This is a genomic window from Serratia sp. NCCP-200 (genome assembly GCF_059697885.1).
Window position 1 is genome coordinate 737,816 of record NZ_BAAKUJ010000001.1, and the last position, 57,671, is coordinate 795,486.

The window sequence follows — 57,671 nt, forward strand, 5'->3', positions numbered from 1 at the left end:
CTCCAGTGAAATTACCGTCACCAATCTCGACGGTAGCGGTAAACCGGCTAACGGCCGCAGCCTGATGAAGGTTGTGGCGCTGGGAGTGAAAAAAGGTCATCACCTGCGCTTTACCGCCAGTGGTGACGATGCTGAAGCAGCGCTGAAAGCCATCGGCGAAGCCATCAGTGAAGGTCTTGGCGAGGGTGCAGCATGAGCAGAAGAGTAGCCACCATAACCCTGAATCCGGCTTACGATCTGGTGGGCTTTTGCCCGGAGATCGAACGGGGTGAGGTTAACCTGGTAAGAACCGCCGGTCTCCATGCGGCAGGTAAAGGGATCAACGTTGCCAAGGTACTGAAAGACTTGGGTATCGACGTCACCGTTGGCGGTTTCCTTGGTAAAGACAACCAGGATGGTTTCCAACTGCTGTTCAGCGATTTGGGGATTGCCAACCGTTTCCAGGTGGTCCCTGGGCGTACACGTATCAACGTTAAGCTGACGGAAAAAGACGGTGAAGTGACCGATTTCAACTTCTCCGGTTTTGAAGTGACGCCCCAGGATTGGGAACGCTTTGTGGTGGATTCCCTGAGCTGGCTAGGCCAGTTCGACATGGTAGCGGTCAGCGGTAGCTTGCCTGCCGGGGTTGCTCCGGAAGCCTTCACCGAGTGGATGACCCGCCTGCGTGCGCAGTGTCCGTGCATCATTTTTGACAGCAGCCGTGAAGCGCTGGTGGCTGGGCTGAAAGCCTCGCCGTGGTTGGTAAAACCTAACCGTCGTGAACTGGAAATCTGGGCAGGCAAACCCCTGCCGAAGTTGGAAGATGTGGTGGAAGCCGCTCACGCCCTGCGTGAACAGGGCATTGCCCACGTGGTGATCTCACTAGGTGCCGAAGGCGCACTGTGGGTTAACGCCTCCGGCGCCTGGATCGCCAAACCGCCAGCCTGTGAGGTGGTCAGCACCGTGGGAGCTGGTGATTCCATGGTCGGCGGCCTGATTTACGGCCTGCTGATGCGCGAATCCAGCGAGCATACCTTGCGCTTGGCCACTGCCGTGGCTGCCCTGGCAGTGAGCCAGAGCAACGTTGGCATCACCGATCGCCCGCAGTTGGCCGCGATGATGGCGCGCGTCGATCTGAAACCCTTTAATTAATCGCAGGAGTCAGAATGAAAACGCTGCTGATGATAGACAGTTCGCTCGGGCAGGCTCGTAGCCACCTGGCGAAACGCATGCTTGAGGCCGCTGCGGCCAAAACCGGCCTGACGCTGGTTAATACGGCCAACGAGGCTGAACTGGTGGTGGTAGCGGGTGTTGCTGCACCTGCTGATGCTGAGTTGAACGGCAAACAGGTTTATATCGGTGATGTGGAACACGCGGTGCGTGAACCAGAAGCCTTCCTGGCCACCGCACAGGCGCAAGCCAAACCGTATCAGGCTCCGGCCCAGGCGGTAGCACCGGCAAAATCCGCCGGTCCGAAACGCATTGTTGCCGTTACCGCTTGCCCGACCGGCGTTGCGCATACCTTTATGGCGGCCGAAGCCATCGAGAGCGAAGCCAAGAAACGTGGCTGGTGGGTGAAAGTGGAAACCCGTGGTTCCGTCGGAGCCGGGAATGCGATCACTCCAGAAGAAGTGGCGGCGGCCGATCTGGTGATTGTCGCGGCAGATATCGAAGTGGATCTGGACAAGTTTGCCGGCAAGCCGATGTACCGCACCTCGACCGGTTTGGCGTTGAAGAAAACCGCGCAGGAGCTGGATAAGGCACAGGTAGAAGCCGAGATTTTCCAACCGCAAAAAAGTGGCAGCACCGCGAGCTCAGGCAAGAAGAAAGAGAGCGCAGGGCCTTATCGCCACCTGCTGACCGGCGTGTCTTACATGCTGCCGATGGTGGTGGCGGGCGGTCTGTGTATTGCGCTGTCGTTCGTGTTTGGTATCAAGGCGTTTGAAGTCAAAGGGACGCTGGCTGCGGCGCTGATGCAGATCGGTGGTGGTTCGGCCTTTGCGCTGATGGTGCCGGTTCTGGCGGGCTACATCGCGTTCTCCATTGCTGATCGTCCTGGCCTGACGCCGGGCCTGATCGGCGGTATGTTGGCAGTTAGCACCGGTGCGGGTTTCCTTGGCGGTATCATTGCCGGTTTCCTGGCGGGTTACGTGGCCAAGGCCATCAGCGGTAAGTTGCGTTTGCCACCGAGTATGGAAGCGCTCAAGCCGATCCTGATTATTCCGCTGGTTGCCAGCCTGATCACCGGTTTGATCATGATTTACGTAGTGGGCACACCCGTTGCCAAAATCATGGTTGGCCTGACCAACTGGTTGCAATCGCTGGGCACCGCCAACGCGGTACTGCTGGGCGCAATCCTCGGTGCAATGATGTGTACCGATATGGGTGGTCCGGTTAACAAGGCGGCCTATGCCTTTGGTGTAGCGCTGTTGAGTTCTTCGGTCTACGCACCTATGGCAGCGATTATGGCGGCAGGTATGGTGCCACCGCTGGCGATGGGGCTGGCGACCATTCTGGCTCGTCGCAAGTTCGAGAAGTCCGAGCAGGAAGGGGGCAAGGCCGCGTTGGTGTTGGGCCTTTGCTTTATCACTGAAGGGGCAATTCCGTTTGCTGCCCGTGACCCAATGCGCGTTCTGCCGTGCTGTATCGCAGGTGGAGCCCTGACAGGTGCACTGTCGATGGCCTTCGGTGCAAAACTGATGGCGCCACACGGTGGTCTGTTCGTGCTGTTGATCCCTGGTGCTATCTCGCCGGTGCTGCTGTATCTGCTGGCGATTGTGGCGGGTACCCTGCTGGCGGGCGTGGCCTATGCGGTCCTTAAACGTTCTGAAGCGCCGGTAGCCACGGTGGCATAACGGCAACCACGCAATAAAAAGCCGGCATCTGAAAAATGCCGGCTTTTTTATGTCTGCAGAAAAATTACTGCTGCGCCTTCAGCCAGGCAATTTCCTCGGCCCAGATATCCGGGTTCACCGTCTCCAGGATCAGTGGGATGTTATCGAAGCGCTCGTCGCGCATGATATAGCTGAACACGGTCTTACCAATATTGCCTTCACCCAGGCTGTGGTGGCGGTCAACGCGGCTGCCAAACTCGCTCTTGGCATCGTTAAGATGCATACCGCGCAGGTAGTTAAAGCCCACCACGTTGCCCAGCTCTTTAAACGTCTTCTGGCAATCCTCTTCGGTACGCAGGTCGTAACCGGCGGCGAAGGCATGACAGGTATCAATACAGACACCGACGCGGCTCTTGTCTTCTACACCGTCGATGATCGCCGCCAGATGTTCAAATTTGAACCCCAGATTGCTGCCTTGCCCGGCGGTATTCTCAATCACGGCGGTGACGCCCTGGGTTTTATCCAGCACGATGTTGATCGACTCGGCGATCCTTGCCAGACATTTATCCTCATCAATCTGCATCAGGTGGCTGCCCGGGTGGAAGTTCAGCAGCGTCAGCCCCAGTTGCTCACAGCGTTGCATCTCATCAAGAAACGCCTCGCGGGACTTCTCCAGCGCCTCTGTTACCGGATGGCCAAGGTTAATTAGATAGCTGTCGTGCGGCAGGATTTGCCCTGGGCCGTAGCCGTACTGTGCGCAGGCACTTTTAAACTTGTCTATCACGTCGGCAGGCAGCGGGGCAGCCTTCCATTGACGCTGATTTTTAGTGAACAGGGCGAATGCGGTCGCCTCTAATTCGTGTGCGCGGATCACGGCCTGATCTACGCCGCCAGAAGCGCTGACGTGTGCACCGACAAACTTCATTCTCATTCTCCTGTGTTAACGCTGCCATTATGGCATTGATAAGCGAAGGATTGAATGGCGGGGATAAAACAAGCAGGCCCGAAAGCTCGGGCCTGCAGAGGGGGGATCACAACAGGTGCTGCACCAACAGGTTGATGGCACCGCCGCCGATAATCAGCCAGACAAACAGCAGCGTTGCCAGCAGAATGGGTTTCACACCCGCCTGACGTACCGCGCTAATGTGGGTGGTCAGCCCTAAAGCGGCCATTGCCATGGCCAGCATCCAGGTGTCGATGGTGATCAGATGCTGTACCAGCGTAGCCGGGATCAGGTTGAACGAGTTCAGCCCGGCAACGGCGATAAACAGCACAGCAAACCACGGAATGGTGATGGCCGATTTTTCACTCTTGCTGCCGTTACCGGCCCTGCGGCTGATATAGCCAGACAGTAACAGCAGGAACGGGGCTAACATCATGACGCGGATCATCTTGGAGATCACCGCCGCGTTTTCCGCATCCGGGCCGATGGCATGGCCAGCAGCAACCACCTGAGCCACTTCATGGATTGTCGAACCCGCGTAGATGCCGAAGGTTTCCTGCGTCAACGGCAGCCACTGGAAGTGCTCATTGAGTTGATACAGCCACGGATAGGCAAAGATCGCCAGCGTACCAAACACCACTACGGTAGAGACTGCGACGGCAACCTTACTGGAGTCTGCCTTCAGCACTGGCTCAGTGGCCATTACGGCTGCGGCTCCGCAGATGCTGCTACCGGCACCGATCAGCATGGTGGTTTGGCTGTCGAGGCCGAACACTTTTTTACCCAACCAGCAGGCCAGCAAGAAAGTGCTGCTCAGGGTCAGGGCATCGATAATGATCCCGCTGGCCCCCACGTCGGCAATTTGCTGGAAGGTCAAACGAAAGCCATAAAGAATGATCCCCAGGCGCAGCAGCCGCTGTTTGGCCAGCTGTACGCCGCTATGGCAGTTAGGCTGCAACCAGGGATAAAGAGTGTTGCCAACCAGGATGCCGCACAGGATCGCCAGCGTCAGGGCGCCTAATCCCAACCCGGCAACCCAGGGAACATCGCCCGCCCAGACCGAAAACGCGGTCAGCGCGCCGGTCAGCAGTAAGCCTGGTATCAACCGTGGTAGTCCAAACAGCGGAAAACGCTGTTCGGGATAGGTATGAGTGCTGTGACTCGCCATGATTATTCTGTCCTCTGCTAAATTCCTGAGTGCAATGATAAAAGCAGGTGACCTAAAAGAGAAATTGATTATATATTTATAACTTATCGGAATAAGTGGTTGATCGGCTGGACGGTCGGCTACTCCGCCAAGCCTAATCCTGTAAACGTGATAACCTTATAAGGCAGGGCAGTAAGCTTACCAATGCCTTGTAACTGATTTTTGGTGTTTTCATTTAAATGGTTTTGTCTGACCATTCTCTTTATGTCGAGGCTGTTATGCATATCACTTTGCGCCAACTGGAAGTTTTTACCGAGGTGCTGAAAAGCGGATCCACCACTCAGGCCTCAGTGGTATTGGCTTTATCACAATCGGCGGTCAGCGCGGCGCTGGCCGATCTGGAGGGGCAACTGAAGGTGTTGTTGTTCGATCGCGTGGGTAAACGCCTGGTGATCAACGAACATGGCCGCTTGCTATACCCCAAAGCGCTGGCTCTGTTGGAGCAGGCTGGGGAAATTGAACAGCTTTTCTTGCATGACAGCGGCGCGTTACGCATTGCCGCCAGCAGCACCATCGGCAACTATATGCTGCCAGAGATGATCGCCCACTATCGCAAAGATTTTCCTGCTACAGCGTTGGAACTGAACGTGGGCAATAGTCAGGAGGTGATTGTTGCGGTAGCCGATTTTCGTGTCGATTTGGGGTTGATTGAAGGGCCGTGCCACATGCCTGAGTTGGTCACCCAGCCGTGGCTTGAAGATGAACTTGTGGTGTTTGCCGCGCCGGATAACCCATTGCTACAGCAACCGGTGACCCTGGCAACGCTGGCTAGTGCCCCTTGGATCCTGCGGGAGCGGGGGTCTGGCACGCGGGAAGTACTGGATCATCTGCTGCTGGCGCACCTGCCAAACTTCCAACTGGTGATGGAGTTGGGCAACTCGGAAGCGATCAAGCACGCGGTGCGCCACGGTATCGGCATCAGTTGTCTGTCACGTCGCGTAGTGGAAGAACAGCTGGCTAGTGGTGTATTGGTGGAACTGAGCATCCCTCTACCGCCATTGATGCGCACGTTGTATCTGATCCATCATCGGCAAAAACACATTTCCAATGCGTTACAGCGTTTCTTGAGCTATTGCGTTGGGCAAAAACCGGACAAGATCGCATAAAGTCATCATTAGGGCCGCTGCTAATAATTGGCGGCGGATTATGAAGCTATCTTATATCAGGGCAATGTTACTAGTTCGCTGGCGGGTATTTGTTACAATCCGGCCCTCATTTTTGACGAGCAGATAGGGTAAGAATGGCTCAGCAGGATATAAAAACAGCGGGGCAGAAAGCACCCGGATTACGCCGCGAGCTGAAAGCGCGGCATTTAACCATGATTGCCATTGGCGGTTCCATCGGTACCGGCCTGTTTGTTGCCTCTGGCGCAACGGTTTCCCAGGCAGGCCCAGGCGGCGCGTTACTCTCCTATGCATTGATTGGTCTGATGGTGTATTTCCTGATGACCAGCCTAGGTGAACTGGCGGCGTTTATGCCGGTTTCAGGATCGTTTTCCACCTATGGTGCCAAGTATGTTGAAGAAGGCTTCGGCTTTGCGCTGGGCTGGAACTACTGGTACAACTGGGCGGTGACCATTGCGGTCGACCTGGTAGCGTCACAGTTGGTGATGAACTACTGGTTCCCAGACACGCCGGGCTGGATCTGGAGCGCCCTGTTCCTTGGCCTGATGTTCTTGCTTAACTACATCTCGGTCAAAGGCTTCGGTGAAGCGGAATACTGGTTCTCGCTGATCAAGGTGAGCACGGTAATTATCTTTATCGTCCTTGGCGTACTGATGATCTTCGGTATCTTGAAGGGCGGTGAAAATGCCGGTTGGCATAACTGGACGATCGGCGATGCACCGTTTGCCGGTGGCTTCTCGGCCATGATTGGCGTGGCGATGATCGTCGGCTTCTCGTTCCAGGGCACCGAGCTGATCGGTATTGCGGCGGGCGAGTCGGAAGATCCAGGCAAGAACATTCCACGCGCAGTGCGTCAGGTGTTCTGGCGTATTCTGCTGTTCTATATCTTCGCGATCCTGATCATCAGCCTGATCATTCCTTATACCGATCCAAGCCTGTTACGCAATGACGTGAAAGACATCAGCGTCAGCCCGTTCACGCTGGTATTCGAACATGCTGGCCTGCTCTCTGCGGCGGCGGTGATGAACGCGGTGATCCTGACGGCGGTACTCTCTGCGGGTAACTCCGGGATGTATGCCTCAACCCGTATGCTGTTCACGCTGGCTTCGGAAGGTAAGGCGCCACGCATTTTCGCCAAGCTGTCAAAAGGCGGTGTGCCGCGTAATGCGCTGTATGCCACCACCGTTGTAGCGGCGCTGTGCTTCCTTAGCTCAATGTTTGGTAATCAGTCCGTTTATCTGTGGCTGCTTAATACCTCGGGCATGACCGGCTTTATCGCCTGGTTGGGGATCGCCATCAGCCACTACCGTTTCCGCCGCGGCTATGTGATGCAAGGGAATAGCCTGAGCGATCTGCCGTATCAATCCGGTTTCTTCCCGTTGGGGCCAATGTTTGCCTTCGTGTTGTGCTTGATCATCACGCTGGGGCAGAACTATCAGGCCTTCCTGGCGGACCGTATCGACTGGTACGGCGTGACGGCAACCTACATCGGTATTCCACTGTTCCTGATTATCTGGTTCGGTTATAAGCTGACGCGCGGCACCAAAGTGGTGAAGTACAGCGAAATGGAATTCCCGAAGTGGAACCCTGATAAGTAAGCGATTAGTTCTAGACGCGGCGGGTTACCGCCGCGTTATCCTCTCTCCTTGAAATCCCCAGTTAAATTCCCAACCAAAATAATGCCTGCACACGATAGCAATCAATAATGATGATTGAGCATCTGGCTGCCCCTCACCCCAACCCTCTCCCGTAGGGAGAGGGAGCCGATCGGCGTTGTTATTAGATATGGGAGTACAGCTTTGGCACCTTACGTTGGGCAGGGAGTTGGTACGGAGTTGTGGTGAGGTACAGGGCTGATGTGGAGGATGTCATTGAGTTGTAGCACGGACAGTCCCCTCTCCCTGTGGGAGAGGGTTAGGGTGAGGGGGTCAGAATCAGAAGTTGTAAGTCATGCCCACGGTATAACGACGGCCATCCAGCGTGGTGTTGTAGTGCTCGTAATCCACGGTTTTATCCAGAATGTTGTAAACTCCGCCGCTAAGCTGCAGGTTTTTCAGCGCCTGGTAACTCACCCCGGCATCAACAAAGGTATAGGACGGCGTGCTGACCGCCATTGAGGTGCGGCTCAGGTATTCCGAGGTTTCGCTGCGGAAGTTAACGCGTGACCACAGGCCGAGATCCTCGGTGGCTTGCCAATCCAGCACGCCATTGATCATGTGCTTCGGCATCTGGTTCAGCGCCTTGCCCTGGAACTCACCGCTCTTTTGTTCAGACTCGGTAAAGGTGTAGTTGGTGCTCAGCTTCCAGTCTTCGGTGATCTGCCAACCGGTGGTCACTTCGATACCGCGCATATTGGCTTTATCCACGTTGACGCGGTCGCTGACGAAATCATAAGTGGTGTTACCGATGGTGCAGGCCGGATCCTCTGAACTGTTACAGCGGCGAACTTCGGTGATCTTGTCTTTGAAATCGGTGTTGTACAGGGTGATGCCAGCGTTCAGCCCCTGCTGGTTATCCCACAGGATACCGACCTCTTCACTGATGCTTTTCTCTGGCTTCAGATTCGGGTTACCCACGATGATGCCGTTGCTCACGCCACCGCCGGTGATCTGGCCCCAGTTGGCAGAGGACTGGCGCAGGTCTGGCGAGCGATAACCCGCAGAAACCCCGCCTTTCACGGTCCACATTTCTGTCAGGTGCCACACGCCATACATGCGCGGTGTCCAGTGGCTGCCGTAGTTCTGATCGCGATCCATACGGATCCCGGTGGTCAGGCTGAAATCGTTGGTCAGCGCCCATTCGTCTTCGGCGAACAGCGCCCAGCTCCAGCGGGTCAGTTGATCCAGACCGTCAGCCGCTTCCAACTGGTTGCCACCGTCACTCAGTTTCTCATAGCGGTATTGCCCGCCGAGGTTCAGCATGTGGGAACCAAGATCAAATTGGGTCTGGGTGTTGAAGATGGTGTTGTACATCTTCATGTTGCGTCCGGGGTTATTGGTCTCTTCCCGTTGAACGTAGCTGGTGCTGTTACCAAAGTCGTAATAGCCGTTATGGGTGATCGAGTAGTTATTACGGGTATACAGATTGTCGCTGGAGGAGTTCGGCTTACAGACGCCTTTGCGGCAGTTTTCTAATGCGACGGACTTACCCGGTGTGCTGTTGCGATCCTGCAGGGAACGGCCAATTTCGAAATCAAAATCGTTTTTCTCATCCGGCGTCAGGCTGAATACCGCCGTGCCGCTGCGCATACGCTGTTCGTTAAAGCCATTGGTAAAGTGGTCTTCCCCACGGTGGGAGAACAGACCGTTCACCCGCAGGCCAAGCAGCCCATCGATCAGCGGGCCAGAGGCGTAGGCGTTAGTCTGGTAGATATCACCGGAATCCCGGTCTTCTTGAATGGTGGCATCGCCTTGCAGGGAGCCAACCCAGTCTTTAGTGGTGGAGGTTTTGCGCGTGATGATGTTGATCACCCCACCCATGGCGTCGGAGCCATAGAGTGAAGACATTGGCCCGCGTACCACTTCAATGCGTTCAATAGCCTGCAATGGCGGCAGCCAACCTTGCTCGATACCGGCGTTATCGCTGTTAGGGCGGGTACCACGGGTATCGACGCGTTTACCGTCGATCAGGATCAGCGTGTATTTGGAGGACATACCACGAATGCTGATATCGCTGCTGCTGGCACCGCCGGTTACCACCACGCCCGGCACGTCTTTCAACGCATCGGTGACGTCGCGGTAGGCGCGGGTTTCCAACTGTTGGCGAGGGATCACCGATATGGTGGCCGGCGAGTCTTGAATTCTTTGCTGGAAACCGGAGGCGGTGACCACCATGGTATCTTCTGTTTGTGCCAGAGCGCTGCCGCTGGCGAGTGATGCGAGGATTAACGCGGTTAAAGTGTTATAGCTTGGCTTTTCCATTGGTTAAATATTCCAATCCCGAGGTCAACAGGTTTTCCTGTTAGTTGTTTGATTTAAAAGAATATGTTTTCACGCTGCCGCGATAATTTCCGTTGCGTGAGGAAAACGTCAGGCCATTGTAAGGAAATTGACAGAAATGTAAATGCAAATGATAACTCGTATCATTTGTATATTTGATCAGTAATGTATTGAAACCAGAGGAAAAGGAGGGGTATAGCCCGGCGCAGCGCAGTGGTGCGCCGGGTGGGTCAGCGTTTCTGGATGTAAGTGATCGCCAGTGCCAATGCCAGCACCAGCCCTTTAATGATATCCATGGCGTAGTAGGGCACGGAGAGCATCACCAGGCCGTTTTGCAATACGCCCAGGATAATCGCGCCAACAAGTGTACCCAGCGCATTAGGTTTGCCGGAGCCCGCCAGGGAGAAACCGATATAGGCCGCCGCTACCGCATCCATCAGGTAACCGCCTCCGGCGTTAACCTGTGAGGAACCGATACGTGACGCCAGCAAAATGCCGCCAAGGCCCGCCAGCAGGGAAGAAAGCACGTATGCGGTAACCCTGTAACGTACCGTGCGGATACCGGAAAGCCGGGCGGCCTCCGGGTTACCGCCGATGGCATACATCCGGCGGCCATGCTTGGTTAGCGACAGGAAAAGCTGCATGATCACCGTCACCGCCAGCATAATCAGCACGATCACCGGTACCTGGCCCAGCGAGGAAAACACCTCTGGGATCACGCCTTCGGCCATATCCCCGTTCGGCAGCACCATATTCTGGGTGATGGAGCCGCCGTAGCTGTAGGTCATGGCCACGCCCTGGATAACGAACAGGCTGGCGAGCGTGGCGAGCATATCGGGGATCTTTAGCACCACGATCAAAAAGGCATTGAACAGGCCGACCAGCGTACACAGCAGCAGCGTCAGCACGATGGCACCGGTAGTGCCGAAGCCGTACCAGGCAAACAACGAAATCACTAACGCATTAGCCAACGACGCCGTAGAACCGACGGAGAGATCGAAGCCGCCCACCGAGAGTGAGATCGACACGCCAATGGCAATCACCGTCACGATGGCGATCGAACGCAGAATGTTGATGATGTTGTTGGCTTCGAGGAAATTGTCGGAAGCCAGGCCAAACAGCGCGATCAAGGCGACAACGGTGAGCAACATCCCCCATTTATACAAAAAATCAAACAGCTGGTGGCGCCAGGGCAGAACGCTTTTCAGGGACAATGCTTTACTCACGCAGGAGTTCCTCCGGTGGAATACAGTAACAGGGTTTCTTCATCAATATCGGCGGCGTTGAGCTCCGCCACTACGCGGCCATCCCATAACACGCAGATGCGATCGCACAGGCCCACCAGCTCGGAAAACTCGCCGGAAGCATAGATAATGCCTTTGCCGTCACGAGCCAAACCGTCGATCAGCCGGAACAGATCCTGTTTGGCCTTGATATCTACGCCTTTGGTGGGTTCGTCAAAGATCAGCACCTCGGCATTGCCACGTAACCATTTGCCGATCGCAACTTTTTGCTGATTGCCGCCCGACAGGCGGGCCAGCTTTTGCTGTGGGCCGGAGGCCCGTACGCCAAGCCGCTGCATAATCTCTAAGGCCCAGCGCAGTTCCTGGCGGCGGCTGAACAGGCTCCAGCGCGAGAAGCTGTCATCGGCACTGACGCTCAGGTTCATCGGGACGGCTTCGTGGATAAAAATACCTTCCTTGCGGCGCTCTTCCGGCACCAGCGCCAGGCCTTGTTCTACCGAGAGGTGTGGTGAATGCGGTGCCCAGGGTTTGCCGTGCAGCTCTCCCCGCGTCAATTTACTGGGGGTTGCGCCGAATAACGCTTTGCAAAGCTCGGTCTTTCCTGCGCCCGCCAGCCCGGCAATGCCTAGGATCTCCCCTTGATGCAGGGTTAAAGAGACGTCACGCAATTTATTGCGATCGTGCAATCCCTCTACCCGCAGCAACGGGCGCGAGCCGTGTGGTGGGCGGGGGGCCGGGAAGATGTCGTCCAGCGAATGGCCCAGCATTTTTTCGACGATCTGTTCACCGCTCAGGTCCTGCATGCTGCTTTCACCGGCATGTCGACCGTCGCGCAGGACCGTCAAATGGTCGCAGACGGTTTTCAATTCGTGGATGCGGTGGGAAATAAACACGATGCCGATGCCTTCGGCGCGCAGGCGGCGCACGATGTGGAACAGGCGTTCGCTCTCATTGCTGTCCAGCGGAGCCGTCGGCTCATCAAGCACCAGAAAACGGCAGCGGTGGGATAGCGCCCGAGCCAGCAGCACCTGCTGTTTCTCCGCCAATGTACAGGCTCCGAGGCGTTGGCGTGGGTTGATATTCAGCCCAAGCTGCTGCAACAGCGCGGCGGCCTGGCGATGCAACTGCCGCCAGTTCAGCAGATGGCCCGGCTGATTGAGCCAGTCCAGCATGATGTTTTCCGCGACGGACAGCGTGGGGATCAGCGCCACATCCACCTCCTGCTGCACCACCTGGATCCCGTGCTGGCGGGCCTGCAGCGGCGAATGAATATCGACCTTTTGGCCGTCGATAAAAATTTCACCCTGGTAATGGTTATGCGCGCCGGAGAGAATGCCCATCAGCGTGGATTTGCCCGCGCCGTTGGCTCCCACCAGCGCATGGGTTGAACCGCCTTGCAGCGTAAAATCGACGTTTTGCAGAGCGTTGAACCCGGCAAAGGCGATGGAGATATTGCGCATCTCCAGGCGTGAAGCGGTATTGGTCGGCATAGTTTGGCTGAAGACGTTGCGCCCCTCGTGTTTCAAATCGCGGCGTGGTGGCGGCAACGTGAAATTCATTTGGATGTATAGACGGCTAAAGAAACTATTTTTTAACATGAATTGCCATTTTTGCAACATGCAAAATGGCATAACGTAGATAAAAAGCGGGATCAGAGCCCTAAGCGATCGCGCAGGGCATAGTAGGCGGCACCTAGGGCGGTAAATGGCACCTGTAAATGGCGGCCACCGAAGAACGGCAAATGGGGGAGTTGAGCGAATGCGTCAAAGCGTTCCGCGTCGCCGCGCAGCACTTCGGCAATCAGTTTGCCTGCCAGATGGGTCAAGGTCACGCCGTGGCCGCTGTCGCCTTGCAGGTAGTAAACGTTATTTTCCAGGCGGCCAAACTGTGGCATGCGCGACAGGGTCAGCAGGAAATTGCCGGTCCAGCGGTAATCGATGCGCACCTTCTTCAACTGCGGGAAGGTTTTGAGCATCAAGGGCCGGATCCTGGCTTCGATATCTGCTGGATCCTGTGCACCATAGACCACGCCACCGCCGTATAACAAACGGTTGTCTGCCGTCAGGCGAAAGTAATCCAGCAGATAGTTGCAGTCTTCAACGCAGTAATTATCGGGCAGCAGCGATAGAGCCATATCCGCAGATAAAGGCTCGGTGGCGATGATTTGCGAGCCGCAGGGCATACTCAGGCGGCCGAGGCGGGGTTCCAGCTTTTCCCCCAGATAGGCGTTGCCTGCCAGGATCACCAAGCTGGCGCTGACGGAGCCAAGAGCAGTGTGTAGTGTGGCGGGCTGACCATAATCGATATGGGTGACCGCCGATTGTTCAAACAGCCGCCCGCCGTGGCGGCGTACCGCTTCGGCTTCACCCAGCGCCAGATTTAACGGATGCAAATGGCCACCTTGGCGATCCAGCAGCCCGCCGACATAGCGTTCGCTAGCCACGGTACGGCGCATGGTTTCCCCGTCCAGCAGTTCCAGTTGCTGGTGGCCATAACGCTGCCAATGCGCCATTTTTTCCGTTAGCGCGTTAAATTGTTTGGTGGTTAAGGCGGCAGAAACCGCTCCGGGGCGATAGTCACAAGCGATGGCGTAGCGATCGATCCGCTGGCGAATGATCTCAGCACCTTCAAACATCATGCTGCCGAGCATTGCCGCGGTCTGCTGGCCGTAGCGAGCCTCGATCACATCGATATCGCGGCTGTAGGAGTTCACCACCTGCCCACCGTTGCGCCCACTGGCTCCCCAACCGATGCGGGCGGCTTCCAGCACTACCACGTCGTAACCGGCCTCGCTCAGATGCAGGGCGCTGGAGAGGCCGCTAAAACCGCCACCGACGATGCAGACATCGCAGCGGATAGCCTCGTTCAGCTGGGGATAAGGAGCGTGGGGGTTGGCGCTGGCGGCATAATAGCTGGCAACATGTTCCATCATCACTCCTCCGGCGGATCTTATCAGAAGGTGGTTGGGGTATGCGCGCTGACGATCTTGCAAACGCGCGTTGAGGTATTGCTGAAGCTGTGGGGCATGCCGGTGTTGATGGCATAGCTCTGGCCAGCGGTCAGCAGATAGGTTTGGCCATTGACCGTCAGCATGATCTCTCCTTCCAGCAGCGTGCCGATCTCTTCGCCCTGATGCTTGATCTTCTCGCCGGTGGTGGTGCCCGGTTGATAGGTCTCCAGCATCATGGCCAGGCTGCGGGTAGGGCTGCCGTTATGCACCAGCTTCATCGAAACGCCTTGGCTGCCGATCTCGATCAGATCGTCTGGCTCGATCACCACTTTGGGTTCATCTGGCCGTTCAGGTTCAGCAAAAAATTCAGACAGCGATAGCCCATAGACCTTCAGCAGTTTCTGTAACGTACTAATGGCAGGGCTGACTTTGTCCTGCTCAATGGTGCTGATGGCGCTGTGGGTTAATCCGGACAGTTCGGCGACCCTGCGCTGTGACAAACCCAAGTGCTGACGGATCTGCGACAGGCGCTTGCCTGGTGCCAAGCTGACTTCGCTCATAGCGGTAGTTCCTTCTGGTAGGAGCGACAGGTTGGGATCACACCCGGAGCCGGGTACCTGTCTGAGTGATATCGAAACCACATGATATCGGTAGTTGGGCGGCCGTTGTAAAATATATTGCCCATGTTTCCCCCTGGTCTGGCGGAAGAAATTCTGTACCAACAAAGCGCAAACAACGCCTTTTCGGTCAATATTTTATCAATTTAGCAGTCCCTGGCGAATAATCAAACGCCATTGTAACATTTGCAAACCATTTATGTTAAAGCTATGTTTCATATTATGGGTGTTATTTTGAGCGCCAGCCTGTGGCGCACTCTACAGAGAAATCAGACCATGTGTTAAGTCAATCGGCAAGCGGATGCGAAGGCATTCCCAAGAGCACAACGGCAGGTGATGTATGCAAACCAATAGCGCAGTAGTAGAAGATTTTGCACAGCATAATGAAGAAAGGCGAAGTAGCGCGTTCCAAAGTGAGGTTGCTCACTATTTGGAACGCCACCCTGCCACGCAGTATATCGATATCCTTCTCACCGATCTCAATGGTTCCTTCCGCGGTAAACGCATTCCCGTCTCCGGGCTGAAAAAAGTTGAAAAAGGCTGCTATTTCCCTGCCTCGGTGTTCGCTATGGACATTTTGGGCAACGTGGTGGAAGAGGCCGGGTTGGGGCAGGAACTGGGCGAGCCGGATCGGATCTGCATGCCCGTGCCCGGTACGCTGACGCCGTCGGCGGCGGATCCGCAACATATCGGTCAGGTGCTGCTGACCATGCTGGATGAAGATGGTACTCCCTTTGACGTTGAACCCCGCAATGTACTGAACCGAATATGGCAGGCGTTGCGCCAGCGCGGACTGTTCCCGGTGGTAGCGGTAGAGCTGGAGTTTTATCTCATCGATCGACAGCGAGACTCGGCCGGTTATCTGCAGCCGCCGTGTGCACCAGGCACCCAGGAGCGCAACGTACAGAGCCAGGTCTATTCGCTGGATAACCTCAACCATTTTGCTGGGGTGCTCAACGACATCGACACGCTGGCACAGATGCAAGGGCTACCGGCGGATGGTGCGGTGGCTGAAGCTTCCCCCGGCCAGTTCGAAGTAAACCTGAATCACACCGACAACGTGCTGCAAGCCTGCGATCATGCGCTGGCGCTGAAGCGGTTGGTGCGCCAGGTGGCCGAACATCACCATATGCATGCCACCTTTATGGCGAAACCTTATGAGGATTACGCGGGGAGTGGCATGCACGTCCATCTCAGCGTGGTAGACAGTGCGGGGAAAAACCTGTTTGCCGAAGCGGATGGCGAAGACTCGGCGCTGCTTAAGCGGACATTGGCCGGCATGATCTCCCTGATGCCCGCATCGATGGCGGTGTTGGCACCCAACGTGAATGCGTTCCGCCGTTTCCAGCCGGGGATGTATGTGCCGATCCAGGCGTCCTGGGGGCATAACAACCGTACCGTGGCGTTGCGTATTCCCTGTGGCGATGCGCAGAACCACCGCGTGGAGTACCGCGTTGCCGGTGCCGATGCCAACCCTTATCTGGTGGTGGCGACAATCCTGGCAGGGATGCTGTACGGGCTAGACACCGAATTACCGCTGCCTGAGCCGGTGACTGGCAACGGTTTGGAGCAGGAGGGGTTACCGTTCCCGATCCGCCAAAGCGATGCCCTGTACGAATTTGAGCATCAGCACGAACTGAAGCACTACCTCGGTGAACGCTTTTCACGGGTTTATCACGCCTGCAAAATGGGTGAACTGATGCAGTTTGAGAGATTGGTGACGGAAACCGAGATCGACTGGATGCTGAAAAATGCCTGATCTCAGGTACCCTGATGGCAATGAAGGGCCTTTTTCCTGATATTAAGCAAAAGAATTTGTATTAGAAGGTTTCAGGATCTTGTCTTTCTGTGATCTTATGGCAAAATACGCGAAATGCAGATAGCCGACGTTTTAACGCGTCGGTTATTTTTTTTTGCATTATGTTTTACCAACGTGTGTTTCATACATCAAGCGAGGCCGGACATCGAGCCGGATAGATAAATAGGTTCGTCGCGATCAACCAAAACTTTATGGTCGTGACTCATGAGGATAAGAAAGATGGGGCAATTTTTCACCTTGGCACCGGTGCCCGCCGGTTTCCGTTGCGGTCGCAGCGATTATGGAGCAACACAGGCTTTTGTGCCTAGTTATCCAGCTTCCCTCATCCCCCTTTTAGAATTTAGTCGCACGTTGCGAAGTTTCCCCGCAACCTTGAGTCTTGGCGTGTCTATTATCCGCAAGACTGAAGGTAAGGGGGGGCTACGCGATGTCCGATAACATCATCACCGCCGCACCAGCTGCCGGCCAACGCGCCCAACTGCGTAAAACACTGACTTTAGTCCCGGTCGTCATGATGGGTCTGGCCTATTTGCAGCCCATGACCATCTTTGACACCTTCGGCATCGTCTCCGGCCTGACCGACGGTCACGTCGCGACCGCGTACGCCTTTGCTCTGCTGGCGATCCTGTTTACCGCCCTGAGCTATGGCAAACTGGTGAAGAAATTCCCTTCCGCCGGTTCTGCCTATACCTATGCCCAGAAAGCCATCAGCCCGCACGTCGGCTTTATGGTGGGTTGGTCATCACTGCTGGACTACCTGTTCATGCCGATGATCAACATCCTGCTGGCAAAAATTTACCTGGAAGCCATTTTCCCAGGAGTGCCTTCGTGGATCTTCGTTGCGGCACTGGTTGCCTTGATGACGGCGTTCAACCTGCGTGGCATCAAGCTGGTAGCCAACCTGAACTCCATTATCGTGGTGGTACAGGTGGCAATCATGATCGTGTTCCTGGGCCTGGTGATTAACGGTATCTCTCACGGTGAGGGTGCCGGTACGCTGGTGAGCAGCCGTCCGTTCTGGTCTGACAACGCGCACGTGGTGCCGATGATCACCGGTGCGACCATTCTGTGCTTCTCGTTCCTCGGCTTTGACGGCATCAGCTCGTTATCCGAAGAAACCAAAGATGCAGAAAACGTGATCCCGAAAGCCATCTTCCTGACGGCCTTGATCGGCGGCGTGATCTTTATCGTGGTGTCGTACTTCGTGCAGTTGTACTTCCCGGATATCTCGCGCTTCAAAGATCCTGACGCATCACAGCCGGAAATCATGCTGTATGTGGCTGGCAAGTTCTTCCAGTCGGTGATCCTGGTGTTCTCGTGCGTAACCGTACTGGCTTCCGGTATGGCATCTCACGCGGGTGTTTCTCGTCTGATGTACGTCATGGGCCGTGATGGCGTATTCCCGGAGCGTTTCTTCGGTTATGTGCATCCAAAATGGCGTACTCCAGCGCTGAACGTGCTGCTGGTTGGTGCGATTGCGCTGTCTGCCGTTTCGTTCGATTTGGTCACGGCTACGGCACTGATCAACTTTGGTGCTCTGATCGCGTTCACCTTCGTTAACCTGTCGGTGATCTCGCAGTTCTACATTCGCGAGAAACGTAATCGTACGCTGAAAGACACCTTCAACTACCTGATCCTGCCGGTGTTGGGGGCGTTAACCGTCGGTGCATTGTGGGTCAACCTGGAAGTCAGCTCGATGACGCTGGGCCTGGTCTGGGCGGCGATTGGCCTGCTGTATCTGACGTTTGTCACCCGCAGCTTCAGCCTGCCGGTGCCACAAGCAAGCGAAGACGTGGCTTAATCATCTCGTCTGCCTCGCGATAGCAAAAAGGGTTCCACATGTTGGAACCCTTTTTATTTGCTTGAAGAAATGTAATGCCACTCAGTGAGAAGGTGTGTTGAGGTACTTGCGGCTCCCCTCACCCCAACCCTCTCCCACAGGGAGAGGGAGCTGGTATGGCGTTGTGGTCAGGTGCGGAAGTTAATCTGTAACCAGGTTGATGCAGAGGATGAGTGGCGCACCTCAGAATTGATCTGAAACGGGCTGATGTAGAGGACGAATACTGTAGTTAAGTACGTAGCACGTTCAGTCCCCTCTCCCTTTGGGAGAGGGAGCTGGTATGGCGTTGTGGTCAGGTGCGGAAGTTAATCTGTAACCAGGTTGATGCAGAGGATGAGTGGCGTACCTCAGAATTGATCTGAAACGGGCTGATGTAGAGGACGAATACTGTAGTTAAGTATGTAGCACGTTCAGTCCCCTCTCCCTTTGGGAGAGGGTTAGGGTGAGGGCTACCCCACCAACTGTTTACCATAGTCAAACAGCGCCTTCAGCAACGCCATCTTCTCTTTATCCCCTTCGTGCAGGTTGTACAGCGATTCCAGCTGCAAGATATAACTTTGCACCCGCTCGGCACTGAGCACCTCCTGGCGGTGCTGCAACCAACGGCGCTGCTCTGCGTCGTCCAGCGTATTGGGGTAGTTACGGGCACGGAAGCGGAACAGCAGCTCTTTCATCCGGCCATCGCTGAAGGTCAAATCCAGCGCGGGTAGATTCTGCGGTTTGGTTTGCTGAATGATCCTCATCGCCGCTTTGTCGGCATCGCTGAAGAAACCGTCGTACAGTTTGGCATCTACATCATCATTAGGGGTGAAAGGAGCGGCTTCGGCAAATATGGCTACCACTTTTTCACGGATCTCCGGGTGCTGGCGCAGCACCTTCAGATTCTCCAGACACGCCTGACGATCGATGCCTAGCCTGTCTGCATTTTCTGGCAGCAACGTCTTGGCCGGAGCCAGCACCGGGCATTTATTGATATGCACCAGCTTGATCGGCACCGGGGCCTGATCGGCTGCCAATTGATCGCGGCGGGTGTAGAGGCGTTCGCGCAGCTCATCGGCATTCAGCTCCAGCAGCGGGGTAATATCCCCTGCCAGATCGCACATAATCACCGCATTTTTATTGTCTGGGTGCCAGGCCAGTGGTGAAACCCAACTGGTGTTACCCCGTGCCGCGCCAAACATGCCGGAAACGTGCATTAATGGCGTCATTTCCGCGACGTCGATCAGCGCATTGAGCTTGTGTTTGTTTCGGTGCTGCAACAGGTAGTCAAATAACCTTGGCTGCGCCTGTTTGACCAGCTTGGCCATGGCAATGGTGGCATGGACATCGGACATTGCATCGTGAGCGTGCTCGTGTTCAACGCCGTTGGCACGCGTCAGATGTTCCAGACGGAAGCTGGGGAAGCCATCTTCATTTTCTGGCCAGATGATGCCTTCCGGGCGTAGGGCGTAGCAGGCACGCATCACGTCTAGCAGATCCCAGCGCGAATTGCCGTTTTGCCAGCTATAGGCGTAAGGGTCGTAGAAGCTGCGGTAAAAGATGTTGCGGCTGACTTCATCGTCAAAGCGGATATTGTTGTAACCCAGAATACAGGTGCCAGGGACGCTGAACGCTTCATGAATACGGCGGGCAAACTCGGCCTCGTTAACGCCTTTTGCCAGCGCCAACTGAGGCGTGATGCCGGTGATCATCACCGCCTCGGGGTCGGGCAGGTAGTCATCGGCTGGCGCACAGTAAAACACCTGCGGTTCTTCGATAATGTTGAAATCCATATCGGTACGCACTCCGGCAAACTGCGCCGGGCGGTCCATTGACGGGCTTTTGCCGAAGGTTTCGTAGTCGTGGATGTAGAATGTGGCCGGTGCCTTGCTGCTCAAAGTCGCATCTCTTGTTGGCGTAGGGAATAGCCCTATTGTAACGGCGCGATCACCGATGCCAAGTATTGGTTAATGCTTAACGTTAAATTGAGTGGTGCTGCGCAGTGCGATAGAAGTTCAGCCGTTGCTGAAAGTAGCCGCGTAGATGTGTGGGGACGTGCGTTTCGGCGCTTTCCCACTCGGCGGCGCAGCCGTAGCGTTCGCTATAAATAACTCTTAGTGCCAGCAAATCGGTTTGGATCTTTTCACGTTCTTGCTGGGGTAGGCCATCCAGTGGTCGTGGCATGTCTTTCTCCCTATTCGATAGCGCATAATATGAGGCTAAAGAGAATTTGTCGCTACCTCATTCTGGGCAGAACCTTCACAGCGCCTGTGCCAGAGTGGGATGGTGCTTTACTGGCTTGATGCTCATCGCTTGTTCTTGCTGGCCATGATCGTGCTGATGATCCAGAGATTTTGCATAGGTATACAGACCGCTAATCAGAGCCAGCCAGAATAGCGTGCAAACGGTTAATACAGTCAGCCAGACCTTTTGGTTGTAGCTCATGATAGCTCCTAAAAAGTGCATGGGATTAATCTCGTTAATTAAATCAGAGACAACATAAATGTTAATTAAACAAACGGAATAAAAGATGCGCTGAGCTGTTACTAATTGCCTGTGAGTGTTTCAGGATATTCATTAAGGCAATATTAGTGGAAGTCGTTACGTAATCAGTTAATTTCTATTTACTTCTGGTTTATAAATATAGGCATACACTCCACTTCATTCAATGCAAATGTAGGTGTGTAAGATGAAAACGTTACTGTTGACTGGGGCGACTGGCTTTCTTGGTGGTGCGGTGCTTGAAAAGTTACTGACAGAAAATCAAAAGGTTAACTATCTATTATTAGTGCGTGCGGAAACCGAAGAACAGGGCTTAAACCGTATTTTCACTAATATGGAAAAGTTCAATATAGATAAAAACATTCTGAGTAAGCTGACGGTAAAGAATATTTTACTGGGTGACTTAAGCGAGCCTGAATATTTTTTGTCTGACGCCCGTATTAACAAGGTAACTCATGTTGTTAACTGTGCCGCGGTGGCGTCATTTGGTAATAACCCACTTATTTGGAAGGTTAACGTTGAAGGCACGCTGGCATTTGCGCAGCGAATGGCTCAGGTGGTTGGATTAAAACGTTTTCTGCATGTGGGCACGGCAATGTCTTGCGCACCTCAGGTGGGTTCGTTGGTGGCAGAAAGCGCCGAGTTTGAAGAAACTGCCGAACACTTGGTGGAATATACCCGCTCCAAATCGACCATCGAGCAACTGATGCGGCAAACCTGCCCGCAACTGCCGCTGGTGATCGCCCGGCCCTCGATCGTGGTGGGGCATACGCAGTTGGGTTGCAAACCCTCCAGCAGTATTTTCTGGGTGTTCAGTATGGCGTTGATGCTGCGTAAGTTTATGTGTTCGCTGCAAGATAGTATTGATGTGATCCCGGTGGACTATTGCGCCGATGCGTTAGTGATGCTGCTCAACCGAGATAGCTTGGATAACGATGTTTACCATATCTCAGCGGGGGAGGAGAGCAGCGTCAGTTTTGCGGATATCGATTATGCCATCGCCGCCGCACTAGAGGAGCCACCGGTGGGCGATCGCTATGCGCAGGTCAGCTACGAAGCCCTGCTGCAAATGCGCAAACAGTTGAAGGATATCTTCGGGCCGTGCAATGAGCGCCTGATGTTGAAAGCGATGCGCCTGTACGGCTCCTTTGCGATGCTGAACGTGCGCTTTAGCAACGAAAAAATCCTCAAGTTAGGCATGCCTAAGCCGCCACGCTTTACCGATTATATTGGCCGCTGCGTGCAATCAACCCGCGGGTTGTCGATACCGCAGCAAATGGCGGTTGATTTTAAATAGCGGCTGGGGGGGCGTGACGCAGGGGCGCCGCATGCTGCGCCCGCTTTCAGGATCTTACCAGGAGGAGGATGACCAGAATACCCGGCCCAGCACCACCAGTTGCTCTTTGCGCTGTGGATAGCTGAGCCGTTCATCCTGGTACTCTTCCCGATTCAAAGAGCGAATGACCACGCCACCGTCGGGCTGCTCAATCAGGATCTTGACCCGTAACAGATTGCCGTGGCGGATCGCATAGGTTTTCCCTTCGCGGATGCGGGTATCGACGGTATTGATACCCACCACATCGCCATCCTGCAATCGGGGTTCCATGCTGGAACCTGAGATGCGGATAATGCGTGCCGCGTTCACCGGCACCCCCATCTTGTGCAGATAGTAGCGGCGGAAGATCAGCGAGAACTCTTCGCTATCGACAATTTCGTAGCAGCCGTCACCGGCGGAGAAATCGATATCCAGCAATGGGATCTCCACAAACTCTTCCTTGTCCTGCTCGGTATCTTCCCATACCACGGGTTTGAGCCGTGCCGGTTGGAAATCCGATTCGGCCGCCACGTTGGCAAACGGCTGTTCCAGCGCCTTCTCATGGAATACATCGAACCAGCCTTTGGGCAAGCCGAGTTTGGCCTCAATGCGTCTGGCGAGGTTGTCGCCCAGGTTGCGGGAGGATTTTTCACCGGTGATCTGGCTCAGCGTTGGCGCAGAAGATCCCACCAGGATGGCAAACTCATTCTGGTTGGTGCCTTGCCGGGCGAAACGTGCCATCAGATCGCGCAGGTTGTTGCGCCTGATTTCTTTGGTTTCCATGCGCCGATGGTCTCACTCTTTAGCAAAAAGGTAAATCCTTTGCCGCTAAAATCTTTAGCGTAAACTTAAACCTCTCCTAGCCAGGAAACATCTTTCAACAGCTTGTGTTGTACGTCAGCCGCATTGTTCCACTAAAATAAGGGTTTTACAGCAGGGTTGGTGGGGACAAGCGTGCGTCTGGATAGAAAAATCTCTTCTTTTGAACATCTGATCTACCGTAATTACCGCATCGTCCACGGGATACGGATCGGGTTGGCCTTTATCCTGACCTTCCTGCTGATCCGTCTGCTGGCGGTGCCGGAAGGTACTTGGCCGTTGATCACGCTGATCGTTGTGATGGGGCCGATCTCTTTTTGGGGTAATGTGCTGCAACGGGCGCTGGAACGTATTGCCGGTACGGTGTTTGGCGCCGCCTCTGGCCTGATTGCGCTATACCTGGAGCTGTATTCGCTGCCGGTGATGCTGGCCTGGTGTGGGGTAGTGATGTTTGCCTGTGGTTATCTGACGCTGGGCAAACGGCCCTATATGGCCTTGCTGGTGGGCATTACGCTGGCGGTGGTCATCGGTGCCGGGGCTGGCGATATCTCTATTGCACTGTGGCGCAGTGGCGACGTGATTTTTGGTTCGTTGCTGGCGCTGCTGTTTACCAGCATCTACCCGCAGCGAGCTTATGTGTTGTGGCGAATGAAAATGGCGGATTGCTTGGAGACGGTAGGGAAGATCTACGGCGCTTACCTTTCACCCAACATGATTGAGCGGCCCCGGTTGGAGCCTCGGCTCAAAAACTTGCTGGGCGATGTGGTGAAGCTACGCGCACTGATCGCCCCCGCCAGCAAAGAGACCCATATCGCCAAACCGGTCTTTGAAGCGGTACAGACCCTGAGCCGCAATCTGGTTTGCACGTTGGAGCTGTTAGCCGATGCTTACTGGGCTTCGCGTGAAACCCATTTTATTATGCTCAATGCCAAAACCTTGCGTAGTTCACAGTTGTTGACGCAGCGTGCTATCGAATCGCTGGCGAATATTATGCGAGATGGCGAGCCCCTGCATGCGCAGGTCGTTGCTGGAGAACTGAGCGATATTTCCGCAGAGCTGAAGACATTAATGCAAGAGGCCAGTGCCGCTCAACTCAGCGAAGCCCCTATCTATGGCTATGTCTGGCTGAGTATGGAACTGGCACAGCAGTTGGAAGAGTTGGGCGATCTGCTCAAGGTCTGTACGGCCAATACTCAGGAATAGTGGATCAGATCATGAAGCAGGCGCATCAGGATAGGGTCAATGCGCTAAAGTGGGTAAGATAAGGCAATGACAGTTGTGTCTGACGGCCACAACCCTGTATCTTGGTATCATTGTGGCCGTAAGCAAATAGAATCTGTGTATTACTAAAGCAAGGGTATAAAGATGGATAATGCAAATAAGCCGAGTTTCCAGGACGTTCTGGAGTTTGTGCGTATGTTCCGCCGTAAAAACAAGCTACAGCGTGAAATTGTCGACAACGAAAAGAAAATTCGTGACAACCAGAAGCGTGTGCTGCTGCTCGACAACCTGAGCGAGTACATCAAACCGGGCATGAGCATTGAAGACATTCAGGGCATCATCGCCAACATGCGCGGTGACTATGAAGATCGCGTTGATGATTACATCATCAAAAATGCCGATCTGTCGAAAGAACGCCGCGAGCTGTCCAAAAAGCTGAAAGCAATGGGCGAAGTGAAGTAATTCGCGTCAAGCAGGGCTGGGGGATCTCCCGGCCCTGCGTCTTTTCAGGGGCACCGCGCCCTGAACGACCTTAAAGAATAACGATATGTTACCGTGCTATAGCAAATCTGCTTAAAGCCGCTACGCTAATGTTATAAATAGACTTTGCCCAATCGCTTTCACGTTGTCGCTTGAAGGACGACGGGGATAAATTTCTTCGCCAGCAGAGGCTGTCATCGATGGCAGAACCGCAACTCAGCACCTTTCTCAACCTGGACGAGACGCTCCATCCTCCCCGTATCTTGGCATCTGGGGATTGGGTGTTGGCACATTACCGCCTGTTGGAACCCGCCGTTGGGCAATTGCAAGCCCGCTTGCCGGCCGATGTGGTGTTCGATCTCAGCCAACTGGGCAGCCTGGATACGGCAGGTGCCACCTTGCTGGTCAATCTGCTGGGTGACCAACGGATATCCGATCTCAAACAGTTAGCCCCTACGCTCCCAGTGGAACGCCGCGTGCTGCTGGAAACCGTTGGCCGTGCTTTGCAAGGATTTACGCCACCACCGGCAGAAAAGCCGCCCGGTCTGGCAATCGAACTACTGGCCAACGTCGGCCGGTCGATGGAAAATTTCTGGCACAACCTGGTAGCCCTGCTGGGGTTTATCGGCCTGACGTTGCAAACCCTGTTTGCCAATCTGCTGCGCCCTACGCGCTGGCGGATCACCTCGCTGGTGGCCAATCTCCAGCAAATCGGCCTGAACGCGGTGCCGATCATTATGCTGCTGACCTTCCTGGTGGGCGCTGTCATCGCTTTCTTGGGATCAACCGTCCTGTCTACCTTCGGTGCCAGCATTTTTACCGTGCAACTGGTGGTGTTTTCCTTCCTGCGAGAGTTTGCAGTGCTGCTGACGGCCATCTTGATGGCGGGCCGTACCGCCAGCGCCTTTACCGCAGAGCTCGGGCTGATGAAGGCCAACGAGGAAATAGATGCTATTCAGGCGATGGGGTTGAACCCGGTTGAACTGCTGGTGCTGCCGCGTGTATTGGCGCTGCTCCTGGCGTTGCCGATGCTGACCTTCATCGGCATGATTAGCGGCATCTTTGGCGGCATGGTCGTCTGCGCCCTGACGCTGGATATCTCACCGACCATGTTTTTAACCATCACGCAGAGCAGTGGCGGTTTTCAGAACTTCCTGGTGGGGATGAGCAAGGCGCCGGTATTTGCATTCCTGATCGCCATTATCGGCTGTCTGGAAGGGTTTAAAGTCAGCGGTAGCGCCGAGTCGGTAGGGGCACATACCACCGCCAGCGTCGTGCATTCAATCTTTGTGGTGATCCTGCTGGATGCGGTCGCCGCACTGTTCTTCATGGAGATGGGCGTGTGAGCCAGACGACCCCGGAAGCCATTATCCGCATCCGTAACTTGCGAAACTGTTTTGGCACCCAATGCGTGCATGTGGACCTTGATCTGGACGTGCGCCGAGGAGAAATCCTGGGCGTGGTCGGCGGTTCGGGTACCGGCAAATCCGTTCTGTTGCGCAGCATCGTTGGTCTGCGTCGCCCAACCGCTGGCCAGATCCACGTATTTGGTGAGGATCTGATGGCGCTCTCCGGTACGCGACGCTCTGTGCTGGAAAGGCGGTTTGGGGTGCTGTTTCAGAGAGGGGCATTGTTCAGTTCGCTGACGGTGACGGAAAACGTGGCGCTGCCGCTGATTGAATACGCAGGCTTACCGCGCCGAGATGCCGAGCAACTGGCACAGGTGAAGTTGGCGCTGGCCGGGCTGCCTGCCAGTGCTGGCAACAAGTATCCGGCCTCGCTTTCTGGCGGCATGGTCAAGCGTGCCGCGTTGGCCCGATCGCTGGCGTTGGATCCGGAAATCGTATTTCTGGATGAGCCAACGGCCGGGCTCGATCCCATCGGCGCAGCAGCCTTTGACAGCCTGATCCGCACGCTGCGCGACGCCTTGGGGTTAACGGTGTTTCTGGTCACCCACGATCTCGATACGCTTTATACAATCTGTGACCGGGTTGCGGTACTTTCGCAGAAGAAGGTGCTGGTGGTGGATACGCTGGAGGTGGTAGCCGCTACTGACGATGCCTGGATCCAAGAATATTTCCACGGCCCGCGTGGGCGGGCGGCACAGCAGGCCGTAACGAATATCCCAGAGAGGCAATAACAAATGGAAACCCGTGCGCATCATGTCTTGATTGGTTTATTTACGCTGATTATTTTCACCGCCGTGCTGCTGTTCAGCCTGTGGCTGACCAAGTCCGGCACCGATCGCCAGTTCAAGCAGTACGATATCGTGTTTAATGAAGCCGTCAGTGGCCTGTCACAGGGCAGCACGGTCAATTACAGTGGGATCCGCGTGGGGGAAGTGACGATGCTGCGCTTGGATCCCAACGTGCCGACCAAAGTCTGGGCGCGCATTCGGGTCACGGCCTCTGCACCGATCCGTGAGGATACCCAGGCTCGCCTGGCAATAGCTGGCATTACCGGTACGTCCAATATCCAGCTCAGCGGTGGGAGCGAAACCAGCCCGATGCTGACAGGAGAGGATGGGGCAATCCCGGTGATTATCGCCACGCCATCGCCGTTGACTCAGTTGCTCGCCAATGGCGAAGATGTGATGAGCAATGTCAACCAGGTGTTGGTGCGTTTGAATCAGCTAATGACGCCGGACAATCAGCAGCGTTTGGTGAATACGCTGGATAATCTGGAACAGATTACCTCTACCGTAGCCGGGCAACGTGAAGATATCCGCACCATCTTGCAGCAGCTGGCGCTGGTGACCAAGCAAAGCAACGATACGCTGGCACAAACCAATCGGTTGGTGCGCAATGCTAACGTGCTGTTGGACGGGCAGGGCAAGCAACTGGTCGCCAATGCGGCGAATACCATGGCATCGCTTGAGAAAACCACCGCGCTACTCAACAAGCTGATTGGCGAAAATCAGCAGTCACTGAATAGTGGCATTCAGGGATTCAACGATCTTGGCCCGGCGGTAGATGAATTACGCAGAACCTTATTGACCTTACGCGGTGCCATGAGCCGCCTGGAAGAGAACCCGTCCGCCTTGCTCAGGGGCCGCGAACGTACCAAGGAGTTTACCCCTAAATGATTAAGCTAAAACTTCGCCAGACGCTACGGTTGTTGGTGCTGGTAGCCGTGATGCCGCTGGCCGCCTGCACTATTTTGCCGGAAAGCCCGATACAGCAGGTGTATTTGCTGCCTGCCCAGCCAGTGGCCGTGGCCGGGGGCCAGGCGTCTGAACGCTCGGTACGTATCGTGCAGCCCAATACCAGCCAGTTTTTGAACGGTACGCGTATTGCTGTGCAGCCTCAGGGCGCGGAGATCACCTCTTTTAGCGGTTCACGCTGGAGCGATCCGGCCCCGCTGTTGTTGCGTAATCGCCTGATCCAGGAGTTCCGCACTAACGGCCATTTCCGCTCGGTGAGCAGCGACGATGACAATTTGCAGGCAGATCTTGAGCTAGGCGGCGATTTGTCCTCCTTCCAGGGGGTCTATAACGGAGATCGGGGCGAAGTGGTGATCCGCTTTGATGCTCGCCTGGTTCGCACATCCGATCGCCGAGTGATGGCCAGCCAAAGTTTTACGGTGCGCGAGCCGATCCACGGTACCTCGATGGACAACGTCGTGCAGGCCTTTGGCCTGGCCAGCGATAAACTGGCAGCGCAGACGCTGGCATGGGCGCGCCAGCAGGCGGCTAATTAAGACTCGTCGGCCATGGCCTTTAACCACTGGATAAAGGCGTTGATTTTAGGCCATTGCCGATCCGAGAGCGTGGAAATGTAGTAGCGCTGTGCGCATTGCATTTCCATGCCGGGGAAGGGCGCGATAAGTTCGTTATTCTCCAGGCGCTTACTCACCAACTTCTTGCGGCCCATGGCAATTCCCACGTGGTTCATGGCCGCGATCACTGCCAGATCCGAACGATCAAACCCCATACCGCGCTGCCCTTCGGCAAATTCCAGATCAAAGTGTTTGGCCCAGGTATTCCACTCCCCGATGTCCGAGTCGTAACTCCATGCCTGACGATCGTGCAATAACGTGCAGCGCCGCAGGTTGGCAGGGTTGCCGAATAGCTCATGGCGTTCGGCGTATTCCGGGCTGCATACGGGCACGATCGACTCATCCATCAAATGCTGGCAATCGAGTTTCTCCGGCGTTTTGTCATCAAAATAGATCGCCAGATCGATCCCCGCACCGTGGAAGTTCACCATCTCGTTGCCGGTGAGAATATTCAGGCTGATGGCCGGATATTGGCGATCGAAGTCCGCCAGCTTGGGCACCAGCCAGCATTGGGCAATCGACGGGCGTGAGTAGATGGTCAGGGTACCAGACAGCTCCTGGCTTTTAATCTCCAGTATTTCCTGATTGAGATAGCTGAGTGACGATTTCAACACCCAGAATAACCGCTCGCCCTCGGGGGTCAGTTCGATCCGGCGGTGAAAGCGCTGGAATAGCTTGAAACCCAACTCGGCTTCCAGGTTGTTGATCCGATGGCTGACGGCGCTGGGGGTGATCGCCAACTCTTCGGCGGCCAGCACGAACGAGCCTTGCCGCGCGGCAATCTCAAAGGTATGCAGCTTGGCTAGCTGATAGCCATTCAGGTGCCTGTTGCGGGCGAGCTGGTGCTTTTCGTCGTACATGGTTATCGCCTGTGAAATAAACCAGATTATATCGAAGCCGGAGACTTAAAGATGAAGCAATGTGAGTCAAAGACAGAAATAGTGCCAAATGTTGACCGAAATCACCTGATTGATTGAATCTGGCTCATGTGAAGAGGCGTTTTGATCGTTTGTCAGCGCTGGGGCGTTAGTTTCCAATAGGAGTGAAATTTATCCTGGAAGGACGCTGAACATGGACTCGCAGATCTGGGTAGTCGCTACGTTATTAAGCAGCATCATTATCATTATTCTCACTATCGTAAAATTCAAGATCCACCCGTTCCTGGCGCTGCTGCTGGCCAGTTTTTATGTGGGAGCCCTGATGGGCATGAACCCGCTGGAAATGGTCAATGCCATTGAAGGCGGCATCGGCGGGACCTTGGGCTTCCTGGCGGCGGTGATTGGTTTAGGCACCATTCTGGGCAACATGATGGAAGTGTCCGGGGCGGCAGAACGCATTGGCATCACCTTGCAAAAGTGCCGTTGGCTGTCGGCTGACGTGATCATGGTGCTGGTGGGGCTGGTCTGCGGCATTACGCTGTTTGTTGAAGTGGGCGTGGTGTTACTGATCCCGCTGGCGTTCTCGATTGCCAAAAAAACCAATACCTCTTTGCTGAAGTTGGCGATCCCGCTGTGTACCGCATTGATGGCCGTGCACTGTGTGGTTCCTCCACATCCGGCGGCGCTGTTTGTCACCAACAAGTTGGGTGCCGATGTGGGCTCGGTGATTGTGTATGGTTTGATTGTCGGGCTGGCCGCTTCGCTGATTGGTGGGCCGTTGTTCCTCAAGCTGGTCGGTAAGCGCCTGCCGTTCAAGCCGGTACCCGCCGAGTTTTCCTCCGTGCAGGTGCGTAACGAGCAGGACTTGCCTTCGTTGGGTGCCACACTGTTTACCGTGCTATTGCCGATCATTCTGATGTTGGTGAAAACCGCAGCGGAACTCTATATGGCCAAAGACAGCGCGCTGTATACCTTCCTGGAGTTTATCGGCAACCCGATCACCGCCATGTTTATCGCCGCCTTCGTGGCCTACTACGTGCTGGGTATTCGCCGCAATATGGGCATGGGCACCTTGCTGACCAAAACGGAAAACGGCTTTTCTTCCATCGCCAACATCTTGCTGATTATCGGCGCTGGTGGTGCATTCAACGGCATATTAAAAGCCAGTGGGCTGGCAGATACGCTGGCCGTGATCCTGTCGAATATGGACATGCATCCGATCTTGCTGGCCTGGCTGGTGGCTATCTGCCTGCATGCGGCGGTAGGGTCGGCCACCGTGGCCATGATGGGAGCGACGGCCATTGTTGCCCCCGTGCTGCCGCATTACCCTGGCGTCAGCCCGGAGATCATCGCGTTGGCTATCGGCTCTGGTGCCATCGGTTGCACCATTGTCACCGACTCGCTGTTCTGGCTGGTTAAACAATACTGCGGCGCGACGCTCAGCGAGATGTTTAAGTATTATACCTCGGCCACCTTTATTGCTTCTCTGATTGCGCTGGGAACCACATTCCTGCTTTCTTATATCATCTAGACCAAAAGAGACTATTTATGAATACGTTAGACATTGAAAACCTGGTAGTGAAATTTCCTTTGGTGCAACGGCTGATGGATTTGGAAGCGGTGACCTGGTTCAACCCCAATACGACTACGCTGGCTGAAGGGTTACCGTATGTCGGGCTGACGCAAAACGATGTGGCCGAAGCCGAAGCGCGGTTGCAACGCTTTGCTCCGTATCTGTGCCTGGCCTTCCCCGAAACGCAGCAAACGAACGGCATTATCGAGTCTGAGGTGGTGGCGATCCCGGCGATGCAGGGGGCGCTGGAGCAGCGTTATGAGCAGGCCATCGCGGGTAAAATGTGGCTGAAAAAGGACAGCCATTTGCCGATTTCTGGCTCTATCAAGGCCCGCGGCGGCATCTATGAAGTGCTGACTCATGCGGAAAAGTTGGCTATCGAGGCGGGCATGCTGTCTGTTGACGATGATTACAGCATCCTGTTTAGCGGCAAGTTCCGCCAGTTCTTCAGCCAGTACAGCATCGCAGTGGGCTCAACCGGTAACCTGGGGATGTCGATTGGCATCATGAGCGCCAAGCTGGGGTTCAGCGTCAGCGTGCATATGTCTGCTGACGCTCGCGCCTGGAAGAAGCGCAAACTGCGTGAGCACGGCGTTAACGTGGTGGAGTACGAGCAGGATTATGGCGTGGCGGTGGCTCAAGGGCGTAAGCAGGCGGAGTCTGACCCGCACTGTTTCTTTATCGATGATGAGAACTCGCAAACCCTGTTCCTCGGCTATGCGGTGGCCGGTGGTCGCCTGAAAAAGCAGTTTGCGCAGATGAACATCCAGGTTGATCAGGACCATCCGTTATTTGTCTATTTGCCCTGTGGCGTAGGCGGCGGGCCTGGCGGAGTGGCGTTTGGCCTGAAGCTGGCGTTTGGCGACCATGTGCACTGCATCTTTGCCGAGCCGACGCACTCACCTTGCATGCTGCTGGGGATCCACACAGGGTTGCATGATCACATTGCGGTGCAGGACCTGGGGATTGATAACGTCACGGCGGCGGATGGTTTGGCCGTCGGCCGGGCTTCCGGGTTTGTCGGGCGTGCCATGGAACGCTTGCTGGATGGTTTCTACACCCTGAGCGATCAGGAGATGTACGACCTGCTTGGCTTGCTCGCCGCTGAAGAGGGCATTCAGTTGGAGCCTTCTGCGTTGGCTGGTATGGCGGGGCCGGCTCGAGTCTGCGCCGACCCACATTATCTGGACAGCCACCAGATCGACGCCCAACGGATCGCTAATGCCACGCATTTGGTGTGGGTAACCGGTGGCGGTATGGTGCCTGAGGAAGAGATGGCGAAGTACCTCGCAGCCGCAAAACGCTAGCGCTATATGCGGTTAAATGGGTGTAGCATCATGCTACGCCCGTTTCGTCATGTCTTACCTCCATAGTTTGACCTTGATTAGCCTATGTCCTTGATGCGAAAGTAATAATAAGAATTACGCCTATTAAAAGTATTGCTATCATGTCAATGTGTACTATAAGTCGGATCCTGTTTTTCTGTGACGGATAATATTTTCTCAGCTCTGTCGCTCTGGCTGCCACAAACTATCCACAGCTGAGCGATAACTTTCAGTCACACCTGGATAAAACCTCGTAGCTCTACCAGTAACAACGGATTGCTGAAGCCTGCAGCGAAGTAAGGGTAGCCAGCAGCCCATTTCGGCAATAACCAAGCATTAAAACGGTAGAGTAATTAACTGGTAAGCGAGTAACACGGAACACTATTAATAGCGCGCTTGCCAGGCTCCGTCCCGGAATTGGTCCAGACTCCTGGTGTGATCTATAAAAATAGCTGCGCCTCCTGCCATGGACACTATGGTGAAAAGAACGCCTCAGGCAAAGCCCGCCCGCTGAAAGATTTAACGTAGCAGGAAATCGCAGAAGGTCTGTAGGCACACTATGCTGGTGAAATAATGGGGCAGGCAATAAGGCCAAAGCGCGTTTAAGTGACAAATCTGCACTCGTATAGATGTTATAAAAATGTAGGAGTTTGTGTGAGTGTTGTGACCTGTATCATGGAAGCCACGAAAAACCTCCTGTAAGTTGACATTACAAAAGAGCTTGCGTCATTTTCTATTTCTCTCAATATATCGTCGAACTTTACTCGTTGCTTATTGCTGTTAATTCTGACGTTAGTCTTGATTCGTGTTTAGGTGATTCATTATTTAATTTGATGAAATTCATATGTGGTATTGCTAAAGTCTAAGGTGTTTCATATTTGAGACTAAAAATTCGATACGTTTAAGATGCATTGTGATTTATTGTATGTTATTGATGTGGCAATAATTTAATTAATGATAATGAGTGCCTTATCTGCGTCCTTAGTCCATGATAACATCATTTAATCGGTGTTGTAGTTAGTGTAGTAGAGTAATTTATAGTCTGAATAAATGTAATTTTTTTAGATAAAATATCTATACATCTGGCACAGGAGGCATCCTAAGGGATGTGATTATAAAATCAAGGAGGAACATATGAATACAGTTTCTAAACCTCAAGATAATCAATCTGCGTTATTATCTCAATATTGCGCTGTGAGTTCGTATACCGAATGGGATCCATTGGAAGAGGTTATTGTCGGTGCTGTGGATGGTGCGTGCTTCCCACCTTGGCATGTTGCTCTTGAGCCCGTATTGCCCGCTGCACAACATTCACTGTTTCAGCGCATGGCCGGTCGCTCATTTCCCGTGAATCTTATCGATAAGGCCCGTGAGGAACTCGAGGAATTTGTCAGTATTCTTACAGGAGAAGGCGTCACAGTTCGTCGTCCAGTTCCCCAAGATCAGACATTGATTTTTGGTGCACCGGGTTGGTCTAGCAGCGGGTTATATTGTGCAATGCCTCGAGACGTATTGTTGGTGATAGGCAACGATATTATCGAATGTCCTCTTGCATGGCGCTCCCGTTACTTCGAGGTTTCCGCATATAAACCATTGCTCAAAGAGTACTTTAATAGCGGCGCTCGATGGAGTGCCGGGCCGAAACCGCAGTTGACGGATGAGCAGTTTGATCCTGATTGGGAAAAAAATGCCTCGTTTGGCACAATACCGCTAGTGGTCACTGAGTTCGAACCTACGTTTGACGCGGCGGATTTTGCTCGCTGTGGCCGAGATATCATAGCCCAAAAGAGCAATGTGACTAATGCATTCGGCATTGAATGGTTAAGACGCCATCTTGGTAGCGAATATCGGGTCCATGTTTTGGAGTTTGATGACAAGCATCCGATGCACATTGATGCAACTCTGGTTCCACTGGCACCAGGCAAGCTGCTGGTAAATCCTGAGCGCGTACGAGAGAAACCCTCCATCTTCAAAAACTGGGATATGTTACTGGCACCAGATCCAATAGTTCCAGACTCGCATCCGCTATATATGACCAGTAAGTGGATAAATATTAATATCCTTATGCTGGATGAGCACCGTGTGATTGTTGAAGCACAGGATGAACCGATGATTAGAAAAATGAAGTCTTGGGGATTTAAGCCTATCCCATGTAATTTCAGGTGTTTTAATAGTTTCGGTGGTTCTTTTCATTGCGCAACATTGGATGTTCGCCGGCGTGGCAACCTCCAATCCTATCTATAGTAGGAGGGCCAGCGATGAAACTGTGGAAATATTCTCGATGGGATATTCTTATGTTTATCCTGATTCTGGCACAATTGGTGCTAACGTTCTGGTTAGCCTCGCGATGGTCTTTTTTTTCTTGGAGTGCTTGGGGTTTTAACGTACTGCTGCTTGTGGTTATGACGACTTATAACATTATCATTATTTCACATTTTTTTACGCATACCCCTTGGTTTGTTTCATCAAAATTAAATGCCGCAGTATCTATGTTTAACTCCATAAATATTGGGCAATCCGTCCAAGCTTACCATTTGACGCATGTACGGAATCATCATCGATACAATAATGATCGTGGTAAAAACGGGCATCCGCCTCAAGATACTTCTTCTACGTTCGTCGATAGCGTAAACGGTGAACACGTGGGCCTAATACATTACGCATTTCGGGGAGCGTTCTACACTTTTTTCAGCAGTTTAGTTGCAATGGTCAAATCAGTTTGCTTTTGGAGGAGTCATGCGGGTGTCGTTGAGATGGACCTCTTCTATTCGCGCTCGCCATCAGCAAGATCGCGTGAGATAGCGCAATTACGCTGGGACCGATTGGTGCAGTGCTTAGCGCTATTCCTATTGTTATGCGTGGCATGGGATTGGGTGCTCTTGTGCTATTTTCCTGCACTCTATCTGTCTTTCGCGCTGGTTAATATCCAGAACTACTACGAACATTTTGGTGCAAATCCCGATGACCCATTTGCCAACTCGGTAAGTCATTACGGTCGGTTTTACAATTTTATCGCGTTCAACGATGGTTATCATCAGGAGCATCACCTTGTGCCAACAGCGCACTGGCTATATTTACCCTTAACGCGTCAGAAATATGCTAAGCAACTCTCAGAGCATCAGCGTGTCATCAGCCCGGTTCCTGCAATTTTGGGTTTCTTGCATCGACAGCGGACGATGCTGCACAAGAAGGTGAACACGGGTCATCTTCGCCAAGGCGATTAAGGAGGTCATCATGTCTTTGAACAGAGAGACAATTACGGGGGAAAGGCTATTTGATAGCAATTTCATGGTTCAGGGATCTGTTGAGCGTTTGGATCTCACTTGGGCTAATCAGGTGCTATCCGGACAGTTGGCTGCGTATCGAGTGCGCCAGTTTCTATCTGTGGAAGAGAGGACGCAGATAGTAAAGAATTTTTGGTGTTCTAAAGCGCGCACGCCACGGTATGGAGAAGGTGAGGGTGGGATTGAGGGATACTTTGTCGGCGCATCACATATTGAAAAGACGACTCAAGAGTATCTGGATCAAGTCGCTTTCTTTAAGAAACCGGTAGATGCGATTTACGAGGGCAGTGTGGATCCGCTTGCTCGAGTGAGGGAGGGATTCCGTAAGGAATCTACGAATGTTCGAGCAGCAATCCACGATGGACGACCTGCGGGGGATGCTAAGGCTGTTTACTGGAACAATACTGGAGATTATTTGCTGCTACCGCATGACGATTTGGCCCAATTGAGCGATCCTTCACAACATGGCTTTGAGATTCAGGGGGTTGAGCACGTAATGGCTATGAACTTCTACGCAGATATGCCAAGTGAAGGTGGCCAACTCAAAGTTTGGAATATCGCCCCAGATAATGATTCCCGAATAAAGCTAGGACTTGAATATAGTGGTTTTCCTTATCCAGTAGAGCTTTTGCAAGAACATGCTCATCTAACTATTGATTTGGAAGCAGGTGACCTCGTACTGCTAAATGGTAATCTCGTTCATGCTGTACTTGGTGGTAGCGGTATTTCTGCACGGCAACGCCTGTTGATTACTTGTTTTATGGGGCAATTACCTACGGGGGAGGTTGTCTGGTGGACCTGAAAAGACAACAATATAGGCAGATTATATGATGCTAACCAAGAATGCCTGGGCCTCGTACGGCACAACCATGCTTTTTGTTCTGCTTTGGGGCAGCGGAGCAATTTTCTCACGCTGGGGGCTTGACCACAGCTCAGCGTTCGCCATCCTTACCTTGCGCTTTATTCTCGCGCTGTCACTGCTCGTCGTCATCGCCAGCTTTAGCGGAGGATTGCTGCCGAAGTCGGGCACTCGTGGGAAAGTAGCACTGACAGGAGTGTTGCTTATCGGCGGTTATTCGATTTGCTACTTTCTGGCTCTCGAGCATGGGGTCACCCCTGGTGTACTTGCCACTATCCTTGGCGCACAACCCATCCTTACATTGGTGCTTACCGAGCGGAGTTTCTCGTTAGCTCGTCTAGGCGGTTTGGTATTGGCTCTGTGTGGCTTGACTCTGGTGGTATTTGAAGGGCTAAGCTTTGCTAGGATGTCGGTCCTAGGATTGGCTTTTGCCCTGTTGGCACTAGTCAGCATGACGACAGGGGCGCTATTACAAAAAACAGTGCAGCAGTCACCCCAGGAAGTGATGCCTCTTCAGTATCTTGTCAGCTTGGTTTTCTGCCTTTGCTTTGTGCCATTTAAACCCTTTGAGGTCGACTGGGGAGTGGGGTTCCTATTGCCACTGTTATGGCTGGGTTTGGTTATCTCCGTTGGAGCACAGTTTTTGTTGTATCGACTGATCCGCAGTGGAAATATGGTCAACGTGACCAGCCTTTTCTATTTGGTTCCTGTTGTTACGGCTGTCATGGATTATCTGTTCTTAGGCAACGTATTACCGGCACTCAGTTTGCTAGGTATGGCCGCAATCCTATTGGGTTTGGTGTTGGTATTTAGAGTTGGCCAGAGAAAGACTAATAATAGGGAAAACAAATGATTTTTTTCGCTTCAAGCTGTCGTTTTCGTGTGAATTGTTTGTGAAAAATCAATTGACCGACTTGTTAAGTCGCGGGCGCTCACATACAGTTACTCCGTTAACGCCATGATTAAATTAATTTTATCGAATAAATTGGCTTCCCTTTGACGGGGCACCTTGTGCTACAATTTTTAGGACAATAATCACTCATATTGGCCATGGTTGATCTTGGTCAGGGGAAGGTTGATGTCGAATATTTTCAGATGAATATTTTTGGCCCCCATCGCCTCAGCCCTTTTGATGTGGCGTTCGGCATATTTTTCGGCAAACGCTCGGTTTTCGAAAAAGTATATTCCACCCGCCTCACCGGTAAGCTCATTCTCAGTCCAAATCTTGGAGATGAAACCCGGCTCTTGATTGATGCTGTCGGCCAGCGATTGCGCATTTTTGGACAGGGCAGCGCCAAGCTGGTCTGCAGGGAAACTAAAATCAATCTGTAAAATGACACTCATGTCGTGATCCTTTTCGTGACGGGGGTTGTATAGAAACAGGGTTATTTCGTGGCGCGCTCTTCAACCTGGGGTAAATGTGCGTTGAGACGGTTAAGCAATGTCTCGGTGTCCACGTAACCCGTAGAGAGCAGGGATATTTCCCCATGGCGTTCCAGCAACAGGGTGGGGAAGGAGCGAACGCCCCATTGGCGGCACAGCGCAAAGTCTTGGCTAACCGCCTCTCTGGCCTGTTGTGACGTAAAGGTTTGGCTGAATTCTTCAAATGGCAGGCCAACCTGGTCACAGATGTCACGATAAAACGCCACGGTTTTAGGATCCTGCCCATCTACATAGAATTTGTACTGGGTTGCTGCGAGAAACGGCAACGCTGCCGAGGGAGGTAAACCTCGCTCAGCCAACAGCAGACAAGCCGTGACTACTGCCCGGCAGGCTGGTTCGGTATCGTAGTTGAATTGCTCTGCTTCCAGCAGGCTGAAACCAAAAGGTTGGCCGGTTGTTTTCTGGATGTGATCCCACTCATCCCTTAAGAAGGCTTGGAATGCCGAGTTCCAAGGATCGCCGCCGCCAGCGCGCAAGCCACCCATGGTCATCACAAAATTCAGGCCATGCTGATCGCAATACTCCGCCAGTTTCTTCACCACGGGTGAAATGCCCCAGCACCAGGAGCACATCGGATCGCCGACGTAGCGAATGACTACATCGCTGGGCGTAGTGGGTTGCCGTTGTGTATCAGTGGGCTCGTCAGGCAGAAGACAACTACCGGTAGTGGGATCGCATTGCATCATGATGAAGACTCCAAGCTGGGCTGAGATCGCGATCGTCATGATATTTGACAGCAAAAATTAATAAATAGACTATAAAAGCTAACTCTGTTCAATATTTGTGAACAAATGGACAAACTTGCAGCCATGGCCACTTTTGTCAAAGTGGTTGAAACCGGAAGTTTCACCCGCGCGGCTATCGCCATGGGGCTTCCCAAAGCGCGGATCTCCCAGCGTATTAGCGATCTTGAGCGCGTCCTGAGCGTGCGCCTGTTGCATCGAACGACCCGGGCGTTGAGCCTGACGGAGGATGGCAGCGCCTATTTTGAGCGCTGCCAGCATATTCTCGCGGAAATTGATGAGTTGGAAGGGGGGCTCAGCGGCGGGGTGACAACGCCGAGCGGCAAGATCCGTATAGAGGCTTTGGCCTCGATTGCGCGTTGGATCCTCGCACCTCAGTTGCATGACTTTCAGGCACGTTTTCCAGAGATCGTGGTGCGGCTTGCCAGCAGCGATCGCATCAGTAATTTGTTTGAGGAAGGCATTGATTGCGCGATCCGCGGCGGTAATCTGGAAGATTCGACGCTGGTGGCCAGGCACGTTTGCGATGTGCAGATGGGCCTTTATGCTTCTCCTCATTTTCTCCGCTCAACGCGAGCTATCAGGCAGCCTGAAGATCTTCAGCATCATCGATGGGTTGGGGGTTTTGGCATTCAGCGCGGTAAGCAGCTTACCTGGCATCTGCAATCGGCAAGCCAGAGCATTGCGGTAGTAGGCAACAGCAGCCTGCTGATCGAAGATCCCGATGTGGCCATGAGTGCTTGCCTTACCGGGGCGGGTATCTGCTCCGGAGCCCCCTTCGCGGTGGAAAGCTATGTGAAGAGTGGGCTCTTGCAGCCGGTGTTACCCGAGTGGCACTTTGCTCCACGACCAATTCATATTATCTACCCCACCGGCAAGCATTTATCGGTTCGGGTAAGAAGCTTTGTGGATTGGTCATTTGCGCTGATGAAAACCCATCCGCTGTTGGCGATGACGCCTTTAGCGCTGGCAAACTCACTGAGTTGAGTCGCGTGGGATAAAGAGGTGGATGGCTTTGCCGCGCATCCACCTGATAATCGACGATCAGTGAAGCTTTTTACCATCAACAATGATGTGGTGCGGGCTGCGTGCCTTCGGATGGATGAAGAAATGCCCTTCCTGAGCGCTATCCGTGTTGATTGGCACCAGCGTGATATTTTTCGCTCCAGCCGCTTTATTATGCAGTGCATAAATAATGAAGGGGATCACCAGCACCACCAGGAAGCAAACGACCAGTAAACCGGCATAGACGTCGTTGGCTTCTCTACCCGGTAGCCCCGAAGGAGGGAAGAAGGAGACGACAAAGGCTACCAGAGAGGTCAGCAAACCGATGACAGCAACCGCAATTTTAACGCCATTGCCTCCCGGTATATTAAAGGTGCGTTTGTTATTCGGCTGTTTGCGGATCAGCTGGATATAAGCCAGGAATAACAGGAAATAGCTGCAAAGATAAATCACCACCGTCAGCGCCAGCGCAATCAGGAACGACATGTTATTGCCACCCCCGGTATTGGTCAGCACAATCAGTGCTACCGAGGTGATGAGTAACTGGGAAATGACCAGCACCACCGGCACGCCGTTTTTGTTCATTTTGGCAAAACGGGCAGGTAGGATCCCTTGCTGTGCCGTCACTAACATCCCGCGGGAAGGCCCGACAATCCATGCCGCGATCTCAGCTAGCACGCCCAAGAGCAACAGCGCAGCGATACCGCGGATAGCCCATTCAAAGCCCGTCCCCAAATGATTGATCAGCACCGTGAAGGTTTGCATCACGCCCGCAGAGAGGTTGATTTGCTCATGGGGTATTACGGCTGCAATGGACAGCCCGCCGACTGAACTCAGGCAAATCGCCGCAAACATCAACAGCAGCATGGCGAGCGGATAATCGCGGCCCGGATTTTTCATCTCATTGACGTGGGTAGCGGAGGCTTCCACCCCCATATAGCTTAGGATGAAGGCCACAAACACCACTAGCGTGCTCATGCTGGTGACGTTCGGGAAGAAGGTATCGGCACTCATTTCAATCGCAATGGGAGCACCAGAGCGCAGATAAGTGACGGCCAGTATCACCAGAATGGCGGCTGGCAGCAGGATACCGGCAAAAAAACCAATCTTGGCGATGCGAGCGGTATTTTTGGTACCACCAAACTGAGTCAAGGCCAGTCCCCATAAAATAATCAGTGCGGCGACGGTCTTAACTATCGGATCGTTATTGAGTTCGGGCCAGTTAAGAATATAGGACAGCGCCCCTAGCACGAAGTAGAGCATCGGGATAAAGCCGATTGCGATTTGCAAATAGCCAAACGAAATAGCGGCAAATCCCCATTTCTCACCGAGGGTTTTAGAAACCCAGGTAAACACTCCACCCTCCTGCCAACCCTCAACCGTTGCCATTTCAGCGGCGCACAATCCTACCGGAATGAACCACAGCAAGCCGCCAAGTATCAGGAAGAAGGTCAGTGAAAAACCAGAGGTTGCAAACGTTGGGTATTCGTAAACCGCCATCACCATTGATGCCGTTATGGCAAAAAAGCCCAACAGCGTGAGTTGTTTTGGCGCAGCGATGATTTGAGAGGTAGCCATGGCAATTCTCCTGGGACAAGCGAAGATGCTTGCCAGCTGATTTCTTATGGTTAACGGGAGTGGCTAGGAGCATGCCACTCCATTAACAGGTCAACTGTGGATCAGCCGTGGTTAAAACCGGCCGCTTCATCTTCCGAAAGTGGATTAACGACCGGATGACTTTCGAAATGCTCAAGTGCTCGTTTCAGATCGTCAAGCAACAGGCTACCTAGGTCAAAACTTACTCCGTGGCGCACTAGAATACGCTGGATCACCAGATCTTCCCGATTAGCTGGCATGGAGTACGCAGGTACCTGCCAGCCGCGTGAGCGTAATTTATCGGCGAGATCATACAGCGTGTAGCCACCGATATTGGCGCCGTCTTTCAGTTTCCAGGCCAGCGCCGGGATGCCTTTACCACTGTCACCATCAAACAGGATTTCAAACGGACCGAGCTTACCGATCTCGTCGGCAAGATACTGAGCCGTGGCATAGCAGGCGTTATGGACTTTGGCGTAGCCTTCGCGGCCAAGGCGTAAGAAGTTGTAGTACTGAGCGATGATCTGTCCACCAGGGCGTGAGAAGTTGAGCGCAAAGGTAGGCATATTGCCGCCAAGATAGTTGACGTTGAAAATAAGCTCTTCGGGCAGGTCTGCCGCTTCACGCCATACCACCCAGCCCGCCCCCAGAGGGGCTAGCCCAAACTTGTGGCCTGAAGTGTTGATGGATTTTACGCGTGGCAGGCGGAAATCCCATTCCAGATCGGGGGCACAGAATGGGGCGAGAAAGCCGCCGCTGGCACCGTCGACATGAATAGGAATATCCAGGCCGGTGTCTTGTTGCAGCTTATCGAGTGCGTCGCTGACCGCTTTTACCGGCTCGTACTGGCAGGTAAAGGTCACTCCGAGGGTGGGTACCACACCGATGGTATTCTCATCGACTCGTTTCAGTACCTCTTCCGGGCTCATGATCAGACGATCGCCTTCCAGAGGGATTTCTCGCAACTCCACATCGAAATAACGCGCGAATTTGTGCCAGCAAATTTGCACCGGGCCGCAGATCATATTGGGCTTATCGGTTGTCAGGCCCTGTGCGGCACGTTTTTTGCGCCATTGCCATTTCAACGCCAACCCACCCAACATAGCGGCCTCTGACGAGCCAATGGTGGAGCAGCCCAGGGTGGTGTCCGGCGACGGTGATTTCCACAGGTCGGCCAACATGCGCACGCAGCGGGCTTCAATTTCGGCTGTTTGTGGATACTCGTCTTTATCAATCATATTTTTGTCGATGGACAGATCCATCAGGTCGCGAATTTCCTCATCAACCCAGGTCTGACAGAATGTCGCCAAGTTTTGCCGTGAGTTACCGTCTAACATTAATTCATCGCGGATGGCACTAAATACGTGGCGAGGATTTCGCTCTGCATCTGGAAATCCAGATTTCGGTAGCGAAATGGCCAAATCTATCGAGGAATAAACATCATCATTAACATTACTGTTATTTTTCTGGTTACTGTTACTCATAAAAACCCTCTTGATTTTTATATGTCAATATACTCGGCAGGATCACGTAAAACCGTCCCCTGTGCTCTACTAACGCCATCAAGTCTTGGCGTTAATTCTAGAACATTTTGTGAAAAAGACAGGGAATCATCTTAAATATAATATTTTTCCAGTAAAATCAGTAGGAAGCTGGCCTGGCTTGTTGAGCGTTTTGCCAATATTTTTTAAGCGAGGGTTTGGTAATTCATAGGGTTAGTCGCACTCAGATTTTTATGCCTGTAATTTAATCATTGTTGCGTCATGGTTACAATAACATTAAATCTGTTAATGAGACTTTTCTCGCGATTGATAAGTTAATTCCTATGTTATCCACTACAATCTAATGGTTTATTAATGAGGATATAAAATTATTGAAAAATAAAGCATTGTGAGGATTACGTTCTACAATTACTCTAAACAAAACCTGCAGTTACCGGCGAAGTCGGTTTGATTAGGAGTGATTGTGTTATGCAGCAAAATCCCATGTTTCAGCCTGCCTGCGAACATTCTGAGGCATGCCTATGCCACAGCCCGGCATTTTTACGCATTAATACGGTGCTAACCCGGCAGGCGGCGAAAGCGCCGCCGATAACGACAGCCACGGTCGCAGCAGCAATACCTGCAGGACAATCCACGCATTCCAATGCCACCGCCAGCGCTACGCAGTTGAAAGCGTTTATCAACGTACGGATTTTTGACGGGGTTTCTGACCAACTGCGCGAGGGCATGCAGGTTATCGTTGAAGGCAACAAAATCAAATCGATTGAACCTGCTGATACGACTCCGCCAGCGGAAGCAACGATTATAGACGGCAACGGTGGCGTGCTGATGCCCGGCCTGATTGATGCGCACTGGCATGCCATCATGGCTCGTCCTTCCATGATGACGGCGATGACGGCCGATTTTAACTATATCCAGGCGCTGGCGATTGCCGAAGCTCAGGCAACGCTGCTGCGTGGGTTCACCACGGTCCGCGATATGGGCGGGCCGGTGTTTGGCTTGAAGCGTGCAATTGATGAGCAGATTACGGTTGGCCCACGCATTTACCCGTCTGGAGCGTTTATTTCCCAGACCGGCGGCCACGGTGATTTTCGCATGCTCAGCGAAGTCCCACGCGCACCCGCGGACTCCTTGAGCTATATCGAGCGGGTGGGGATAACTGCCATTGCCGATGGTGCCGACCAGGTGTTGTTGCGCGCCAGAGAACAGCTGATGAGGGGGGCATCCCAGATCAAATTTATGGCCGGTGGCGGTGTAGCCTCACTCTATGACGGCATCGACGTAACGGAAGGTTCCGTGCCCGAAATCCAGGCGGCGGTGACCGCTGCGGAAAATTGGGGTACCTACGTGACCGTTCACGCCTATACGGCCCGCGCTGTCACCATGGCAATCAAAGGCGGCGTGAAATGTATCGAACACGGCCAGTTGGTGGATGAGCAGACCGTGGAGCTCATGGCGCAAGAAAACCTATGGTGGTGCCTGCAACCTTTCCTGGACGATGAAGATGCCGTACCGATGGCGAATCCGGCTTCACGCGCCAAGCAACTGGTGATGTCCGCCGGAACCGATAACGCCTACCAACTGGCGAAAAAGCACCACATCAAGACCGCCTGGGGTACCGACACACTGTTCGACGCCAGGCTTGCCACACGTCAAGGCGCCCAGCTTGCCAAGCTGATCCGCTGGTATACGCCTCTCGAAATTCTTAAAATGGCTACCAGCGTCAATGCCGAACTTTGCGCGCTCTCCGGCCCGCGTAACCCTTATCCCGAGAAGCTCGGGGTGATAGAAGCAGGCGCTCTGGCCGATATGATCATTGTCGACGGCGATCCGCTAACGGATATTCAACTGCTGGCCCAGCCTGAGGAAGCATTTCAGATGATCATGAAAAATGGGCAAATTTATAAAAATACGCTGGAAAACAGCGCGGTTTAATACAGCGCCGCAATGCGGTTTTGGGAGATAAAATGGCAAGCGCACACTCTTTTCGTCAGCGCCGGGGGCCTGTGTTTTTTCGTTCAGGCCATACGCGTTATGGAGCGTTGGCCTTATTGCTGGTCAGTACCTTTAGCCTTATCGGGTGTCGTGACTTTGGTGCGCCAGCATTTTCCGTGCTCGGCTCTTATTTCCCTGCCTGGCTAGCCTGTGCAGGGATTGGCCTCGTGGTGGCGATAGGGGCGCGCGTTCTGCTGATTTTTGCGGGAATTGACGAAGTTCTGCCGTGGCGACTCTTCGTCTATACCTGCCTGGCGCTCGCCGTAGCCTTTATGTCATCGCTTTTATTCTAAGTGCGCTAAAAATGAACACGTTAAAACAACAGGGCAATAAACGTCGGATAGCGATCGTCATTGGGGTGGTTATCGTTATTACTGCCGCTATTTCAGGGTGGCTGACGCTGCGTCAAAACTCGTTAAATCCTACGTCGCAGGATACGGTCATCGGGGCCAGCGTGGTGAACGTCAGCAGCTCAGTACCTGGGCGTATTCAGTCCATTAATGTGACAGAAAACGGCAAGGTTCAACGGGGTGAGGTGATGTTCACCCTCGATCCCACGATTTATCGTTTGCGGGTCGAGCAGGCACGGGCGGAACTGCAGATGGCGCAAGCCGCTTGGGATACGCAGCACCGCACGATGATCGCAGAACAATCTAATGCAGCGATCACCGATGAGCAGGTTAATCGGGCGCGGGCCAACCTTAAGCTGGCAACTCAGACGCTGGCGCGCATTCAGCCACTGCTGGGCAAGGGCTATGTCACCGCCCAGCAGGTGGATGATGCCCAGACCGCCAAGCACGATGCAGAAATCAGCCTGAAACAGGCGCTGAAGCAAACCGTCGCTTCGCAGGCATTAATCAGCAGCGCTGCGGAGTCTGAGGCTCTGCTCAGCGCACGACGCGCCGCATTGGCCATTGCCGAACAAGAGCTGGAAAATACCCAGATACGAGCGCCGCACAATGGCCTGGTGGTGGGGCTTAATGTTTCTGCGGGGGAATTTGTGATGCCGGACCAGGCGGTATTTACGCTGATTAATAGCGACCACTGGCATGCCTCGGCATACTTTCGCGAAACAGAGCTGGCGCACATCAAACCGGGGAGTTGCGCCACGGTATATGTTATGGCCGATCGCCAGCGTGCGATTCAGGGCAGAGTGGAGGGCATTGGCTGGGGGATCAGCTCCGAGGAGCAGTTTAATATTCCACGTAATCTGCCCTATGTCCCGAAATCGCTGAACTGGGTGCGGGTCGAACAGCGTTTCCCGGTGCGGATCACCCTTAAAGATCCGCCGGCGGAGTTGATGCGAATTGGTGCCAGCGCGGTAGCAATAGTACGAGACGACCATGGTTGCTGACCGCCCCTGGGGCAGAATGTTGCGCCAGGTGAAGCGCGATTTGGCCTATTTCCCTGGCCGATTGGCGATGGCCTGGCGGGTCGGTGCGCTTTGTGCGCTGATGACGCTGGTTGCCATGCTGTACGGTATCCCCGAATCAGCGATTAGCTGCTACCTGATTTTGTTCGTGATGAAACCAGACGCCGCCGAAAGTATGGCGATGGCCATTGCGGTGACCCTGCTCGTTTCCATAGTGGTGGGGCTGATCTTGCTGATCCTGCCTTATACCCTGGAATCTGCGCCTTTACGCATGGCGGTGCTGGTCCTTAGCTCGTTTGCCTTTCTCTGGCTAGGCTCGGCGAGCAAGCTCGGGCCGGTGGGCAGCATTATTGCGCTGGTGATCGCTTTCATCATGTCGCTACTTGGCGATGCGCCGAATGGAGAGTTAGCGGTACGCGCGGTGCTGTATGCCTGGCTGATGGCCGCATCCCCGATGCTGCTATTGGTAGCCTTTAATCTTTTCATCGGGCGGCCACCCTGGAAACTGCTACGCGCAAGTCTGGCAGAGCGCTTAGCGGTTGCCGGTGAGGCATTACGCCACCCGGATGCCCCCAGCATGCATAAAGTAGAGGAGCTGTTGCGGGAAGGGCAGAGTGAACATCAACAGCGGGCTATGCTCGTGCGCATTTTCCATCTGCGGCCTGCCGCAGAGGCTGCCTGGTTAACCGCCGCTGTCAACAGCAGCTATCGGTTACTGCTGGCCATTTCAGCCCTCAATAAAACCGTACCGGCGTTAACTCGCCCTGAACTGGCCGACTGGTGCAGTTCTGCAGCCGAGGCTATTACCGCAGGCCGGGTGATTGAACCCCCAGCGTTTAATCAGAGTGGGAAAAATGACGAAGTCACCCACGCGCTGGTGCAACTTGCAACGCCAGATAACGCGGTAGACACCAGTGCGCCCAAAGCCTCATTTTTAGCCGCAGACGCCTTTACCAATCCCGTCCATCAGCAATTTGCCTTAAAGACCACGGCGGCCAGCGTGATCTGTTATCTCGTCTATACCGCACTGGACTGGCAAGATATTCATACCGCCATGATCACCTGTTATGTCGCAGCGCTCGGCACGGCGGGGGAGACGGTACACAAGTTGACGTTACGCATTGTTGGCTGCCTGATAGGCGCATTGATGGGCGTGCTTTCGCTGATTTTTATTGTTCCGTCGCTGAGCGATATCGGCCAGTTAATGGCGCTGGTGTTCGGCGCGCTGCTGCTCAGCGCCTGGGTATCAAGCGGCAATGAGCGGATTGCCTATGCGGGCATACAAATCGGACTGGCATTCTTACTCACCGTGTTACATGGCTTTAGTCCGAGTACGGATTTGGGCGTCGCGCTCGACAGAGTACTCGGGATCCTGCTGGGGAATCTGGTGGTGTATTTGATATTCACTTACGTGTGGCCCGTCGCCATTGCTGATTTTGTTCGCACTCGCATCCGCAGCCTGGTCACGGGATTAAGCAATCTTGCCGCGTTATCGCCAACAGAGCGCCCGGCAGCGATAAGACAGGCGGCAGAGGTTGAAGAAGAACTGACTACGGCACGGGAGGCGCTAAGGCTGGTTCCTTTTGAGCCAAGATCGCTACGCCCCTCTCCCGAAGAATACCGGCGTCTGCAAGCGATCCTTGGCGAAATGGAAAACCTCTGTCCGGCGCTGTTTTTGCCCTTTGATAAGTCCTTCTCCGATGTGGAACGGCTTAGCCGGCTTTCCTCGAGCGGTGAAGTGATTAATCCCCCAGAACCAACAGGCAGCAACAACGGTTTGCCACCCGCCGTTGAACTTGAGATCCAACAAAGCATCAGGCGACTTGAGGAACTTCTTGGATGAAGCCGCGCACTCAGACTTTCAAAATACGAACTTTCAGCACGGCAGTGGGGTTATGTCTGTTAGCAGGCTGTGCCACGGACCAACTGGCGTTGGCTCCGGCTAGCCCTTCCTCTCCCTGGACACCTGACGGCATCAGCAGTCATGAATTTGCTGTTCCGGCCAACCCGGCGGTAGCAGAACTTCCTGCACCGCCTGCGATCAACCAGCAGCAGATCTATCAGTTACCTGAGCTGATAGACATCGCACAGATGCAAAACCCGGATACCCGCATCGCCTGGCAACAGGCGCGGCAGGCAGCGCTGGGCGTAGGCATGGCTGAAGCGACATTTTTGCCGATGATTTCAGCCAGCGTGATTGGCGGCTACCAAAGAACGCGAACGCCGTTGCCCTATGACATTGGCGACCAACACGATCTGGACACCTCCGGCAGCGCGGTAGTGCCGGCACTGGCGTTGCAGTGGTTAATCTTTGATTTTGGCCAACGTAGCGCTTTGCAACAGGCGGCCAAGCACACCTCCTATGCCGCCAACGTCGCCTTTAACGGCATGCATCAAAAGATTATTTATGAGGTTACGCGCAGCTATTACCAATACGGTGCGGCCCAGTCACGCCGAAAAATAGCGCAGGAGACGCTGCGCAATAGCCAGAAAATCCTCGATGCTGCCTTGGCGCGTAACAAAAATGGCGTTGCGACAACGGTGGAAGTTGCACAGGCACGCCAGCAGGTCGCGCAATCTGAATTGAATCGCGTTGTTGCGCAGGGAACGGAACGTGACGCATGGCAGGCTTTGCTGGCATCCATGGGCATTTCTGCCTCATCGCAAATCAAAGTGGGCTATGCCGAGGATAAACCTTTGCCGCAGACGGCCAGTGCGCCAACCCAGCAGATGATTAAGCTGGCGCTCTCCCAGCGGCCAGACGTATTGGCAACTTATGCTGCTGCTCAGGCCGCTACCGCCGGTATCAAGGCGGCAGAGGCGGATTTTCTGCCTAAGGTTTATCTTGCCAGCGCGGTCGCGGGTGGAGATGGGCGTTTTGACATTCAGGGATTGCCGTCCATTGGTCAGCAAACGTCCTCCTCTAGCATTCTGTTGGGCGTTACCGTACCGCTTTACGATGGTGGAATACGAGCTGCCCGCGTGAAAGAGGCAGAATCACGTGCCGCCGTGGCAAACGAGACTTTCCAAAAGACGCAGGAGGCTGCGGTTCGTGAGATTATCGTGGCGGCCGATACGTTACAATCCGCGCTAGAAGCCAACCAGGCAGCATTGAACCTGGTAAAAACCGCGTTTATTACCTACGACGCCGCGCTGGAGTCTTATCGCAACGGCGTGGGGACCATCACCGTAGCCAACGAGGCTGCCAATGGTCTGCTCTATGCGCAACAGATGAGTACCGATGCCCACGCTGCGGCACTGATCGCGGCGGCTAATTTAGCCTTTGTGATGGGCAAAATGACCCACGTGGAGCCGGAGTAATTCTGGGGGAAAACCTACCGTTATCAGCATTAGGAAGAAAATCATGACATCTCCATTCTCGGCACTGATCATCGGTGCGTCACGCGGAATAGGTTTAGGCATTGTCAGGCAGCTATCCATGCAGGGCTGGCAGGTAGTTGCAACCTGTCGCGGCGCGGTGCCTGCCGATAGCCCGGCTGACACGCAATGGCTGAAATTAGATATCAATCATCATGATGAAAGGATTACCCTGAAAGAACGGCTGCTGTCACAACAATTCGATCTTATCTTTATCAACGCGGGTGTTTACGGGCCAGCCCATCAGGACGTTGCCCAGGCGAATGATGATGAGCTCGTTGAGCTGTTTATGACCAATACCTTTTCCCCGGTTCGCTGTGCGGCAGCGTTAATACCGCTGGTGAAACCGCAAACCGGCGTGATGGCGTTGATGACATCGGAGTTGGGCAGTCTAAATGAGAACGAAGCGGCGACCTATCCGCTGTACGCCGCCAGCAAGGCTGCTCTGAATATGTTAACGCGCGGATTGCGTGATACCGCTGCCCTGCAGGAGGTGACTTTGCTGTCGGTGCATCCGGGCTGGGTACAAACGGATATGGGCGGAACCAATGCCACACTGACTGTCGAACAAAGCTGCTCTGGCATTGTGAGCCAGGTTCTGGCCTGGCGCGGCAAAGGCGGGCACCACTTTATTGACTATGCAGGCAACGTGTTACGTTGGTAAAACGCGTTATTGTAGGGGCAACTGCATGCTGCCCCCATTTAACTCCGGTTCCAATCTTCCCCTCCTTGGCCTGTACAGGGATTAAGGGAGGGGAATAACGCTATCCTTACTTACTTCAATTCAGGCCAGTAGTCCTTGTTCGCCTCGATCAAGTCATCAAGTATTGCTTTGGCAACTGATGCGCTAGGCACGGTTTTCGACAGCGTAATGGCTTGCCACAGTTTCTGATAAGAACGCTGTTCCCAGGCATCGACCACCAGTTTTTCTACCGCCACCTGCTGGCTCATCAGCCCTTTCTGGAATTGCGGGATATTGCCAACCACCAACGGTTGCGGGCCACTTTTGCCAACCAGGCAGGGGATTTCGACCATGGCTTCTGGATCGAAGTTATTGATAGCGCCATTGTTTGGCACAATCAACAACATGCGCTCCTGGGTGTTGAAGGCGATGGCGGTTGCCAGATCGACGATGTAGGAGGCGTGCTCATCGATTTCCAACTCGCCTGCCGAGGATTTCCCCGCCTGGATAATGGCATTGCAGGAGCCGAAAACGTGCTTCTCGCGGTGATCCATGACCTCGTTAGCGCGGGTACGCTCCGGGTTGGAATGCTCTACTACGTAGTCTGGGAACAGATAGTATTTCAGGTAAGTATTGGGGAAGGTTTCTGGATCCAACGCCCAGACATCTTTCGCTTTGGCAAAGGTGTCATTCCAGCTAGCCTCCGTACCATGTTCATCTGATGGCGGAACGTAGCCAAATTTAGCCACGTATTCACGGATTTTGGGCATCAAGTCGTTGCCCTGAAGATCCTCAATAGACGTCCACCAGCCGAAGTGGTTCAGCCCGTAGTAACGCACGCGCATCTCTTTGCGGTCTTTCAGGCCAGCAATTTGTGCCATGCGGCTTTCAATGCCGATTGGCATATCGCAGATGTTGAGGATTTTCGCCGTTGGGCGCAGACGACGGGTTGCTTCTGCCACAATCGCCGCAGGGTTGGAATAGTTCAGCATCCAGGCGTTTGGTGAGTATTGCTCCATATAGTCGGCAATTTCCAGCACGCCGCCGATGGAGCGCATACCGTAAGCAATTCCACCTGGCCCGCAGGTTTCCTGGCCAAGCACGCCGTGGCGCAGAGGGATTTTTTCGTCTTTTTCACGCATCGGGTATTTGCCCACGCGGATGTGTGCCATCACGAAATCCACATCGCTAAATGCCTCTTTGGGGTCCGTGGTGTAGCTGAATTCAATGTCTGGTGCCTGTTCTTTCAGGATGATTTTGCACGCCTCGGCAATGGTTTCCTGGCGCGCACCATCGTTATCATAGAATTTCAAGGCGCGCAGCGGGAAACGGTGCTGGTTTGCCAGTAACATCAGTACGATACCAGGAGTGAAGGTGCTGCCACCGCCAGCTACAACTACAGAGAATTTATTCATGATACTGCCTCCGTCATGGATTTAAGTTCGCTTGAAGAAGCGTCTTTCATCAGGTTTTCGATCTGGTCGCGGACCTGCGGGACGTTCAGCCCCACAATTACCTGTATACCGTTGCCGCGTCGCACCACACCGTGGGCACCCAGCGCTTTAAAAATGTCGTCGCTTTGCGTCAGCGACATATCCACCAGGGCAATACGCAGGCGGGTCGCACAGTTGTTAACGCTCAGGATGTTGCTTGCTCCGCCAAGTGCTTCGAGAAAACCGGCAGCCTGGCCTTGTTTGGTTTCTTTCGCTGCCGCTGCTGTTGTTTGCTGGCGGGATGCTTGATAGTCCGCCTTGCTGTAGAGCTTGATTTCAGCCTCTTCGCGGCCCGGCGTTTTCAGATTGAAACGTAGAATCAGGGTGCGGAACACCAGGAAGTAGATACCGGTAAAGGCAAGTCCAATGCCAATCTGAATAAACATCATTGACGCGTGGTTGTGGAACATCGGGATCCAGTTTTGCGGCAGGAATTGGTCTAGCAGGCCGCCGCCCATGTTGCCCACCACGCCGCACATATACATGACCGTCGCCATGGTAGCGGCCAGAAATGCGTGGACGACAAACAGTACCGGCGAGATAAACAGGAAGGTAAATTCCAGTGGCTCGGTAATGCCGACCAGCATCGCCGTTAACGTGGCGGGGATCAGCAGGCCTGCCACCTTCACTCGATTTTCAGGTGCCGTGGTGGCGTAGAGAGCCAGCGCAATCCCCAGACAGCCAAACACCTTCGAGTTACCGTGCAGCGCAAAGCCGCCTTCTGGGAACAGCGTTTTCAGCGGCAGCGTGCTCTGACTGAACTCCTGCAAATGCTGCGCCCAATAAACCTGAATGCCTCCTTCCACGACTGCCGGACCATAGACAAATGGGCCGTAGATGAAGTGATGAAGCCCTGTTGGGATCAGGATGCGCTCAAGGAAGGTGTAAACCCACACGCCGAGCGAGCCAGCGCTGCGCAGGAATTCCTGCAGTGATTCAATCCCCATCTGTACTTTTGGCCAGCCGAACAGGGTTAGCCACGCGCAAGGGATCATGACGAAGAAGGCAACAATGACGACGAATGAACTGCCTTGGAAAATACCGAGGAAAACGGGAAGTTGTTTATCGAAATAGCGGTTGTGGATAGCGGTGACCAATCCGGAAATCACAATCGCACCGATAATACTGGTATCGAGCGTTTTGATGCCGGCAATCATCGTGAGCCCGGTTCCCGCCACCGGGTCGACGTTAAAATCAACGCCAAAGTACTGGCCCCAGGTCATTCCCATTGCGTTAATGAAATAGTTCCAGGTCATGAAACTGACTAGCACAGCCAGGCAGGCGCGGCCCTGAGCCTGTTTTGCCAGGCCAATCGGTAAACCCACGGCGAAAATCAGTGGCATATTACGAAATACCGTCCAGCCGCCTTCTTCAATAATATGGACGATTTGCGCAAATAAGTTATCGGGTGCAGTGAGCGCTTCGCCGACGAACATCGGGTTACGCAGCATAATGGCGATACCGACCACAATCCCGGCAAACGGGAATAGCAGGACCGGGGTAAACATTGCGCCACCAAAACGTTGTATTTGACTGAGCATGTTAAATCCTCATGTAACAACCTGTAGGGGAAGTGACCTTATTCTTTAACGCGGGTCTGAGAAGCAGAGTAGGGAGTACGTGAGGGGTTATCTTTGTCCGTCGCACCGATTCGTGATCGCATTCATGGTTTTTGTTTGCACCAAGTTGTCTACTTTTCGTCATAAAACTGTACACGACGATTTCGCTTGGAATTTTCACTTGATGAGGTTGTTTGCAACTTCAATAAAAACAGCCTATTAATTTATAGGGTGTGGATTATTTAAGCGCAGCGCGGAACTCCAGAGAGGTCTATCAGTGATCTACAAATCCATAGCCGACAGACTACGCATTCGGCTCAATTCCGCCGATTATCATATTGGCAGCCCATTGCCTGCGGAGGTTCGCCTGGCAGAAGAGTTTGGCGTCTCCCGCATGACTATTCGCAAAGCGATAGATTTGCTAGTGGGGTGGGGATTGGTGGAGCGCCGCCACGGTAGCGGCACGTATGTCGCGAAGAAAGATGTGCATCATGAAACCACCAACCTGACCGGATTTATCGAGGTAATGCGCAATCAGGGTAAGGAGGTGGTAAGCGACGTGCTGGAGTTTACTATTATGCCCGCGCCACCCGCTATCGCCAGCCAGCTGCGCATCAAGATTGATGAACGGATCTACTACTCGCGCCGGGTTCGTTCGGTCGACGGCAAGCCACTGATGGTAGAAGACAGCTATATGCCAGCGAAGCTCTATCGCAATTTGTCCGTTGCCCACCTGGAGGGGTCAAAATTCAGCTATATCGAAGATGAATGCCACATCATCGTGCGCGGCAATTATGAGAGCCTCACGCCTGTGCTGGCCGATAAAAAGATGGCGAAGCTGCTGAATGTCGATGAGCAGACACCTATTTTGCGCATCACCTCGCTGTCATACAGCGACAGCGGCGATTTCGTGAATTACTCGGTGATGTTCAGAAATGCCAGCGAGTATCAGGTGGATTACCATTTACGGCGGGAGCATGTGAAAGTATAGGGAATAGGGCGAACTGCTGAGACACCGTTGAAAAGCAAAAAGCCCGCTTAGTTTCCTAAGCGGGCTTCTCTAAATATGGCTCCTCTGACTGGACTCGAACCAGTGACATACGGATTAACAGTCCGCCGTTCTACCGACTGAACTACAGAGGAATCGTGTGAACGAGGCGAATAATAGCGAGGCGTATTGGGTTTGTCAAAGCACTAAAGTGAGGGAAAAGTGCGTTTGCTGCCAGATTGAGCATATTGGCTCGTTTTTCGGCACTTTGCTTTGGTTAACAACGCGTAAAATGCGGAACCATGAGGAAAAGATCAGCGCGTTCAACATGCAGCTTAACGACCATGACAGAATGCTAAGTAGCACCTTCATAAAGCGATCCCACAAAAACACTACTCACCGAATATAAATTAATCAGGAAGGGTCTTGATGCCATCTGAATGGGGCCACTAGCGAAAACCCAAAATATCTGCTTATTTTTTACCAAACTGTGATCGAGATTGTTTTTTTATTTTTCATCTGCCAGATTCTTGGTTTTTCCAGAAAAGTTGATTTAAATCAAAATGGTAAGTCGTTCTAATTGGCGATAAGTGATTTTTTTTAAGATTTTTCTATGTTACTCTGGCGGGCATTCTATGCTGATAGCAGTAATGGGGCCCTCGCAGATCTTGTCAATGCTTGCTTTATTACTCTATGCTACGCCAAGCCATTTTTATAGCGGTAAACCACGCCGTTCCTTTGTTTCCCGGAGTTTTTTAGTAATGAAAAAAACAATCGCCATAGCTGCATTGTGTGTGTTGCTGGCAGGGTGTCAGACTGCGAAAAACAAACCTGCAACCGCTGCCGGTGTTCCAGCGCCAGCCCCAGTCACGCCGAGTGCTACCGTTACGCAGCCAGCTCAGCCGATGGCTTCTGTGGGTACCGATGACATCATGTATCCCTGCATGAAAGAGCTGAATGCTCTGCAACAGGTTAGCCCGCGGTTGTATCAAACCCGCAGCGTGGAATTGAACGATATCGTGGCGCAGGCCAAGCTTTACATGCGTATCCGTGACAACGTCAGCACCGAAATCCATCAAATCATGGATGCTGCCTATCAGTTCCGCATTGCCAAAACCTGTAACCGTATCAGCACCGACCTGACCAATGCCTTGATCGAGCGTGTGACTGGCGCCTAACGCGCATACCCCGTATTCAGATGTTCCGGGAATACATGGTGTTGTACCAGAAACGCTCTCTTAGGGAGCGTTTTTGTTTTCTGCTCATCCAAAATGCATTCCAGTTGCACCAGCAAGGTGCGCCAGCAAATTCTCCTCGTTCTTTTCTAACGCTCGTTGTCCGCTAAAACCAGTGAGCCTCCTCATTTTTACGGCTGAGAGCGCCAGCAAATCGGCTCTATTTTTGTATGCGCCGTCACAATGGCTAGATTTTTGCTTGGATAAACGCGGGTAAATCGGTTGCGCTCTCGCGCAAATTATTTTCCCCGACTACACATAAAGTGACTGCTCCACGTCATTTACCCGTCATCCTGCAACTGCCGCCGTTATTGGCCGCAATCTGCAATCTGCCGGGTCTACGGTCTTTCGCTAAAACAGTGCTGAGGAATGCAAAATGTCATTGAGATTGCTAAAAACCCCGCTTGCTGCTCTGCTTATTGGTTGTTTTAGTACGGCTTTTTCTGCACATGCCGATATCGTGATTGGCGTTGCCGGGCCATTCTCCGGCCCAAATGCCACCTATGGGGATCAATACTGGCGTGGGGCCTCGCAGGCTGCCGCAGACATCAATGCGGCCGGGGGAATTAAAGGGGAAAAAATCAAGCTGGCGCAAGGCGATGATGCTTGTGAACCTAAGCAGGCAGTCTCGGTAGCTAACCGGTTGGTCGATCAGGATCACGTCGCTGCGGTGGTGGGGCACTTCTGCTCGTCTTCCACCATGCCCGCTTCGGAGGTCTATGACGAGGCTGGGATCATTGCTATCACACCCGGTTCCACTAACCCGCAAATCACCGAACGTGGCATGAATAACATGTTCCGCATGTGTGGCCGCGACGATCAGCAAGGGGTTATCGCCACCAATTACATGCTGGATACCCTGAAGGCGAAGAAGATTGCCGTCATCCATGATAAGGACACCTATGGCCAGGGGTTGGCAGATGCCGCCAAGGCAGAAATGAACAAACGTGGCGTGAAGGAAGTGATGTATGAAGGGCTGTCGCGCGGTGAGAAAGACTTTAACGCCCTGGTGACCAAAATCGCCTCGGTGGATCCAGACGTGGTGTACTTCGGCGGCTGCCACCCAGAAGCAGGTCCGCTGGTGCGCCAAATGCGTGAGCAAGGGGTGAAAGCCAAATTCTTCTCCGGCGACTGTATTGTTACCGAGGAGCTGGTAACGGCGGCCGGTGGGCCACAGTACACCACTGGCGTGCTGATGACCTTCGGTAACGATCCCCGTCAGATCCCAGAAGGGAAAGCTGTGATCGCCAAGTTCCGCGAGAGTGGATTTGAGCCAGAAGGGTACACGCTGTACTCCTACGCATCGATCCAGGCCATCGCTGCAGCGTTCAATGCCACCGGCGGTAAAGATAGCGCGAAGGCCAGCGAGTGGTTGAAATCTCACGATGTGGATACCGTGATGGGGAAAAAAGCCTGGGATAAAAAAGGTGACCTGAAGGTATCAGACTACGTGGTCTACCAATGGGATGACAAAGGCAAATATCACCAGCTCTGATGTAAAGATCAACGGATCCGAGCGTGTGGCGGATCCGTTCCTTAACCTCCTTTGGGCCGCGTGGTGCTGAACTTGTGGCCCGCCCATCAGGTGAGATTGCTTATTATGGACGTATTCTTCCTGCAACAGCTGATTAACGGCCTGATCCTTGGCGCGGTGTATGGCCTGATCGCCATCGGCTACACCATGGTGTACGGCATTATTGGCATGATCAACTTCGCCCACGGCGAGGTGTATATGATTTCTGCCTATCTGTGTGCGATTGGCCTGGCGCTGCTCTCCTTCTTTGGTCTCCACTCTTTCCCGCTGTTGATCCTGGGCACCCTGGTTTTCACCATCGTGGTTACCGGCGTTTATGGCTGGGTGATTGAGCGTATTGCTTATAAACCGCTGCGTAACTCCACGCGTCTGGCTCCGCTGATTTCTGCCATTGGTATGTCGCTGATTTTGCAGAACTACGCGCAAATTAGTCAGGGGCCGCGCCAGCAGGGGATCCCCACGCTGCTGGACGGCGTTTTTCGGCTCAATTTTGATGGCGGTGTGATCCAGATTACCTACACCAAGGTATTTATTCTGGTCGCTGCACTATTGGGTATGGCGGTGCTTACCTACGTGATCCAACGCACGCGCCTGGGGCGTATCTGCCGGGCTACCCAACAGGATCGCAAGATGGCGTCG

General features: G+C 53.6%; 49 protein-coding genes and 1 tRNA gene (2 of these 50 running past the window's edge). 31 read left to right on the top strand and 19 right to left on the bottom strand.

Annotated features, from left to right (window positions below; translation table 11 throughout):
• The 3 genes in view from fruB to fruA are tightly spaced (at most 14 nt apart) and all read left to right on the top strand, a layout consistent with a single transcriptional unit that may run on beyond the window.
• Positions 1-196: the end of a fused PTS fructose transporter subunit IIA/HPr protein gene (fruB, locus tag AC6HVW_RS03445; protein WP_024484971.1), read on the top strand. The gene continues 938 nt to the left of window position 1, outside the view; the window shows 196 of its 1,134 coding nt (coding positions 939-1,134); its start codon lies off the left edge, out of view; its stop codon occupies positions 194-196.
• A complete protein-coding gene (gene fruK, locus AC6HVW_RS03450) occupies positions 193-1,131 on the top strand; it encodes a 1-phosphofructokinase (protein WP_021805853.1) in 939 nt (312 codons plus the stop codon). The genes fruB and fruK overlap by 4 nt, the downstream gene beginning before the upstream one ends.
• Before the next feature lie 14 nt (positions 1,132-1,145).
• Positions 1,146-2,834: a PTS fructose transporter subunit IIBC gene (gene fruA, locus AC6HVW_RS03455; RefSeq protein WP_065683220.1), complete on the top strand. Its 1,689-nt coding sequence runs from the start codon at positions 1,146-1,148 to the stop codon at positions 2,832-2,834.
• 64 nt (positions 2,835-2,898) lie between these two features.
• Here fruA and nfo read toward each other — a convergent pair whose 3' ends face one another.
• Together nfo and AC6HVW_RS03465 are read right to left on the bottom strand one after the other, a co-directional pair.
• Positions 2,899-3,738 (bottom strand): deoxyribonuclease IV, encoded by an 840-nt coding sequence (gene nfo, locus AC6HVW_RS03460; protein WP_071681008.1) that lies wholly within the window; start codon positions 3,736-3,738, stop codon positions 2,899-2,901.
• 106 nt (positions 3,739-3,844) lie between these two features.
• Positions 3,845-4,924, bottom strand: a complete 1,080-nt coding sequence (locus tag AC6HVW_RS03465; protein WP_071681007.1) for a YeiH family protein — start codon at positions 4,922-4,924, stop codon at positions 3,845-3,847.
• A 257-nt stretch (positions 4,925-5,181) separates the two neighbouring features.
• Between AC6HVW_RS03465 and yieE the strand changes: the two genes are divergently transcribed.
• Positions 5,182-6,069: a DNA-binding transcriptional regulator YeiE gene (gene yieE, locus AC6HVW_RS03470; protein WP_021805849.1), complete on the top strand. Its 888-nt coding sequence runs from the start codon at positions 5,182-5,184 to the stop codon at positions 6,067-6,069.
• A gap of 134 nt (positions 6,070-6,203) precedes the next feature.
• A complete protein-coding gene (locus tag AC6HVW_RS03475) occupies positions 6,204-7,685 on the top strand; it encodes an amino acid permease (RefSeq protein WP_021805848.1) in 1,482 nt (493 codons plus the stop codon).
• Positions 7,686-8,021: 336 nt separating this feature from the next.
• Here the strand turns inward: AC6HVW_RS03475 and AC6HVW_RS03480 are convergent, their stop codons facing one another.
• The 5 genes from AC6HVW_RS03480 to puuR form a co-directional block, all read right to left on the bottom strand.
• Positions 8,022-10,007 (bottom strand): ligand-gated channel protein, encoded by a 1,986-nt coding sequence (locus AC6HVW_RS03480; protein WP_021805847.1) that lies wholly within the window; start codon positions 10,005-10,007, stop codon positions 8,022-8,024.
• Positions 10,008-10,255: 248 nt separating this feature from the next.
• On the bottom strand, positions 10,256-11,251 hold the full coding sequence (locus AC6HVW_RS03485) for an ABC transporter permease (protein ID WP_071681006.1): 996 nt from the start codon (positions 11,249-11,251) through the stop codon (positions 10,256-10,258).
• Positions 11,248-12,759, bottom strand: a complete 1,512-nt coding sequence (locus AC6HVW_RS03490; protein WP_071681132.1) for a sugar ABC transporter ATP-binding protein — start codon at positions 12,757-12,759, stop codon at positions 11,248-11,250. Before AC6HVW_RS03490 ends, AC6HVW_RS03485 begins: the two co-directional genes overlap by 4 nt.
• A 161-nt stretch (positions 12,760-12,920) precedes the next feature.
• Positions 12,921-14,201 carry an NAD(P)/FAD-dependent oxidoreductase gene (locus AC6HVW_RS03495; protein WP_071681005.1) on the bottom strand — a complete coding sequence of 427 codons (1,281 nt, stop codon included), beginning with the start codon at positions 14,199-14,201 and terminating at the stop codon, positions 12,921-12,923.
• Positions 14,202-14,221: 20 nt separating this feature from the next.
• Positions 14,222-14,779: an HTH-type transcriptional regulator PuuR gene (gene puuR / locus AC6HVW_RS03500; RefSeq protein WP_021805845.1), complete on the bottom strand. Its 558-nt coding sequence runs from the start codon at positions 14,777-14,779 to the stop codon at positions 14,222-14,224.
• Positions 14,780-15,176: 397 nt separating this feature from the next.
• Here puuR and AC6HVW_RS03505 point away from each other — a divergent pair, with 397 nt between their 5' ends.
• The gene (locus AC6HVW_RS03505) at positions 15,177-16,595 is read left to right on the top strand and encodes a glutamine synthetase family protein (RefSeq protein WP_071681004.1); all 1,419 of its coding nucleotides are present in this window, start codon (positions 15,177-15,179) and stop codon (positions 16,593-16,595) included.
• A gap of 487 nt (positions 16,596-17,082) precedes the next feature.
• Entirely contained in the window at positions 17,083-18,456 is a 1,374-nt protein-coding gene (locus AC6HVW_RS03510) for an APC family permease (RefSeq protein WP_065683227.1), read from the top strand.
• Positions 18,457-18,944: 488 nt separating this feature from the next.
• Here the strand turns inward: AC6HVW_RS03510 and sbcB are convergent, their stop codons facing one another.
• From sbcB to AC6HVW_RS03525, 3 genes are all read right to left on the bottom strand, one after another.
• Complete coding sequence (gene sbcB, locus AC6HVW_RS03515; protein WP_071681002.1) at positions 18,945-20,372, bottom strand: exodeoxyribonuclease I; 1,428 nt, start codon at positions 20,370-20,372, stop codon at positions 18,945-18,947.
• Positions 20,373-20,454: 82 nt separating this feature from the next.
• A complete protein-coding gene (locus AC6HVW_RS03520) occupies positions 20,455-20,658 on the bottom strand; it encodes a DNA polymerase III subunit theta (protein WP_065683229.1) in 204 nt (67 codons plus the stop codon).
• Between the two features lie 75 nt (positions 20,659-20,733).
• Positions 20,734-20,919 carry a hypothetical protein gene (locus AC6HVW_RS03525; RefSeq protein ID WP_065683230.1) on the bottom strand — a complete coding sequence of 62 codons (186 nt, stop codon included), beginning with the start codon at positions 20,917-20,919 and terminating at the stop codon, positions 20,734-20,736.
• Between the two features lie 244 nt (positions 20,920-21,163).
• Between AC6HVW_RS03525 and AC6HVW_RS03530 the strand changes: the two genes are divergently transcribed.
• Positions 21,164-22,273, top strand: a complete 1,110-nt coding sequence (locus AC6HVW_RS03530) for an SDR family oxidoreductase (RefSeq protein ID WP_065683231.1) — start codon at positions 21,164-21,166, stop codon at positions 22,271-22,273.
• 54 nt (positions 22,274-22,327) lie between these two features.
• Here the strand turns inward: AC6HVW_RS03530 and AC6HVW_RS03535 are convergent, their stop codons facing one another.
• Positions 22,328-23,074 (bottom strand): S24 family peptidase, encoded by a 747-nt coding sequence (locus tag AC6HVW_RS03535; RefSeq protein ID WP_065683232.1) that lies wholly within the window; start codon positions 23,072-23,074, stop codon positions 22,328-22,330.
• A gap of 171 nt (positions 23,075-23,245) precedes the next feature.
• Here AC6HVW_RS03535 and AC6HVW_RS03540 point away from each other — a divergent pair, with 171 nt between their 5' ends.
• From AC6HVW_RS03540 to AC6HVW_RS03565, 6 genes are all read left to right on the top strand, one after another.
• Positions 23,246-24,313, top strand: coding sequence for an FUSC family protein (locus tag AC6HVW_RS03540; RefSeq protein WP_071681001.1), 1,068 nt, complete (start codon positions 23,246-23,248; stop codon positions 24,311-24,313).
• Positions 24,314-24,475: 162 nt separating this feature from the next.
• Positions 24,476-24,793: a PTS system regulator TmaR gene (gene tmaR, locus AC6HVW_RS03545; protein ID WP_021805836.1), complete on the top strand. Its 318-nt coding sequence runs from the start codon at positions 24,476-24,478 to the stop codon at positions 24,791-24,793.
• A 218-nt stretch (positions 24,794-25,011) separates the two neighbouring features.
• Positions 25,012-26,157, top strand: a complete 1,146-nt coding sequence (locus AC6HVW_RS03550) for an MlaE family ABC transporter permease (protein ID WP_071681000.1) — start codon at positions 25,012-25,014, stop codon at positions 26,155-26,157.
• Positions 26,154-26,951, top strand: a complete 798-nt coding sequence (locus tag AC6HVW_RS03555) for an ABC transporter ATP-binding protein (RefSeq protein ID WP_071680999.1) — start codon at positions 26,154-26,156, stop codon at positions 26,949-26,951. The genes AC6HVW_RS03550 and AC6HVW_RS03555 overlap by 4 nt, the downstream gene beginning before the upstream one ends.
• 3 nt (positions 26,952-26,954) lie before the next feature.
• Positions 26,955-27,896, top strand: coding sequence for an MlaD family protein (locus AC6HVW_RS03560; protein ID WP_065683236.1), 942 nt, complete (start codon positions 26,955-26,957; stop codon positions 27,894-27,896).
• Positions 27,893-28,510 carry an ABC-type transport auxiliary lipoprotein family protein gene (locus AC6HVW_RS03565; RefSeq protein ID WP_071680998.1) on the top strand — a complete coding sequence of 206 codons (618 nt, stop codon included), beginning with the start codon at positions 27,893-27,895 and terminating at the stop codon, positions 28,508-28,510. Before AC6HVW_RS03560 ends, AC6HVW_RS03565 begins: the two co-directional genes overlap by 4 nt.
• On the opposite strand, the gene dsdC is transcribed toward AC6HVW_RS03565, so the two are convergent.
• Positions 28,507-29,448, bottom strand: a complete 942-nt coding sequence (gene dsdC / locus AC6HVW_RS03570) for a DNA-binding transcriptional regulator DsdC (RefSeq protein WP_065683238.1) — start codon at positions 29,446-29,448, stop codon at positions 28,507-28,509. The two genes, AC6HVW_RS03565 and dsdC, sit on opposite strands and share 4 nt — an antisense overlap.
• Before the next feature lie 211 nt (positions 29,449-29,659).
• Between dsdC and dsdX the strand changes: the two genes are divergently transcribed.
• The 6 genes from dsdX to AC6HVW_RS03600 all read left to right on the top strand — a co-directional run bounded on the left by dsdX (position 29,660) and on the right by AC6HVW_RS03600 (position 37,360).
• Positions 29,660-30,997: a D-serine transporter DsdX gene (gene dsdX, locus AC6HVW_RS03575; protein WP_024485917.1), complete on the top strand. Its 1,338-nt coding sequence runs from the start codon at positions 29,660-29,662 to the stop codon at positions 30,995-30,997.
• 17 nt (positions 30,998-31,014) lie between these two features.
• Positions 31,015-32,346: a D-serine ammonia-lyase gene (gene dsdA, locus AC6HVW_RS03580; RefSeq protein ID WP_071680997.1), complete on the top strand. Its 1,332-nt coding sequence runs from the start codon at positions 31,015-31,017 to the stop codon at positions 32,344-32,346.
• A gap of 1,152 nt (positions 32,347-33,498) precedes the next feature.
• Positions 33,499-34,608, top strand: a complete 1,110-nt coding sequence (locus AC6HVW_RS03585) for an amidinotransferase (RefSeq protein ID WP_071680996.1) — start codon at positions 33,499-33,501, stop codon at positions 34,606-34,608.
• 14 nt (positions 34,609-34,622) lie between these two features.
• Positions 34,623-35,588 carry a fatty acid desaturase family protein gene (locus AC6HVW_RS03590; RefSeq protein ID WP_071680995.1) on the top strand — a complete coding sequence of 322 codons (966 nt, stop codon included), beginning with the start codon at positions 34,623-34,625 and terminating at the stop codon, positions 35,586-35,588.
• A 10-nt stretch (positions 35,589-35,598) separates the two neighbouring features.
• On the top strand, positions 35,599-36,450 hold the full coding sequence (locus tag AC6HVW_RS03595; RefSeq protein ID WP_071680994.1) for a 2OG-Fe(II)-dependent halogenase WelO5 family protein: 852 nt from the start codon (positions 35,599-35,601) through the stop codon (positions 36,448-36,450).
• Between the two features lie 28 nt (positions 36,451-36,478).
• The gene (locus AC6HVW_RS03600) at positions 36,479-37,360 is read left to right on the top strand and encodes a DMT family transporter (RefSeq protein ID WP_071681131.1); all 882 of its coding nucleotides are present in this window, start codon (positions 36,479-36,481) and stop codon (positions 37,358-37,360) included.
• A gap of 182 nt (positions 37,361-37,542) precedes the next feature.
• Here the strand turns inward: AC6HVW_RS03600 and AC6HVW_RS03605 are convergent, their stop codons facing one another.
• Together AC6HVW_RS03605 and AC6HVW_RS03610 are read right to left on the bottom strand one after the other, a co-directional pair.
• Positions 37,543-37,851, bottom strand: coding sequence for a monooxygenase (locus AC6HVW_RS03605; RefSeq protein ID WP_071680993.1), 309 nt, complete (start codon positions 37,849-37,851; stop codon positions 37,543-37,545).
• Positions 37,852-37,892: 41 nt separating this feature from the next.
• A complete protein-coding gene (locus tag AC6HVW_RS03610) occupies positions 37,893-38,636 on the bottom strand; it encodes a DsbA family protein (protein ID WP_071680992.1) in 744 nt (247 codons plus the stop codon).
• Between the two features lie 105 nt (positions 38,637-38,741).
• On the opposite strand from AC6HVW_RS03610, the gene AC6HVW_RS03615 reads away from it, so the two are divergent.
• On the top strand, positions 38,742-39,680 hold the full coding sequence (locus tag AC6HVW_RS03615) for a LysR family transcriptional regulator (RefSeq protein WP_071680991.1): 939 nt from the start codon (positions 38,742-38,744) through the stop codon (positions 39,678-39,680).
• A gap of 57 nt (positions 39,681-39,737) precedes the next feature.
• Here AC6HVW_RS03615 and gadC read toward each other — a convergent pair whose 3' ends face one another.
• Together gadC and gad are read right to left on the bottom strand one after the other, a co-directional pair.
• Positions 39,738-41,276, bottom strand: a complete 1,539-nt coding sequence (gadC, locus tag AC6HVW_RS03620; RefSeq protein WP_071680990.1) for a glutamate/gamma-aminobutyrate antiporter — start codon at positions 41,274-41,276, stop codon at positions 39,738-39,740.
• A gap of 101 nt (positions 41,277-41,377) precedes the next feature.
• Entirely contained in the window at positions 41,378-42,778 is a 1,401-nt protein-coding gene (gene gad, locus AC6HVW_RS03625; RefSeq protein WP_071680989.1) for a glutamate decarboxylase, read from the bottom strand.
• A 486-nt stretch (positions 42,779-43,264) separates the two neighbouring features.
• On the opposite strand from gad, the gene AC6HVW_RS03630 reads away from it, so the two are divergent.
• The 6 genes from AC6HVW_RS03630 (at position 43,265) to AC6HVW_RS03655 (ending at position 50,205) form a co-directional block, all read left to right on the top strand.
• Positions 43,265-44,731 carry a metal-dependent hydrolase family protein gene (locus AC6HVW_RS03630; protein ID WP_071680988.1) on the top strand — a complete coding sequence of 489 codons (1,467 nt, stop codon included), beginning with the start codon at positions 43,265-43,267 and terminating at the stop codon, positions 44,729-44,731.
• A gap of 71 nt (positions 44,732-44,802) precedes the next feature.
• Positions 44,803-45,084 carry a YtcA family lipoprotein gene (locus AC6HVW_RS03635; protein WP_447889519.1) on the top strand — a complete coding sequence of 94 codons (282 nt, stop codon included), beginning with the start codon at positions 44,803-44,805 and terminating at the stop codon, positions 45,082-45,084.
• Positions 45,085-45,095: 11 nt separating this feature from the next.
• Complete coding sequence (gene mdtN / locus AC6HVW_RS03640) at positions 45,096-46,145, top strand: multidrug transporter subunit MdtN (RefSeq protein WP_071680987.1); 1,050 nt, start codon at positions 45,096-45,098, stop codon at positions 46,143-46,145.
• A complete protein-coding gene (locus AC6HVW_RS03645) occupies positions 46,135-48,006 on the top strand; it encodes an FUSC family protein (protein WP_497569271.1) in 1,872 nt (623 codons plus the stop codon). The genes mdtN and AC6HVW_RS03645 overlap by 11 nt, the downstream gene beginning before the upstream one ends.
• On the top strand, positions 48,003-49,484 hold the full coding sequence (locus AC6HVW_RS03650; protein ID WP_115158138.1) for a TolC family protein: 1,482 nt from the start codon (positions 48,003-48,005) through the stop codon (positions 49,482-49,484). The genes AC6HVW_RS03645 and AC6HVW_RS03650 overlap by 4 nt, the downstream gene beginning before the upstream one ends.
• A gap of 43 nt (positions 49,485-49,527) precedes the next feature.
• On the top strand, positions 49,528-50,205 hold the full coding sequence (locus AC6HVW_RS03655; RefSeq protein WP_071680985.1) for an SDR family oxidoreductase: 678 nt from the start codon (positions 49,528-49,530) through the stop codon (positions 50,203-50,205).
• A gap of 110 nt (positions 50,206-50,315) precedes the next feature.
• On the opposite strand, the gene AC6HVW_RS03660 is transcribed toward AC6HVW_RS03655, so the two are convergent.
• Together AC6HVW_RS03660 and AC6HVW_RS03665 are read right to left on the bottom strand one after the other, a co-directional pair.
• On the bottom strand, positions 50,316-51,638 hold the full coding sequence (locus tag AC6HVW_RS03660; protein ID WP_071680984.1) for a 6-phospho-alpha-glucosidase: 1,323 nt from the start codon (positions 51,636-51,638) through the stop codon (positions 50,316-50,318).
• Positions 51,635-53,257: an alpha-glucoside-specific PTS transporter subunit IIBC gene (locus AC6HVW_RS03665; RefSeq protein WP_024485163.1), complete on the bottom strand. Its 1,623-nt coding sequence runs from the start codon at positions 53,255-53,257 to the stop codon at positions 51,635-51,637. Before AC6HVW_RS03665 ends, AC6HVW_RS03660 begins: the two co-directional genes overlap by 4 nt.
• Positions 53,258-53,552: 295 nt before the next feature.
• Between AC6HVW_RS03665 and AC6HVW_RS03670 the strand changes: the two genes are divergently transcribed.
• Entirely contained in the window at positions 53,553-54,266 is a 714-nt protein-coding gene (locus AC6HVW_RS03670) for a GntR family transcriptional regulator (RefSeq protein WP_021805816.1), read from the top strand.
• A 76-nt stretch (positions 54,267-54,342) separates the two neighbouring features.
• On the opposite strand, the gene AC6HVW_RS03675 is transcribed toward AC6HVW_RS03670, so the two are convergent.
• Positions 54,343-54,418 (bottom strand) — tRNA-Asn (locus tag AC6HVW_RS03675).
• Positions 54,419-55,024: 606 nt separating this feature from the next.
• On the opposite strand from AC6HVW_RS03675, the gene AC6HVW_RS03680 reads away from it, so the two are divergent.
• From AC6HVW_RS03680 to AC6HVW_RS03690, 3 genes are all read left to right on the top strand, one after another.
• Positions 55,025-55,441 (top strand): YuaE family lipoprotein, encoded by a 417-nt coding sequence (locus tag AC6HVW_RS03680; RefSeq protein WP_021180266.1) that lies wholly within the window; start codon positions 55,025-55,027, stop codon positions 55,439-55,441.
• A gap of 433 nt (positions 55,442-55,874) precedes the next feature.
• The gene (locus AC6HVW_RS03685) at positions 55,875-56,993 is read left to right on the top strand and encodes a branched-chain amino acid ABC transporter substrate-binding protein (RefSeq protein WP_186486310.1); all 1,119 of its coding nucleotides are present in this window, start codon (positions 55,875-55,877) and stop codon (positions 56,991-56,993) included.
• Between the two features lie 105 nt (positions 56,994-57,098).
• Positions 57,099-57,671, top strand: the 5' portion of a protein-coding gene (locus AC6HVW_RS03690) for an ABC transporter permease subunit (RefSeq protein WP_186486309.1). 342 nt of this gene lie beyond the right edge of the window; only the first 573 of its 915 coding nucleotides appear in the window; the start codon lies at positions 57,099-57,101; the stop codon falls past the right edge of the window.

What these genes read in the sequence shown, in the direction of transcription:
- AC6HVW_RS03610 (WP_071680992.1), bottom strand. Translation starts at nt 38,636, where the DNA reads ATGATGCAATGCGATCCCACTACCGGTAGTTGTCTTCTGCCTGACGAG.
- AC6HVW_RS03510 (WP_065683227.1), top strand. Translation starts at nt 17,083, where the DNA reads ATGTCCGATAACATCATCACCGCCGCACCAGCTGCCGGCCAACGCGCC.
- AC6HVW_RS03480 (WP_021805847.1), bottom strand. Translation starts at nt 10,007, where the DNA reads ATGGAAAAGCCAAGCTATAACACTTTAACCGCGTTAATCCTCGCATCA.
- AC6HVW_RS03465 (WP_071681007.1), bottom strand. Translation starts at nt 4,924, where the DNA reads ATGGCGAGTCACAGCACTCATACCTATCCCGAACAGCGTTTTCCGCTG.
- AC6HVW_RS03525 (WP_065683230.1), bottom strand. Translation starts at nt 20,919, where the DNA reads ATGAGCTACAACCAAAAGGTCTGGCTGACTGTATTAACCGTTTGCACG.
- gadC (WP_071680990.1), bottom strand. Translation starts at nt 41,276, where the DNA reads ATGGCTACCTCTCAAATCATCGCTGCGCCAAAACAACTCACGCTGTTG.
- dsdC (WP_065683238.1), bottom strand. Translation starts at nt 29,448, where the DNA reads ATGTACGACGAAAAGCACCAGCTCGCCCGCAACAGGCACCTGAATGGC.
- AC6HVW_RS03550 (WP_071681000.1), top strand. Translation starts at nt 25,012, where the DNA reads ATGGCAGAACCGCAACTCAGCACCTTTCTCAACCTGGACGAGACGCTC.
- AC6HVW_RS03495 (WP_071681005.1), bottom strand. Translation starts at nt 14,201, where the DNA reads ATGATGGAACATGTTGCCAGCTATTATGCCGCCAGCGCCAACCCCCAC.
- dsdA (WP_071680997.1), top strand. Translation starts at nt 31,015, where the DNA reads ATGAATACGTTAGACATTGAAAACCTGGTAGTGAAATTTCCTTTGGTG.
- AC6HVW_RS03655 (WP_071680985.1), top strand. Translation starts at nt 49,528, where the DNA reads ATGACATCTCCATTCTCGGCACTGATCATCGGTGCGTCACGCGGAATA.
- AC6HVW_RS03535 (WP_065683232.1), bottom strand. Translation starts at nt 23,074, where the DNA reads ATGGAAACCAAAGAAATCAGGCGCAACAACCTGCGCGATCTGATGGCA.
- puuR (WP_021805845.1), bottom strand. Translation starts at nt 14,779, where the DNA reads ATGAGCGAAGTCAGCTTGGCACCAGGCAAGCGCCTGTCGCAGATCCGT.
- AC6HVW_RS03595 (WP_071680994.1), top strand. Translation starts at nt 35,599, where the DNA reads ATGTCTTTGAACAGAGAGACAATTACGGGGGAAAGGCTATTTGATAGC.
- AC6HVW_RS03645 (WP_497569271.1), top strand. Translation starts at nt 46,135, where the DNA reads ATGGTTGCTGACCGCCCCTGGGGCAGAATGTTGCGCCAGGTGAAGCGC.
- AC6HVW_RS03630 (WP_071680988.1), top strand. Translation starts at nt 43,265, where the DNA reads ATGCAGCAAAATCCCATGTTTCAGCCTGCCTGCGAACATTCTGAGGCA.
- AC6HVW_RS03615 (WP_071680991.1), top strand. Translation starts at nt 38,742, where the DNA reads ATGGACAAACTTGCAGCCATGGCCACTTTTGTCAAAGTGGTTGAAACC.
- AC6HVW_RS03530 (WP_065683231.1), top strand. Translation starts at nt 21,164, where the DNA reads ATGAAAACGTTACTGTTGACTGGGGCGACTGGCTTTCTTGGTGGTGCG.
- AC6HVW_RS03490 (WP_071681132.1), bottom strand. Translation starts at nt 12,759, where the DNA reads ATGCCGACCAATACCGCTTCACGCCTGGAGATGCGCAATATCTCCATC.
- AC6HVW_RS03505 (WP_071681004.1), top strand. Translation starts at nt 15,177, where the DNA reads ATGCAAACCAATAGCGCAGTAGTAGAAGATTTTGCACAGCATAATGAA.
- AC6HVW_RS03600 (WP_071681131.1), top strand. Translation starts at nt 36,479, where the DNA reads ATGCTAACCAAGAATGCCTGGGCCTCGTACGGCACAACCATGCTTTTT.
- AC6HVW_RS03585 (WP_071680996.1), top strand. Translation starts at nt 33,499, where the DNA reads ATGAATACAGTTTCTAAACCTCAAGATAATCAATCTGCGTTATTATCT.
- AC6HVW_RS03565 (WP_071680998.1), top strand. Translation starts at nt 27,893, where the DNA reads ATGATTAAGCTAAAACTTCGCCAGACGCTACGGTTGTTGGTGCTGGTA.
- AC6HVW_RS03650 (WP_115158138.1), top strand. Translation starts at nt 48,003, where the DNA reads ATGAAGCCGCGCACTCAGACTTTCAAAATACGAACTTTCAGCACGGCA.
- AC6HVW_RS03475 (WP_021805848.1), top strand. Translation starts at nt 6,204, where the DNA reads ATGGCTCAGCAGGATATAAAAACAGCGGGGCAGAAAGCACCCGGATTA.
- nfo (WP_071681008.1), bottom strand. Translation starts at nt 3,738, where the DNA reads ATGAAGTTTGTCGGTGCACACGTCAGCGCTTCTGGCGGCGTAGATCAG.
- tmaR (WP_021805836.1), top strand. Translation starts at nt 24,476, where the DNA reads ATGGATAATGCAAATAAGCCGAGTTTCCAGGACGTTCTGGAGTTTGTG.
- gad (WP_071680989.1), bottom strand. Translation starts at nt 42,778, where the DNA reads ATGAGTAACAGTAACCAGAAAAATAACAGTAATGTTAATGATGATGTT.
- AC6HVW_RS03660 (WP_071680984.1), bottom strand. Translation starts at nt 51,638, where the DNA reads ATGAATAAATTCTCTGTAGTTGTAGCTGGCGGTGGCAGCACCTTCACT.
- AC6HVW_RS03560 (WP_065683236.1), top strand. Translation starts at nt 26,955, where the DNA reads ATGGAAACCCGTGCGCATCATGTCTTGATTGGTTTATTTACGCTGATT.
- AC6HVW_RS03680 (WP_021180266.1), top strand. Translation starts at nt 55,025, where the DNA reads ATGAAAAAAACAATCGCCATAGCTGCATTGTGTGTGTTGCTGGCAGGG.
- fruA (WP_065683220.1), top strand. Translation starts at nt 1,146, where the DNA reads ATGAAAACGCTGCTGATGATAGACAGTTCGCTCGGGCAGGCTCGTAGC.
- AC6HVW_RS03605 (WP_071680993.1), bottom strand. Translation starts at nt 37,851, where the DNA reads ATGAGTGTCATTTTACAGATTGATTTTAGTTTCCCTGCAGACCAGCTT.
- dsdX (WP_024485917.1), top strand. Translation starts at nt 29,660, where the DNA reads ATGGACTCGCAGATCTGGGTAGTCGCTACGTTATTAAGCAGCATCATT.
- AC6HVW_RS03520 (WP_065683229.1), bottom strand. Translation starts at nt 20,658, where the DNA reads ATGCCACGACCACTGGATGGCCTACCCCAGCAAGAACGTGAAAAGATC.
- AC6HVW_RS03685 (WP_186486310.1), top strand. Translation starts at nt 55,875, where the DNA reads ATGTCATTGAGATTGCTAAAAACCCCGCTTGCTGCTCTGCTTATTGGT.
- yieE (WP_021805849.1), top strand. Translation starts at nt 5,182, where the DNA reads ATGCATATCACTTTGCGCCAACTGGAAGTTTTTACCGAGGTGCTGAAA.
- AC6HVW_RS03590 (WP_071680995.1), top strand. Translation starts at nt 34,623, where the DNA reads ATGAAACTGTGGAAATATTCTCGATGGGATATTCTTATGTTTATCCTG.
- AC6HVW_RS03665 (WP_024485163.1), bottom strand. Translation starts at nt 53,257, where the DNA reads ATGCTCAGTCAAATACAACGTTTTGGTGGCGCAATGTTTACCCCGGTC.
- fruK (WP_021805853.1), top strand. Translation starts at nt 193, where the DNA reads ATGAGCAGAAGAGTAGCCACCATAACCCTGAATCCGGCTTACGATCTG.
- mdtN (WP_071680987.1), top strand. Translation starts at nt 45,096, where the DNA reads ATGAACACGTTAAAACAACAGGGCAATAAACGTCGGATAGCGATCGTC.